The organism is Cryobacterium lactosi (assembly GCF_004403945.1).
GTDB lineage: Bacteria > Actinomycetota > Actinomycetes > Actinomycetales > Microbacteriaceae > Cryobacterium > Cryobacterium lactosi.
This window is the reverse complement of record NZ_SOHM01000009.1, coordinates 1-57,479: the sequence shown is the minus strand read 5'-3', so window position 1 is coordinate 57,479 and position 57,479 is coordinate 1. Positions and strand designations below refer to the sequence as shown.

The 57,479-nt window shown below is 62.4% G+C and carries 50 protein-coding genes and 2 pseudogenes (1 of these 52 running past the window's edge); 21 read left to right on the top strand and 31 right to left on the bottom strand.

Annotated features, from left to right (window positions below; all coding sequences use genetic code 11):
• The 8 genes from E3T61_RS05700 to E3T61_RS05665 all read right to left on the bottom strand — a co-directional run.
• On the bottom strand, positions 1-472 hold the 5' portion of the coding sequence (locus E3T61_RS05700; protein WP_134639935.1) for an ROK family protein. It extends 236 nt beyond the left edge of the window; 472 of the gene's 708 nt are visible here — the first part of the coding sequence; it begins with the start codon at positions 470-472; the stop codon falls past the left edge of the window.
• A gap of 247 nt (positions 473-719) precedes the next feature.
• A complete protein-coding gene (locus E3T61_RS05695) occupies positions 720-1,778 on the bottom strand; it encodes a LacI family DNA-binding transcriptional regulator (protein WP_134639934.1) in 1,059 nt (352 codons plus the stop codon).
• Positions 1,779-1,927: 149 nt separating this feature from the next.
• Positions 1,928-2,860, bottom strand: coding sequence for a carbohydrate kinase family protein (locus E3T61_RS05690; RefSeq protein ID WP_241992409.1), 933 nt, complete (start codon positions 2,858-2,860; stop codon positions 1,928-1,930).
• A gap of 114 nt (positions 2,861-2,974) precedes the next feature.
• On the bottom strand, positions 2,975-4,144 hold the full coding sequence (locus E3T61_RS05685; RefSeq protein WP_134639933.1) for a Gfo/Idh/MocA family protein: 1,170 nt from the start codon (positions 4,142-4,144) through the stop codon (positions 2,975-2,977).
• On the bottom strand, positions 4,141-5,022 hold the full coding sequence (locus E3T61_RS05680; protein WP_134639932.1) for a sugar phosphate isomerase/epimerase family protein: 882 nt from the start codon (positions 5,020-5,022) through the stop codon (positions 4,141-4,143). Before E3T61_RS05680 ends, E3T61_RS05685 begins: the two co-directional genes overlap by 4 nt.
• Before the next feature lie 81 nt (positions 5,023-5,103).
• A complete protein-coding gene (locus E3T61_RS05675) occupies positions 5,104-6,402 on the bottom strand; it encodes an ABC transporter substrate-binding protein (protein WP_241992412.1) in 1,299 nt (432 codons plus the stop codon).
• A gap of 84 nt (positions 6,403-6,486) precedes the next feature.
• Complete coding sequence (locus E3T61_RS05670) at positions 6,487-7,407, bottom strand: carbohydrate ABC transporter permease (RefSeq protein ID WP_134639930.1); 921 nt, start codon at positions 7,405-7,407, stop codon at positions 6,487-6,489.
• The gene (locus tag E3T61_RS05665) at positions 7,400-8,344 is read right to left on the bottom strand and encodes a carbohydrate ABC transporter permease (RefSeq protein ID WP_134639929.1); all 945 of its coding nucleotides are present in this window, start codon (positions 8,342-8,344) and stop codon (positions 7,400-7,402) included. Before E3T61_RS05665 ends, E3T61_RS05670 begins: the two co-directional genes overlap by 8 nt.
• 558 nt (positions 8,345-8,902) lie before the next feature.
• On the opposite strand from E3T61_RS05665, the gene E3T61_RS05660 reads away from it, so the two are divergent.
• Positions 8,903-9,961: a LacI family DNA-binding transcriptional regulator gene (locus tag E3T61_RS05660; RefSeq protein WP_134639928.1), complete on the top strand. Its 1,059-nt coding sequence runs from the start codon at positions 8,903-8,905 to the stop codon at positions 9,959-9,961.
• Positions 9,962-10,082: 121 nt separating this feature from the next.
• Here the strand turns inward: E3T61_RS05660 and E3T61_RS05655 are convergent.
• Positions 10,083-11,011 (bottom strand): annotated as a pseudogene (locus E3T61_RS05655) (aldo/keto reductase).
• A 153-nt stretch (positions 11,012-11,164) separates the two neighbouring features.
• Here E3T61_RS05655 and E3T61_RS05650 point away from each other — a divergent pair.
• Positions 11,165-11,341 carry a Gfo/Idh/MocA family oxidoreductase gene (locus E3T61_RS05650; protein ID WP_134639927.1) on the top strand — a complete coding sequence of 59 codons (177 nt, stop codon included), beginning with the start codon at positions 11,165-11,167 and terminating at the stop codon, positions 11,339-11,341.
• Positions 11,342-11,408: 67 nt separating this feature from the next.
• Here the strand turns inward: E3T61_RS05650 and E3T61_RS05645 are convergent, their stop codons facing one another.
• The gene (locus E3T61_RS05645; RefSeq protein WP_134639926.1) at positions 11,409-11,963 is read right to left on the bottom strand and encodes a CGNR zinc finger domain-containing protein; all 555 of its coding nucleotides are present in this window, start codon (positions 11,961-11,963) and stop codon (positions 11,409-11,411) included.
• A gap of 179 nt (positions 11,964-12,142) precedes the next feature.
• Between E3T61_RS05645 and E3T61_RS05640 the strand changes: the two genes are divergently transcribed.
• The gene (locus tag E3T61_RS05640; RefSeq protein WP_134639925.1) at positions 12,143-13,162 is read left to right on the top strand and encodes a DMT family transporter; all 1,020 of its coding nucleotides are present in this window, start codon (positions 12,143-12,145) and stop codon (positions 13,160-13,162) included.
• 77 nt (positions 13,163-13,239) lie between these two features.
• On the opposite strand, the gene E3T61_RS05635 is transcribed toward E3T61_RS05640, so the two are convergent.
• From E3T61_RS05635 to E3T61_RS05615, 5 genes are all read right to left on the bottom strand, one after another.
• Positions 13,240-14,229, bottom strand: coding sequence for a glycoside hydrolase family protein (locus tag E3T61_RS05635; RefSeq protein WP_134639924.1), 990 nt, complete (start codon positions 14,227-14,229; stop codon positions 13,240-13,242).
• 63 nt (positions 14,230-14,292) lie between these two features.
• A complete protein-coding gene (locus E3T61_RS05630; RefSeq protein WP_134639923.1) occupies positions 14,293-15,999 on the bottom strand; it encodes a glycoside hydrolase family 13 protein in 1,707 nt (568 codons plus the stop codon).
• A gap of 55 nt (positions 16,000-16,054) precedes the next feature.
• Positions 16,055-16,978: a carbohydrate ABC transporter permease gene (locus E3T61_RS05625; RefSeq protein ID WP_166793158.1), complete on the bottom strand. Its 924-nt coding sequence runs from the start codon at positions 16,976-16,978 to the stop codon at positions 16,055-16,057.
• Positions 16,978-17,865 (bottom strand): carbohydrate ABC transporter permease, encoded by an 888-nt coding sequence (locus E3T61_RS05620; RefSeq protein WP_134639922.1) that lies wholly within the window; start codon positions 17,863-17,865, stop codon positions 16,978-16,980. The genes E3T61_RS05625 and E3T61_RS05620 overlap by 1 nt, the downstream gene beginning before the upstream one ends.
• A 21-nt stretch (positions 17,866-17,886) precedes the next feature.
• Positions 17,887-19,095, bottom strand: a complete 1,209-nt coding sequence (locus E3T61_RS05615; RefSeq protein ID WP_134639940.1) for an ABC transporter substrate-binding protein — start codon at positions 19,093-19,095, stop codon at positions 17,887-17,889.
• 185 nt (positions 19,096-19,280) lie between these two features.
• On the opposite strand from E3T61_RS05615, the gene E3T61_RS05610 reads away from it, so the two are divergent.
• Positions 19,281-20,504, top strand: coding sequence for an ROK family transcriptional regulator (locus E3T61_RS05610; protein ID WP_134639921.1), 1,224 nt, complete (start codon positions 19,281-19,283; stop codon positions 20,502-20,504).
• 108 nt (positions 20,505-20,612) lie between these two features.
• Here E3T61_RS05610 and E3T61_RS05605 read toward each other — a convergent pair whose 3' ends face one another.
• Together E3T61_RS05605 and E3T61_RS22750 are read right to left on the bottom strand one after the other, a co-directional pair.
• On the bottom strand, positions 20,613-20,939 hold the full coding sequence (locus E3T61_RS05605; protein WP_241992407.1) for a hypothetical protein: 327 nt from the start codon (positions 20,937-20,939) through the stop codon (positions 20,613-20,615).
• Positions 20,918-21,157: a four-helix bundle copper-binding protein gene (locus E3T61_RS22750; RefSeq protein WP_478213446.1), complete on the bottom strand. Its 240-nt coding sequence runs from the start codon at positions 21,155-21,157 to the stop codon at positions 20,918-20,920. Before E3T61_RS22750 ends, E3T61_RS05605 begins: the two co-directional genes overlap by 22 nt.
• Before the next feature lie 190 nt (positions 21,158-21,347).
• Between E3T61_RS22750 and E3T61_RS05600 the strand changes: the two genes are divergently transcribed.
• Positions 21,348-21,668 carry a DUF7882 family protein gene (locus E3T61_RS05600; protein ID WP_134639920.1) on the top strand — a complete coding sequence of 107 codons (321 nt, stop codon included), beginning with the start codon at positions 21,348-21,350 and terminating at the stop codon, positions 21,666-21,668.
• A 77-nt stretch (positions 21,669-21,745) separates the two neighbouring features.
• Here the strand turns inward: E3T61_RS05600 and E3T61_RS22630 are convergent, their stop codons facing one another.
• Complete coding sequence (locus tag E3T61_RS22630) at positions 21,746-21,895, bottom strand: ANTAR domain-containing protein (RefSeq protein ID WP_420898468.1); 150 nt, start codon at positions 21,893-21,895, stop codon at positions 21,746-21,748.
• A 639-nt stretch (positions 21,896-22,534) separates the two neighbouring features.
• Here E3T61_RS22630 and E3T61_RS22560 point away from each other — a divergent pair.
• Complete coding sequence (locus E3T61_RS22560) at positions 22,535-22,771, top strand: hypothetical protein (RefSeq protein WP_338145512.1); 237 nt, start codon at positions 22,535-22,537, stop codon at positions 22,769-22,771.
• Positions 22,772-23,825: 1,054 nt separating this feature from the next.
• Here the strand turns inward: E3T61_RS22560 and E3T61_RS05585 are convergent.
• The 4 genes from E3T61_RS05585 to E3T61_RS05570 all read right to left on the bottom strand — a co-directional run bounded on the left by E3T61_RS05585 (position 23,826) and on the right by E3T61_RS05570 (position 29,381).
• Entirely contained in the window at positions 23,826-26,015 is a 2,190-nt protein-coding gene (locus tag E3T61_RS05585) for an alpha-galactosidase (RefSeq protein ID WP_134639919.1), read from the bottom strand.
• A gap of 96 nt (positions 26,016-26,111) precedes the next feature.
• Entirely contained in the window at positions 26,112-27,449 is a 1,338-nt protein-coding gene (locus tag E3T61_RS05580; protein WP_134639918.1) for an ABC transporter substrate-binding protein, read from the bottom strand.
• Positions 27,450-27,521: 72 nt separating this feature from the next.
• Positions 27,522-28,424, bottom strand: coding sequence for a carbohydrate ABC transporter permease (locus E3T61_RS05575; RefSeq protein ID WP_134639917.1), 903 nt, complete (start codon positions 28,422-28,424; stop codon positions 27,522-27,524).
• A 12-nt stretch (positions 28,425-28,436) separates the two neighbouring features.
• Complete coding sequence (locus E3T61_RS05570; protein WP_134639916.1) at positions 28,437-29,381, bottom strand: carbohydrate ABC transporter permease; 945 nt, start codon at positions 29,379-29,381, stop codon at positions 28,437-28,439.
• A gap of 155 nt (positions 29,382-29,536) precedes the next feature.
• Between E3T61_RS05570 and E3T61_RS05565 the strand changes: the two genes are divergently transcribed.
• From E3T61_RS05565 to E3T61_RS05555, 3 genes are all read left to right on the top strand, one after another.
• Positions 29,537-30,769, top strand: coding sequence for a Gfo/Idh/MocA family protein (locus E3T61_RS05565; RefSeq protein ID WP_134639915.1), 1,233 nt, complete (start codon positions 29,537-29,539; stop codon positions 30,767-30,769).
• Between the two features lie 12 nt (positions 30,770-30,781).
• Positions 30,782-31,846, top strand: coding sequence for a LacI family DNA-binding transcriptional regulator (locus E3T61_RS05560; protein ID WP_134639914.1), 1,065 nt, complete (start codon positions 30,782-30,784; stop codon positions 31,844-31,846).
• Between the two features lie 122 nt (positions 31,847-31,968).
• The gene (locus E3T61_RS05555) at positions 31,969-33,870 is read left to right on the top strand and encodes a glycoside hydrolase family 32 protein (protein WP_134639913.1); all 1,902 of its coding nucleotides are present in this window, start codon (positions 31,969-31,971) and stop codon (positions 33,868-33,870) included.
• Positions 33,871-34,293: 423 nt separating this feature from the next.
• Here E3T61_RS05555 and E3T61_RS05550 read toward each other — a convergent pair whose 3' ends face one another.
• Positions 34,294-34,953: a sugar O-acetyltransferase gene (locus tag E3T61_RS05550; RefSeq protein WP_241992404.1), complete on the bottom strand. Its 660-nt coding sequence runs from the start codon at positions 34,951-34,953 to the stop codon at positions 34,294-34,296.
• Positions 34,946-36,313, bottom strand: a complete 1,368-nt coding sequence (locus E3T61_RS05545; RefSeq protein WP_134639912.1) for an MFS transporter — start codon at positions 36,311-36,313, stop codon at positions 34,946-34,948. The genes E3T61_RS05550 and E3T61_RS05545 overlap by 8 nt, the downstream gene beginning before the upstream one ends.
• 84 nt (positions 36,314-36,397) lie before the next feature.
• Here E3T61_RS05545 and E3T61_RS05540 point away from each other — a divergent pair, with 84 nt between their 5' ends.
• The 3 genes from E3T61_RS05540 (at position 36,398) to E3T61_RS05530 (ending at position 38,877) form a co-directional block, all read left to right on the top strand.
• Positions 36,398-37,414, top strand: a complete 1,017-nt coding sequence (locus tag E3T61_RS05540; protein ID WP_134639911.1) for a LacI family DNA-binding transcriptional regulator — start codon at positions 36,398-36,400, stop codon at positions 37,412-37,414.
• 369 nt (positions 37,415-37,783) lie between these two features.
• The gene (locus tag E3T61_RS05535; RefSeq protein ID WP_134639910.1) at positions 37,784-38,176 is read left to right on the top strand and encodes a four-helix bundle copper-binding protein; all 393 of its coding nucleotides are present in this window, start codon (positions 37,784-37,786) and stop codon (positions 38,174-38,176) included.
• A 503-nt stretch (positions 38,177-38,679) separates the two neighbouring features.
• Positions 38,680-38,877 carry a hypothetical protein gene (locus E3T61_RS05530; protein ID WP_134639909.1) on the top strand — a complete coding sequence of 66 codons (198 nt, stop codon included), beginning with the start codon at positions 38,680-38,682 and terminating at the stop codon, positions 38,875-38,877.
• A gap of 76 nt (positions 38,878-38,953) precedes the next feature.
• Here E3T61_RS05530 and E3T61_RS05525 read toward each other — a convergent pair whose 3' ends face one another.
• Complete coding sequence (locus E3T61_RS05525; protein ID WP_134639908.1) at positions 38,954-41,866, bottom strand: S24/S26 family peptidase; 2,913 nt, start codon at positions 41,864-41,866, stop codon at positions 38,954-38,956.
• 45 nt (positions 41,867-41,911) lie between these two features.
• Positions 41,912-42,532, bottom strand: coding sequence for a hypothetical protein (locus E3T61_RS05520; RefSeq protein WP_134639907.1), 621 nt, complete (start codon positions 42,530-42,532; stop codon positions 41,912-41,914).
• A gap of 515 nt (positions 42,533-43,047) precedes the next feature.
• Here E3T61_RS05520 and E3T61_RS05515 point away from each other — a divergent pair.
• From E3T61_RS05515 to E3T61_RS05505, 4 genes and pseudogenes are all read left to right on the top strand, one after another.
• Entirely contained in the window at positions 43,048-43,587 is a 540-nt protein-coding gene (locus E3T61_RS05515; RefSeq protein WP_166793156.1) for a GAF and ANTAR domain-containing protein, read from the top strand.
• An 86-nt stretch (positions 43,588-43,673) separates the two neighbouring features.
• Positions 43,674-44,015: pseudogene (locus E3T61_RS22270) on the top strand (GAF domain-containing protein); the annotation flags it as partial.
• A gap of 92 nt (positions 44,016-44,107) precedes the next feature.
• Positions 44,108-44,296 (top strand): ANTAR domain-containing protein, encoded by a 189-nt coding sequence (locus tag E3T61_RS22265; RefSeq protein ID WP_338145513.1) that lies wholly within the window; start codon positions 44,108-44,110, stop codon positions 44,294-44,296.
• An 831-nt stretch (positions 44,297-45,127) separates the two neighbouring features.
• On the top strand, positions 45,128-45,886 hold the full coding sequence (locus E3T61_RS05505) for a CPBP family intramembrane glutamic endopeptidase (RefSeq protein WP_134639905.1): 759 nt from the start codon (positions 45,128-45,130) through the stop codon (positions 45,884-45,886).
• A 1,683-nt stretch (positions 45,887-47,569) separates the two neighbouring features.
• On the opposite strand, the gene E3T61_RS21855 is transcribed toward E3T61_RS05505, so the two are convergent.
• The 4 genes from E3T61_RS21855 to E3T61_RS05490 form a co-directional block, all read right to left on the bottom strand.
• Complete coding sequence (locus tag E3T61_RS21855) at positions 47,570-47,728, bottom strand: hypothetical protein (protein ID WP_166793155.1); 159 nt, start codon at positions 47,726-47,728, stop codon at positions 47,570-47,572.
• Positions 47,729-48,032: 304 nt separating this feature from the next.
• Positions 48,033-48,452 carry a hypothetical protein gene (locus E3T61_RS05500; RefSeq protein ID WP_134639904.1) on the bottom strand — a complete coding sequence of 140 codons (420 nt, stop codon included), beginning with the start codon at positions 48,450-48,452 and terminating at the stop codon, positions 48,033-48,035.
• Between the two features lie 409 nt (positions 48,453-48,861).
• Complete coding sequence (locus tag E3T61_RS05495) at positions 48,862-49,896, bottom strand: CU044_5270 family protein (RefSeq protein ID WP_134639903.1); 1,035 nt, start codon at positions 49,894-49,896, stop codon at positions 48,862-48,864.
• The gene (locus E3T61_RS05490) at positions 49,893-50,594 is read right to left on the bottom strand and encodes an RNA polymerase sigma factor (RefSeq protein WP_134639902.1); all 702 of its coding nucleotides are present in this window, start codon (positions 50,592-50,594) and stop codon (positions 49,893-49,895) included. The genes E3T61_RS05495 and E3T61_RS05490 overlap by 4 nt, the downstream gene beginning before the upstream one ends.
• A gap of 203 nt (positions 50,595-50,797) precedes the next feature.
• Between E3T61_RS05490 and E3T61_RS05485 the strand changes: the two genes are divergently transcribed.
• The 4 genes from E3T61_RS05485 (at position 50,798) to E3T61_RS05470 (ending at position 55,226) form a co-directional block, all read left to right on the top strand.
• Positions 50,798-52,198, top strand: coding sequence for a glycosyltransferase family 39 protein (locus tag E3T61_RS05485; protein ID WP_166793154.1), 1,401 nt, complete (start codon positions 50,798-50,800; stop codon positions 52,196-52,198).
• 1,082 nt (positions 52,199-53,280) lie between these two features.
• Positions 53,281-53,736, top strand: coding sequence for a hypothetical protein (locus E3T61_RS21850; RefSeq protein ID WP_166793153.1), 456 nt, complete (start codon positions 53,281-53,283; stop codon positions 53,734-53,736).
• 248 nt (positions 53,737-53,984) lie between these two features.
• Positions 53,985-54,764 (top strand): hypothetical protein, encoded by a 780-nt coding sequence (locus tag E3T61_RS05475; protein WP_134639899.1) that lies wholly within the window; start codon positions 53,985-53,987, stop codon positions 54,762-54,764.
• A 168-nt stretch (positions 54,765-54,932) separates the two neighbouring features.
• Positions 54,933-55,226 (top strand): hypothetical protein, encoded by a 294-nt coding sequence (locus tag E3T61_RS05470; protein ID WP_134639898.1) that lies wholly within the window; start codon positions 54,933-54,935, stop codon positions 55,224-55,226.
• Between the two features lie 710 nt (positions 55,227-55,936).
• Here E3T61_RS05470 and E3T61_RS05460 read toward each other — a convergent pair.
• Positions 55,937-56,422 carry a hypothetical protein gene (locus E3T61_RS05460; protein ID WP_134639897.1) on the bottom strand — a complete coding sequence of 162 codons (486 nt, stop codon included), beginning with the start codon at positions 56,420-56,422 and terminating at the stop codon, positions 55,937-55,939.
• Positions 56,423-56,703: 281 nt separating this feature from the next.
• Between E3T61_RS05460 and E3T61_RS05455 the strand changes: the two genes are divergently transcribed.
• Positions 56,704-57,360 carry a hypothetical protein gene (locus tag E3T61_RS05455; RefSeq protein WP_134639896.1) on the top strand — a complete coding sequence of 219 codons (657 nt, stop codon included), beginning with the start codon at positions 56,704-56,706 and terminating at the stop codon, positions 57,358-57,360.
• Positions 57,361-57,479: the final 119 nt, after the last annotated feature.

Below are 57,479 nucleotides of genomic sequence, written 5' to 3'. Positions count from 1 at the left end.
TGGATAATGCATGGCCCCCAATCTGCGCATCGAGGCACCCTCTTGCGCCGCAACCACCACAAATCTTCGGTCCGAAACCTGTGGCGTGACTGAAGTCCACTTCGGACACTATTCCGTCCACCACTACGGCCGACCCAACCCCGGTACCCAGTCCGATGTACAGCCAGCGTCCGTTGTGAGAACCTCGCAAATACCATTCTCCGAGAGCTGCCGCCTCGGCATCGTTCATGCTGCAAAGAGGGGCGTGGGACATGTTCAGTTGCTCACTTGCGGAGACGTCTCCCCATCCAATGTGATGCGCGCCCCGCACATGGTCGCCGTTTACGATCCCCGGTGCAGCCAAGAGCCATTGGCAGTTTGTGGAAGCCGGACGAGAACTTGGAAACAGTTCGTCACCAGATACCTCACAGTACTGGGTCGATGAACCCCCGACCTCGATGGTGAAGACAGCGGTTTCAACGTCGTTCTGCAAAGTAAAACCTCTTCCGACGTTTCGCGATGTTAAGTAGCGAAGAGACGCTCGATCGAATACGCCTGGTCACGCCCCCGCCGGGTGGTGCTGAAGCACCCAAAATCATGTGGGATCAGGCTATCTCAGCCTTGGTGATTACCTCTACCTCCCGAATAGACGAATCAGGCGGTCGCACGTGAGTTGGGCCGGAACTCCCACGGGACAGCGCGCAGCGACCGGCCCCGTACTTCGCAGAAACACCGCGTGATCAGAGCGTGCCGATGCCGTCGCTGGAATGGTGACGGTTCGGGGGAGCTGTTGATTCCCTTTCGATGAACTGGGTGTCGATGGCGTGGTCGACCTGGTACCTCTGGTGTTCAATCTCCATGATGAGTTGTTGCACGGCAACTGTTCCGACTTCGTGGAATGGACTTCGGATGGTGGTGAGTGCAGGGGTCGTGAAATTCGAGCCGAAGATGTCGTCGAATCCGAGGATACTGAGGTCGGCCGGCACCGAAATGCGTGCCTCGTGACTTGCTTGCAGGAGGCCGATTGCCATGAGGTCGTTATAGGCGATCACTGCAGTCACGCCAGCTGCCCGTACGCGACAGAGACTCTGACGGCCGCCTTCTAGCGTCGGTGCACCTGGCCCGATTTCTACGATCGACATCCCGCGAGCCGGTGCTTCAACGATTAGCGTGTTCCAGCGCAACTCACTCATCCACGAGTTCGTCGGCCCGGAGAGGAACGCAAGGCGCCGATGTCCGATAGCGGCGAGGTGGTCCAGTGCGTGCCGAATTCCTGTACGCACGTTGGGCACGACTCCCGAGACGGCATCGACCTGCCGATTTACGACGACCAGGGGTTTACGCTGGGCCAATTCGCGAATCCGTGCGTCGCCGAGCCGAGACGCAACAAGGATGATGCCATCGACTGAACTCTGTAATCCAGCGGCGGCATTCGACTCGTTCTCGGCGCTCTCCTGAGATTCGGCCAAGATGAGTGCGTAACCTTCGCATGCGGCGACGCGCTCGGCACCACGGACCAGGTCGAAATACACGGGGTTTGTGATGTCGGACAGGATTAGGGCGAAAGTTCCGGTCCGGCCCGTCTGCAGCGAACGAGCCCTGGGGTTGAAGCGGAATTGTAAAGTGGCGGCGGCAACCTTGACGAGTCGTTCCGTTTTCGCGCTGACGCGTCCAGACATGTTTAGCGCTCTGGAAACCGTCGAGGGACTGACCCCTGCCAACTGCGCCACGTCGTAGATTGTCGCCGATTTGCGATAGCCGCGTGGCACAGGGTGATCAGAAACGCGTCGTTCATTCATCGGCTTGCTCTTCTCGGCCGAACCGGCCAGATAATTGAGGATGAGGATGGCTGCGAGTCCCCGCCCGTGTCGTGACGACTGTGAATGGATTCTGTTTTCGAGGACCGCCCGGCTGGGTATTTGCGTGGGTCGGTGGAGCGCGCCGTGAACTACACCGCGGCGAGCTCCGCGCTGGTGGGAGGGTCTGCCCCGGGGCGGGACACCGTGACGGCGGCCGCCTCGGCGCTCCGCCGCATGATGCTCTCCAGCACACCCAGCCGCACGTCGCGCAGCGCCTGGCGACGGTCGTCGCCGATCAGGTCAGCGTCGATCAGCCCGTCGATGAGCGCACCCATGAAGGTGTCGCCGGCGCCGACGGTGTCGACCACGCTCACCCGGGGCGCTGACGCCCACACCCGTCCCTGAGCGGTGAGCGCAAACGCGCCCTCGCCGCCTTGGGTGACGACCACCACGGCGGGCCCGGCGGCCAGCCAGGATGCTGCCGTCTCGGCGAGTTCTCGGTCGGGGTGCAGCCAGAGCAGGTCTTCGTCGCTTACCTTCACCACGTCGGCGAGGCGCACGAGTTGCTCCACCCTCGACCGCGCGGCCTCGGCGTCATCGATCAGCGCCGGACGGATGTTCGGGTCGAAGGTGATGGTGGCCGTCGCGCGGCGGGCTTCCACCAGGCGTGCCACGTCGGATGCGCCCGGCTCGAGTACCGTCGCGATCGACCCGACGTGCAGCACGTCGGCGGCGCCGGCCAGCTCCACATCCACGGTCCAGGCTAGGTCGAACTCGTAGGTGGCCGCCCCCGTGGCATCGAGCAGTGCCGTTGCGCTGGAGGTGTGCGCCCCTGTCGCGCTCCCCGCTGACACTCGTACCCCCGAGCCCTCCAGCCAGGCCCGCACCGCGTGGCCGCGGTCATCCTCGCCCAGGCTGGTGAGCAGCTGCGGATGCCGGCCGAGCCGGCCCAGCGTCAGGGCTACGTTGGCGGGGCTGCCGCCGGGCGCCTCGTCCCGGGAGCCGTCGGCGCGTTGCACCAGGTCGATCAGTGCTTCGCCGACCACCAGCACCCGGCACTCGGCCTTGTCGGCACCGGTCACAGCTCGACCTGGACGAGCGAGGAGAGCGCCTTATCGGCTAGTTGGAGAGACACAGACCGGGCCTAACTTTGCGTAGCGGAGCTGGAGGACGAAGCGTTGGAGGCCAGACTGAGCTCAAGCTCGTTCAACGAAACTGCCTTCAGCGCGGATGCGAGCGTTGAGTTCGCCGATGTATTCATCCTCATCGAAGTCCAAGGGGACATCGCGGCCCGTCCAGCTGGAGAGGTGGATGGCGTTCGCGAGGCGCACGCCGGTGATGCCGTCTGCGCCGGGTGCCAGCAGGGGTTCGCCGCGAAGGATGTTCGCGGCGAAGTTCTGCAGGACGTTTGCGTGCTGCGAGCCCCAGCGGGAGTCGAATTGGATCGTCTCGGTTGTGTACAGATCGGCCGGGTCCAGCTTGCCGCTGAGTGCGCGTGAGATGTCCTCGGCTGCGACTTCGTCGCTCAGTTGGCGCTCTGGCTTGGTCAAGCGGGTGACGGTCGCGACCGCGCTGTTTTCGACGACGATCTTTCCCTGGTCGCCGAGTATTTCGAAGCGGTCAGTGCCCACGAGGTCGTGGGTCGCGGTGATGAAAACACCGGTGACGTCGTTGCCGTAGTCAGCGAGGACGGTTACTTCGTCTTCGACCGCGATGTTGCGTCGGAAGCCGTAGCCGACTTTGGAGAACACTGAGCGGGGCGTTCCGCAGATCCACTGCCAGAGGTCGAGCTGGTGGGGGGCTTGGTTGACGAGAACGCCTCCTCCTTCGCCGCCCCAGGTGCCGCGCCAGGCAGATTGGTCATAATAGCCCTGGGGGCGCCACCAGGTGGTGATGATCCAGTTCGAGCGACGGATCGCGCCGATTTCGCCGGCGTCGATGATCTCCTTGATCCGGACGTACAGCGGGTTGTTGCGCTGGTTGAACATGATCCCGAAGGTGAGTTGGGGACGCGCGGCAGCGTAGGCGTTCAGTTCGGCGACCTGCTTTGTGTAGACGCCGGCGGGCTTTTCGACCAGGGCGTGCAGACCGCGAGAGAGTGCATCGATGCCAGCCTGCGGGTGCTCGTAGTGCGGAATGCATGTGATGACAGCATCGACCTGGCCGCTGTCCATCATCGAGATGCCGTTTTCGAATAGCGGGATGTTCGGGTGGAGCTCGCGAGCGGCGACCAGCCGGGTTGGGTCGGTGTCGGCGATCGCGCCTATGACCATGTCGGGCACGAGGCCCTCGGTGATGTAGCGGGCGTAGTTGGAGCCTTGGTTGCCGAAACCAAGGATGCCCAGTCGTACGGGTCCGTCATTCATCGCAGTTCGATTCCCAACTCATCGGTGAGCCCGCGGAATGCGCGTGCCGCTAAGCCGAAGGAATAGGGGCCGGAGAAGCCGCCGAGCGAGTGAGTGCTGCTCAGGTGCGGTTCGAGCGAGGCGTAACCGTCGTAGCCGTCGGAGGCGAGCGCGGCGAGAGTTTCACGCAGCTGCCCATCTCCCTCTCCGGCGGGAACGACGACGCTGGTCGAGGAGAGGGCGTCCTTGACCTGGAGGTAGTCGACGTAAGGTCGAAGCTTGGTGTAGCCGTCGTCGAATGGGCGTACGCCGACCTGGACGAAGTTCGCGCTGTCCCAGGCCAGGCGCAGGTTGGCGGAACCGACGGATTCGACGATATCGAGGATCCGCTCGGGAATGTCGCCGTAGATGCCCTTTTCGTTCTCGTGCAGCAGCACGACACCGGCCTGCTCAGCTACATCGGCGAGCCGCCGCATTCGGAGCAAGACCTCGTCGCGCACGGACTCCATGGACGACCCCGGGGCCGGATAGAAGGAGAAAATGCGGATGTTCGTCGTGTCGAGGGCCTTCGCGACGCGGATGATCCGTCGGAGGCGCTGGACTTCGAGGTCGGGGTCGAGCGTGACATCAACTTTGCCGATAGGGGATGCGATCGCGGAGACGCTGAACTGGGCAGTCTTGACAATGGCAGCCAAAGTACTCAGCTGGTCCTCATCGAGGTCGACGACGTTAGTATCCCAAGCGCTTCGTACCTCAATGTGTCGAGCGCCGAGGCCCTCGAGCACAGCGATCTGGGCGTGCGGGTCTGGGGAAATTTCATCGCCGAAACCCGAAAGAGTCCAGGACGTGGATGGAGTCGCGAAGCTGTTGTGCTCCTGGAGAGCGGATGGAGTAGTCAAGCTGTGGTGCTCCTCTTGAGGGGTGGGACGAACATGGGCGCGGCCGGCGCGCGAACGCGCCGGCCGCAGGGTTGTTCTGTGCTACTTAGCTGCGTCGATGGAGTTCTGGATCTCCGCGATCATCGCTTCAGCTGCCTCCGTGGGCGTGCTGCTTTTGAACTGCACCTCCTGGTTGTACCGAGAGATCACTGCGTTGATGTCGCTGGCGCCGTTGGGCGTGATCGGCGCAGCGGCACCGACGGTCTCGGCGGCATTCGTGATGTAGTCGAAGGCGATCTTGTCCGCACCAGTCAGGGTGGGCTTGATGACTTCCTGAATGTCCGGGTTTACGGAGATGCCGCGGTCAGTGCCGAACAAGGTGCCGACCTCGGGATCGGTGGTGAGGAAGTCGATCAGCGCCGCGGCCTCTGCTGGGTGGGCGGAGGTTGCGGCCGCGGACCAGTACATCGTTGGCTTCATGTATTGGAAGCCCTCCTCGGTGTCAGAGTCGGTCGGCCAGTCCGCGAGGATGAATTTCGCATTGGGAGCTGCGGACTGATGAGCCGTGAAGACGCCGGCGGGGATGAACTGCATCGCGGTTTTTCCAGTGACGATGTCGTACTGGTCCAGCGGCACGCCGGCACTCTCGCTGAGCTGTTCTGCCGAAGGGGCTGCGCCGGACTCGATCTGGTCGAGCTCGGTCTGCCAATAGTCGGCGACGGTCTCAACGGGGATGACAATGTCGCCGTCTTCGTCGAAGAGCTGCTCGCCGTGCTGACGGGCGAACACATTCAGAGTGAATGAATCGACGCCGACAGGGGAGATACCGTGAACCGCGCCGTCGGAGGCTTCCGTTAGCGCTTGGGCTGTTTCGGAGTAGTCGTCCCAGGTCCATGTCGTCAAATCTGGCAGTGATACGCCGTACTGCTCAAACAGGGCTGTGTTAATGAGTACGGCACTGGGAGCACCGCTGATCGGGATGGCGTACTGCGTGTCGTTGACCGCGCCGCCGGCCAGGATTTTCTTGTCCATGTAGCTGGGGTCGAGGATGTCCGTGAACTCCGCGAGGTCCAGCAGCGTGCCGCGATTGGCGTACGACGCCAGGAATTGCTCGTCGAACTGCATGACGTCGGGCATGTCTCCGGCCGCGGTGGTCGTGGCCAGACGGTCCCAGTAGCCGCCCCAGTCTGAGTTCTGAGCTTCAACGGTGATATTGGGGTGGGCCTTCTCGAAGAGCTTGATCGCTTCGCTGGTCTTCTGGCCGCGAGCGTCTGCCCCCCACCAGCTGAGAGTCAGAGTCACGTCTTCATCGGTGAGTTCTGTTGACTGAGCGGTCGTGGCGGTGCCACATCCCGTTAGTCCGAGGACCGCTACAGCTCCGAGAGCGAGCGGAGCGAGCATGCGGCGTTGCAGGCGCGAAATCATGAGGTTCCTTTGTGTGTTGTGTTTGTGTGTGACAGGGCGGGGAAGGGAGGGAAGGTGCGGTTACTTGCCGCCGGTCGTGGCGATGCCGCGGAGCAGAAAGCGTTGACCGAACAAGAAGACAAGGAAGATCGGGACCAGGGAGACGATGCTCATCGCAAACAGGGCGCCGAAGTCGGACTGCGATTGCGAGTCGATGAAGGAGCGCAAGGCGACAGGGACGGTGTATAGGTCAGGTTTGGTGACGAAGATCAGTTGGCTGAAGAAGTCGTTCCAGGTCCAGATGAAGGTGAAGATCGCCGTCGTCGCCAGGGCCGGAACCATCAGCGGCAACATGATCTGTGAGTAGATTCGGAAGTGGCTGGCACCATCGATCCGCGCCGCCTCGTCAAGTTCCCTGGGGATCCCGCGAATGAACTGCACCATTAAGAAAATGAAGAACGCGTCGGTCGCCAGGAACTTCGGCACGATAAGCGGCAGGTAGGTGTTGACCCAACCCAGCTGGGCGAAGAGCACGTATTGGGGGACGATCAGCACGTGGATCGGCAGCATGATCGTGACAAGCATCGCCACGAACGCAAGTGTCTTGAGCTTGAAGTTCAAGCGGGCGAAAGCGTATGCAGCTAGTGAGCAGGAAATCAGGTTGCCGATCACGGATCCCAGCACGATCAGGCCGGAGTTTAACAAATAGGTCGAGAACGGCGCAGCCAACGCGTTCCATCCGGTGGTGTAGTGGCTGAAATCAAACGAGTCGCTGAAGAGACCAGGAGTGGTGAAGATCTCGGAATTTGGGCGAATGGAGGACACGACCATCCACAGAAGCGGGTAGATCATCACCAGTGCGAGGAGGATCAGCCCGGCATGCTTGAGCGTACTCACAACAGCGCTGCGCAGCGACGAGCCTTTCGGGCTTGAGCCACTCGGGATGCCCGCGTGTGGTTCTACTCGGCGGCCGGGGGTCGTGATCGCGCGTGTTTCAGTCATCGTAGAAAACCCAATACTTGGAGGCCCAGAAGTTGAGCGAAGTGAAAATGCCAATAATGATCAGCAGCAGCCAGGCCAGCGCTGAGGCGTAGCCCATCCGGAAGCTGGAGAACCCTTCCTGGTAGAGGTAGAGCGAGAAGAAGAGCGTTGAGTCCGCCGGGCCTCCGCTTCCGTTGGAAACGATGAACGCTTGGGTGAAGGTCTGGAAGCTACCGATCAGGCCCAGGACGAGGTTGAAGAAGATAATCGGGCTCAGCAGCGGGAGCGTGATCGAACGGAACTGGCGCCATTTCGTCGCCCCGTCGGTCGAGGAGGCTTCGTAGTACTCCCGTGGAATCTGGCGCAAGCCAGCGAGGAAGATCACCATCGGAGCTCCGAAAGTCCACATGTGCAGCAGGATCAATGTGCTGAGGGCTGTGTCGGGGGAGGAGATCCAGGCGGCTCCTTCAATACCGAACACGGCGAGGAACGCGTTGACCAGTCCTTCACCGCCGAAGACAAGTCGCCAGAGCACGGCTACCGCGACGCTGGAGCCCAGCAGGGACGGCAGGTAAAACACGGAACGGTACAGAGGAAGCGCACGCAGGCCACGGTCCAACAGGACTGCGAGCGCGAGGGCAGTTCCCAGCTGCAGGGGCACGGACACTATCACGTACGTGAAGGTTGCCTGCAGAGAATGCGCGAGCCGTTCGTCCCCCAGCATCCGCTGGATGTTCGCCAAGCCGGTGAATTTGGGTGCCTGCAGCAGGTTGTAGTTGGTGAACGCGAGGTAGAGCGAGATCAGCATCGGGCCGATGGTGATGCCGAGCAGGCCTAACAGCCAGGGTGCAAGGAAGAACGCCGCGACCTTGTTGTCCTTGGTGCGCGCACGCTTGCTGGCAGCGCTTTCCGGGCCGCGCTTGTGGGTGATGGTACGAAGTTCGCCGAGCGCGCTCATCGCATCGCCCTCGCTTCCAGTGTCATCGTCATCAGATCTCCTCGTTGAATTCAGGTCTAAAGGTGGTCGTGGCAGCCGGTCGGCCGGCCATGGCGCGGGACATCGGCGGGACCGGGGTGCTTCGAAGCGAGTTGTGAAGCTGTCCGGAGGACATATCTGCACATCCACATCGGGAAGTCACGTTGGCAATCGAGCCGCAGGTGCCAGTAGCACACTGCCGGACGCCACTCAGCGGCACCCAGCAGTAGGAGTACCCGACCGGAGGACGGACACCGGAGAAGATTGAACCAAGGGCTCCCTGGACGGCAGGCACCCTGACGTAAACGCGGAGTGCTCGGGTGGGGGTCTTCACGAAGGCTCCTTTGTCTTCTTACGACCGCCGGCTCTGGCGGATTGGCAGCTTACAATTCTGCACTTTTGGCAGCTTACAATTTTTGCTGAACGGGTGCAAGATATTTATTGAGAGCATTGTCGGCTGCGTGTCGGCTCTGGAAGCAATGCGATAGTTGACTGCGAGGGTTTATCGAATGGCCGAACGAATGGGGGGAGCTGATTACTATGTCTGACAGCATTGCAGCGCACAGACTGGCGAGTATGTCGGATGTCGCCTCGCACGCCGGTGTTTCGAGGATGACTGTCTCTAACGTGATCAATCGTCCGGAGATTGTGTCGGAGGACACGATCCAACGTGTCCAGGATTCGATGCGCGCGCTGAGCTATCGCAATAACCTGGTCGCGCGAAGTCTGCGTCTGGCGCAACCTCGGCAACTCGGGTATCTGGTCACCGAGCGAGATCCGACGTCGTTTCAATACATGGATGAATTCACGCACCAACTTGCGTATGCGTGCCAGCGCCGGGAGCGCAACCTGTCCCTCATCGTTGAGGTCGACGCGGAGGAGGATATGGATGCGTGTGAAAAGCTCTATTACGGTCAATCCGTCGCCGGCTTCGTCCTCGCCAACATCGGGCTACACGATCACCGGCCGCGCGAACTCGCGAAGCGAGGAGTTCCTTTTGTTGCCTATGGGCGCACCGCTGAGGGCGCCGACGTACCGTGGAGTTGGGTCAAGACGGACGGCGTTCGTGGAGTGGCGATGGCTGTGGAGCACGTCGCATCCCTGGGTCATCTGGAACTCGCCTATATCGACTACACGCCGGACCAGCCGTCCGCCATCGAGCGGCGCCAAGGCTATGAGACCGAATGCGAGCGGCTCGGGTTGGTGACGTCGCTGCAACCCGACCGACTAGTTGTGAGTGATGGCACCATTGCTGGCGGGCGGGACGCGGCACACGCAATACTCAACTCGGTCAGGCCGCCGACGGCTCTGGTCTGTGTGAACGACAGTGTGGCCTTCGGCGCGCTATCAGCGTTGCGGGAGCGAGGGCTCGTGCCGGGCAGGGACGTCGCGATTACCGGCTTTGACAACGCGCCTCTGGCATCCTCCGACTCGATCGGCATCACATCGGTCCGACAACCAATCCAGTTGATCGCCAGGGCCCTCGTGGACATCCTGATCGAGCCCCCTTCTGATCCGCGGCATCTCCTCCTGGAACCGGCACTTGTGGTTCGCGAGACGACTGCGGGACCTGTGAAAGCGCAGCTCTCTGCGCGGTAAATTAAGCCTGTGTGTCCGCGGTTGCGTCCCCGCACTCGCCACCCTTCGACCTCCCCGGCACACCCAGCATTGTCGACGAATCGGCGATGCCGGCGGGCAATCGGTCCCCGACAGCGAATGGTTAGGGCAGTAGGTGCCCGGCGGCGCGAAAGAGTTCATACCATTCGGGCCGGGTGAGCGGGATGTCTGAGCCGAGCGCGGCGCCGGCGACCCGGTCGGGGCTGGTGGTGCCGAGCACTACTTGCATCTGGGCCGGTGTCGGGTGATCCAGGCTGTGGCGATGGCGATTGCGGGCACGTCGTACTGGGTGGCTAGCCGGTCGATGACGGCGTTGAGTTCGGGGTGCTTCGGCGAGCCGAGGAATACGCCGCTGAAGAAGCCGGCCTGAAAAGGGGACCACGTCTGAATCGTGATGTCGTGCAGGCGGCAGTAGTCCAAGATGCCGCCTCCGTCGAGCGTGATCGACTGTTGCTCGGCGACCATATTGGTTGCCACTCCCTGCGCGATGATTGGCGAGTGCGTGATCGAGAGCTGCAGTTGGTTGGCCACGATCGGCTGGCGCACATATTTCTTGAGCAGGTCGATCTGGCGTGGGGTGTGGTTGGAGACGCCGAAGGCGCGTACCTTGCCGCTGGCTTCCAGCTCTTCAAAGGCGCGCGCGACCTCCTGGGGTTCAACGAGGGCGTCGGGCCGGTGCAGCAGGAGGATATCAATGCGGTCGGTGCGGAGCGCTTCGAGGGACTCCTCGACCGACTCGATGATGTGCTCGTAGGAAAAGTCGAAGTACCCCTCACGGATCCCGGTTTTAGTCTGGATGGTGATCTGGTCGCGCTGGGACGGGGTCAGCTGCAGCGCTTCTGCGAATCGGCGCTCACACCCGTTCCGTTCGGTGCCGTAGATGTCGGCATGGTCGATGAAGTCGATGCCGGCGTCGCGGGCAGTGCGCACCAGTGCCCTGACCTCGTCGTCGGTCTTGTCGGCGATCCGCATAAGTCCGAGCAAGACGTTCGGGGCGACGATGTCGGTTCCGGGCATGGTGAAGGTCTTCACGAAGGGGTCCTTTCAGCAGGACAGTCGGGGTTCTTTAGCGGGCTGGCCGTACGCGGCTGCACGACATCGCGCCCACGCTCTTGTAAGCTTACAAAGCCATTATCCATATGTACAACATGCTCGCATTATGCAGTATAGAACCCGTGTCGCTCAATGCCTGCTGCAGCAATCGATGGGGTGATCCTCGGCCAACCAGGGATTCAGATGAGTCTGACACTTGCGGCCTTGGCAGCGGGGAAACACGCACACGTCGACAAGCCCCTTGGCCGGAACGCAGCCGACGCGCGCGCCGTCGCCCAGATGGCGCGAGCGGCCAACCGGATCGTGTAGCGGGGCTGGTCCATGCCGTTAGCGGGGGACACGGATCGTATTTGCGATCCGTGCAACGGAAGGCCCGCTACACATGGTCATGCTGACGCTTTCGGTAGGCTGCCATGTTCGTTCGACTTCCGCACCGCGCGCTGCAGAACCGCTTCGAGAGGTTGCGTGAGAGGTCAAGGATCAGGCCTTCGCACTCGTCTGCCTCGCAAATCCGAAGCCGACGGGTTTCACCAGTACGGATCACATCCATTAGAGCCAAGCTGCCTTCCACGCGCATCCGTTCTCCCAGAGGGGCCTCAGGCGACGTGGCATGCAGGTGCCAGTCCAGACCGTCGTGACGGGCGAGATAGGGCCTTGCGCGCGCATCCTCAAGCATCTTGTTGATGGCCAGCGCTGCGGAGTCTGGAACCATCGTCCACATTTCTCGGAGTCGTTCGCGGGTGAGAACGACGTCGCGCAATTCACTCTCGTCTCCATCGATTCGGCCCGAGAAGGGGTAGTGAGCAATGAGGTCCGACAGCCCCGCGAGGGAGCTCAGTTCGTCAGCACCGTTCCGAGAAGAGCGGGCTGTTGTGTTTCCGAGTGCAACCGCAAACGTCAACGCCTCGAGTGTGTCAGGGGCAAAATCCACTTTGACTCCTTATCTTCGGACGGCTAACGTTATGAGCATAACGCGTTTGACTCCTTACATGGTTCGCGCCTATCGCGTTTCAACTCACAGCGCGTTCACTCTGAATGCGTTTCGAATTTCGCGCAGCTGCCACCAACTGACGAGCTGACGAACCAAAGCTCGGAAGGAAGGTCGCGCAAATGACTAAAGGCATTTCATTCGGCGCAGGAGCCGGACTGCTCTGGGGGCTCGCATTTGTCCTTCCGGCCCTTGCCCCCGGCTGGTCGGCAGTGGCGATCACAACTGGCCGGTACCTCGTTTACGGAGTGGTTTCCGTCGGTATTGTCCTTCTACTCAATCGCCGCCCGGCGGGGGGCGTGGACGCAATTTTGCGGCATTGGCGGCCTGCGCTCGCTTTCGCCGTGACTGGCAATGTGGGCTACTACCTACTGCTGGTCGTCGCGATTCAAGCAGTGGGCGCGCCTGTCGTCACCGTGGTCATCGGGAGCCTTCCGGTTGTGATCGCAACCGTCTCCAACGTGCGTGACCACACGTACAGGTGGCGGAGGCTCGCTATCCCGTTGCTGCTCGTCGGCACCGGCCTCGCTGTGGTGAGTGTGCCCGAACTCCTGGCATCGGAGGATATCGCGCCTCTCTCAGTCGCCATTGGGCTGATCGCTGCCATCGGTGCAGTGGCTCTTTGGACCGCCTACGGGGTCAGCAACGCGGACTTCTTGGAACGGAATCCTGAAGTGGGAGGTTCCCTGTGGGCTGCCATCGTTGGTGTTTTCACTGGCATTCTGGCTGTCCTTCTCATTCCGGTGGCCCTTGTCACTGGAGTCTGGAGCGCGCCTACTCCTCCCACCGGCGCCAATGTCAGTATGCTCTTGGCCGTCAGCGTGATTCTGGGCCTCGTGGTTTCCTGGGGCGGAACGTGGTTATGGAATGAAGGCTCCAGCCGTCTACCGACCGTTCTTGCCGGGTTGCTCATCGCGGTCGAGACGATTTCCGGATATGTGTACGCCTACATCCTCGAGGCTCGTCTGCCGACCGTGTTGGAAGCCACTGGGTTCGGTCTGGTGATCGTTGGCGTCGTGGTAATTGCGCGCATGCGGCGCGCGAAAAAGACTTCGACCGCTGCCGCCGCGATCGACGGCATGACCGCAACGGCTACCCTGCCGGTGCCACCCCACCCGCAAGCCGCGAGGTCGATGAGGTAAGGCACGTCGTCCGTGACTAGATCGGCTCGGTAGTTTCGTGGCGCTAAATGGCGATCACGGAATGCCGCCTGGGAACGTCAAATCACACAGGTATCGGGTGCCGCGGCCGAGTCCTCGGCTTGTCGGTGCACGAGGCCCAGCACCGGGTCGGCCGTGACCGGGATGGGGTCGCTGAGCGTGCCGACGAACTCGCCGTCGACGATGTTGATGAAGCCGAGCAGCACCCAGCCCCCGTCGGCATCCTGCAGCAGCCGGGCGGCGTAGAGGTCGGTGCGGTCGAACAGGACGGAGCCGGTGAAGTCCACCTGTTCCAGACGCCGGTCCACGGCCACGCTGTAGACGCCTCCCACCTCACCGGCCGCCCGACGCTGGGGGGAGAGCTCGGTGACGCCGCAGCAGAACAGCAGGATCGGCACTCCGTCGACGATCTCGAACTGGAACACCTCGTGCTGGCCGAAGCCCTGGCCGGGCTGGCTGAGGGGCGGCTGCACCGTCCAGTCGCGCATGTTCTCGCTGGTGGCGTGGCCGAGCACGCCGCGCACCCGCGGGTCGCCGGAAGAAGAACGGGCGGTAATCAGCATCTGCCAGGTGCTCTCGCCTGGGAAGCGGAACACCCACGGGTCGCGCCAGGCCTGGTCGTGCCAGACCGAGAGGTCCAGCGTCTCGTAGAAGGCCGGGTCGGCCTCCACGAGCGGCTCGGTCGAGACCTTGGTCCAGGTGAGCAGGTCGGGGGAGGTGGCCGCGCCGACCCGCTGCACCATGGTGTTCTCGGCGCGGGAGGTGCCGGTGTAGAACATCCACCAGAGCCCGTTGTCGGCCTGCACCACCGAGCCGGTCCAGGTGGTGCCGTCGTCGAAGGCCGGTGCCTCCGAGATGATGATTGCGTCCTGCACCACGGTCCAGTTGGTGAGGTCGGTGCTCACGGCGTGGCCGACGATGGGGTGCCGGTGCCGGCGCTCGGGATCGCCAAGGGCCTTGCTGGCGTGCAGGTAGTAGGCGTGCGTGACGCCGTCGACCTGAACGTACCAGGAGTCCCAGATCCACTTATCGGGCAGTTGGAGCGACATAACCGGGCCTAACCTTTCACACCGCTGGACGCGATGCTGTTGACGAACGAGCGATGCTGCGGACTAGTTGGCGGCGAGATCGCCGAACCACACCGTGGCCTCGCCCGGGAGGGTGCCGGCGTCGAGGGCGCGGCTGGCGAGCAAGACGTCGTCACGGTCGACTTGATAGGGCTCGGTGCCGAAGTTGGTCACGATCTCCCAGCCGTTGGGCCGCCGGTAGCGCAGAACCTCGGAGCGCCCCGTGGGAATCCACTCCAGCTGTTCGTCGGTCTGCAACATGCGCCGCAACGAGAGGGCACTCCGGTAGAGCTCCAGGGAAGAGGCGGGATCGAGTGCCTGGCCGGCCACGGTGTAGTCGGAGAACCACCCGGGTTGGGGCAGGTGTGACCCGCCGGTGCCGAAGCCGAACGCTGAGCCCGCGTCGCTGCCGGTTTCCCACGGCAGGGGGACGCGGCAGCCGTCGCGCCCGAGGTCGGTGCCGGCGCTGCGGAAGAAGGTCGGGTCCTGCCGGTCGGCGGCGGGGATCTCGGCGACTTCATGCAGGCCCAGCTCCTCGCCCTGGTACAGGTAGCTCGAGCCCGGCAGACCCAACATGAACAGGGTCGCGGCGCTGGCGCGCCGCTCGCCGGCCGGGCGGTCGAGCACCGGTGAGACCCCGCCAGAGATCACCCAGTCGACACCGTGCTTGCGCACTGGCCGCCCGGTCTCGTCACGACCAGGCTGGGGAAGCCCGTAGCGAGTGGCATGCCGCACCACATCGTGGTTCGAGAGCACCCAGGTGCTCGACGAGCCCGACAACTCGGCCAGGGTGAGGTTGTCCCGTACTACCGTCTCGAACTGGCCGGCATCGAAGTCCGCTTCGAGCAGGTCGAAATTGAAGGCCTGGCCCAGTCCTTGGGGGCTCGCATAGAGAGGCACCCGCGCCTTGTCCACCCAAGCCTCCGCCACAGCCGTGCGCGGCGGGTCGTAGGAATTGAACACCTGGCGCCACTCGGCGTAGATCTCGTGCACGTCGTCGCGGTCCACCATCGGATGCATGCCATCCCGGGGGAGAGCGTCCAACTGCGCTTGCGACGGTAGTGGCTCGGTGAGGTCCTTGGTGAGCATATGGGCCACGTCGATCCTGAATCCGTCGACGCCGCGATCGGACCAGAAGCGCAGCGTCGTCAGGAAGTCGTCGCGCACCTCGGGGTTGGCCCAGTTGAGGTCCGGCTGCTCGATGGCGAAGCTGTGCAGGTACCATTGCCCGTCAGGGACCTGCTCCCAGGATGAGCCGCCGAAGGCGGCAACCCAGTCGGTCGGCGGAAGTGCGCCATCCGGCCCGCTGCCCTCGCGGAAGATGTAGCGTGCCCGTGCGGCTGACCCTCGCTCGGAGGCGAGGGCCTCCTGGAACCAGGTGTGCTGGTCGGAGGTGTGGTTGGGCACGATGTCGACGACGACTCGGATGCCGCGGGTGTGCAGGGCGTGGAGCATCGCGTTGAAGTCGGTGAGCGTGCCGAGCCGCGGGTCGACGTCGCGGTAGTCCGCGACGTCGTATCCGCCGTCGGCCAGCGCTGAGGGGTAGAACGGACTCAGCCACACCGCATCGATGCCGAGCTCGTGCAGATAGTCGGCCTTTGAGGTGATGCCGGGAAGGTCGCCCAGACCGTCACCGTTGGAGTCGGCGAAGCTGCGGGGATAGATCTGGTAGACCGCGGCTTGGCGCCACCAGGGTGCTGGATCGCTCAGCGGGTTCTGGGTGGGGGATGTAGCGACGTCGACGATGCTCACTGGATTGATTCTCCTTGGGGGTCGAGGTGGGGGATGGGGTTCGGCAGGGAGGGCGTCAGCCCTTCACCGCACCCTGGGTGACGCCTTCCATGACCCATCGCTGGGTAAAGAGGTAGACGATGATGGCGGGTGCCATCGCCATCAGGTATGAGGCGAAAGAGACGTTGTAGTTGTTGCTGAACTGGGTCTGGAAGATGCTCTGCACCACCGGCAGCGTCTGCAGCGCGGGGTTGGAGGTGATCAGCGACGGCATCATGAAGTCGTTCCAGGAGGCCAGGAAGGCGAAGATGCCGACGGTGGCGCTCATCGGTGCCAGCAGGGGGAAGATCAGCTGCCAGAAGGTCTGCCAGGTCGTCGCCCCGTCGAGGCGTGCACTTTCTTCAAGCTCGGCCGGGATCGAGCGGAGGAACGCCGTGAACAGCAGGATGCTGAAGCTCAGCTGGAACATGATGTGCAGGATAGTGACGCCGACAGGGTTGTCGAGTCCGAGGAGTCCGGTGAGCTGGATCTGCGGTAGCGCGACCACGGGGAACGGGATGAACATTGCCGCGAGCAGGTAGAAGAACGACCAGCGAAACCGCTTGAAGTCCCAGTTGCGAGAGATCGCGTATGAGGCCAGGGCGCCCAGGAGGACCGTTCCGATGACGGTGCCCGCCGTGACAACCACGGAGACGCCGAAGGCCGCGGGAAAGTTCGTGAGGTTCCAAGCAGTGACGAAGCCGTCAATGCTGAACGGGGCGGGCAGGGAGAACGCGTTGCCGTCGACGGCTTGCGCCTGGGTCTTGAACGCCATTGAGATCGTCACGTAGAGCGGGATGACCACCGTGATCGCGCTCAGCAGCAGCACGATCATTAGCGACAGGCTGGGCTTGTTTCCGCGGCTCCGGACGGCCCTGGCGGGCCCGCGGCGGGCCTTGCCGTCTTCGAGTGTGGCGGTGGCTTCGATGCCCTCGGCGATGAGGGCAGGTTGCATTGACATTAGATTGCGTTCCTTCCACGAGTGATCCGGAGCTGGAGCAGTGAGATGACCACGACGATGACGAAAAACATCGTTGCGTTGGCCATCTGATAGGCGTAGTCGCCTCCGGTGAAGCCCGTGACGATTGTCATCGGGATGCTTCGGGTGGCGGTGCCCGGACCGCCGTTGGTGAGGCCGACGATGACGTCGTAGGCGTTGAGGAAGTTCTTGAAGCCGAGCAGCACGTTGATGATCACATAGCCGACCACGAGCGGAAGGGTGATCCGAAACAGCTGCTGCCATTTGCTCGCGCCGTCGAGGTCAGCTGCCTCGTAGACATCTCCGGGGACCGCCAGCAGCCCCGCGATGTAGATGAGGAGTGTTCCCGGGATTGCCTGCCATGCCGTGACGATCACGATGCCGACCCAGGCCAGGTCAGGGTTGGCGAGAATGCTCTCGCTCAGCACGCCGATTCCAGTCGCTTGCCCGAAGGCGGGGAGAGAGTTGGAGAAGAGAAAGTTGAAGACGTAGGCGATGATGATGCCCGACACCACCATGGGGATCACGAACACCGTCCGGAGCGCCGTCTTCAGTCTGATCTTCGCCGTCAGACCGACCGCGAGCAGGAACGCGATCGCGTTCACGAGCACCACTGTGACGGCGGCGAACCCGAAGGTGAAGAGGTAACTCGAGAGTATGGCGGGGTCGGTGAACATTGCGATGTAGTTGATCAGTCCCACAAACTCCCACTCGCCGAAACCGATCGAGTTCGTGAAGCTGAAGAAGATGCCGATGAGGGCCGGCAGGGTGATGGCGATAGTGAAGATCAGGACGCTCGGTACCAGGAAGGCATAATAGATGCCTTCGATTTTTCGCCTCGGACGCCGGGGCGCTGTCGTCGTTGTCATGGCCTATTCCTTTCTAATCGGCTAGCGCCGGAGCGCGAGTCGCGCCCAGTCCGCGTCGAGGGTCTTGAGGGTGCCTTCCACGCTGCTGCCAAGCGCGATGCCCTGGAGGTAGTTCTCGGTGGGAATGGTGAGGGGGATCGCTCGTGATGCTCCCTGGTAGAAGTCGGCGGCCTCGTAGTACTCCTTCATTCCGATAATGCGTGGGTCAGTGACCGGGGCGGCGTCGGTCGTGGTGCCATAGCCGAGCTGGGCCGTGTTGTAGGCATCCATTACGTCTTGCCGGAAGAGGTAGCTGAGAAACTCACGGGCCGCGTCCTGATGCTTCGACGCCTCCGGGATCCAGGCGGCGAGGTCGATGTTCACCCGCACCTGGAGGTCTTCGGGGTCGTCGGTCATCGGCAGCGGGAATGTGCCGAGCTCAAGATCGGGTGAGGTCTTCGCGATCTCGCCGAGGGCCCATGGGCCCTGCAAATACATCGCCGCTTCTCCCTTAGCGAATGCGAGGTTGCCGTCGCCGTATCCTTTGCTCGCCGCATCCGCGTTGGTGTAATTGTCGATGAGCAGCTTCATGCGGTCGACCGGGTCGGCGAGTGTTTTCTGGAACGAGACCGGCGACTCGGGACCCACCTCGGTGCCGAGTTCGTTCATCTCGTCGTAGAAGTCGGCCACATCGACCTCGCCGCCGACGGTGTAGTCGAACCAGCCTTGCGCCACGGTCCACGGGTCCTTGAAGGTGCTGTAGAACGGAGTGATTCCTGAGGCTGTGAGCTGGTCGCACACCGCGATCAGCTCGTCGTAGGTCTCGGGGACTTCCAGTCCCTGTTCCTCGAACATTGCCGTGTTGTAAATGACGGATGCCGCCATCACCGAGTACGGCAGAACGCTGGTTCGGCCGGGGTAGGTGGCGTATTGGCCGACGAGGTCTTGGACCTCGGGGAGGATGCGGTCAGCCTCCGGCATGTCGGACAAGTCGCTTAGGGCGCCACGTTCCATAAAGCGGGCCATCTCCATGTTGTAGTTCAGCAGCCCAAGGTCAGGCGGGTTGCCCCGGAGGAAACCAGCCTGGAGATTCGACGACGAATCAAGGACGACTTCGACATCGTCCTGCGTGGAGTTGTATTCCTTGATCAGTTCGCGGAAATACGGGATCGCCTCGGGCTTGGTGAGGTGAAAGCTCACCGTTTCGGGTGCATCGCCTGCCGCGCAACCGGTGAGCGTCGCGCCAGCCATCAGGAGACCAAGGGATGCAGCCAGCACCTGGGCCGTGCGGCGAGTGGTTCGGTCCACGTCATCGTCCTTTCAAAAACCGTCATTGGTATCATTTGATTAGTTGGACTATTAGATTTAGCTATCAAATCAATAGGACTGCGACAATAATGCAACAAAGGCACACGAGAGTCAAGAGGTTTGCATTCATGTTGAACGCCGTCGCCCCCGAGTCGCGCGCTAGTCTGCACGCGATGCTCGACTTCGCCTGGGACACAGGTGCTTTTGTCAGCACCGAAGCCATGGACGCGACCGGTCTCACCCGGTCGACGGCCATTACGGCGCTCGACGAACTCATCGCCTTCGGCTTACTGCGCGAATTGCCCAACTCCAGAGCCGTCGGCCAATACAGCAAAGGGCGGCCAGCGCGCCGCTTCGAACTGCGACCCGACGCGGCGGTGGTCATCGGTATGGATGCAGGCCGATCTCACCTCACCACAACAGTGGCCGACCTCCGCGGAAACCAGCTCGCGCAGGAAACGATTGAACTGGGCGCCCGACAGGAAGGTTCCCAGGAGCGCCGAGCCGCAGTGATTGATGCCATCGACTCCGTTCTGCGCGCCGCAGGCCGTTCCCGCACCGGGGTGCTCGCCGCATGTATCGGGGTTCCCGCTCCGGTGGACTCTTTCGGCAGGTCGCCGGAACAGCGTGACGGCTTCTGGCGCCAAATGAACCCAGACCTGAACGAGTTGCTCGCAGAATGGGTGCCGATTGTACGAATCGAGAACGACGCCTCTTTGGCCGCAGTGGCCGAGGGCGCGGCAGGAGCGGCCGTTGGGCTGCGCAACTTTGTGGTGCTGCTGGCCGGTGATCGTTTGGGCGCCGGCGTCGTTGTCGACGGGCGTCTCCTGAGAGGCGCCCACGGCGGCGTTGGCGAGATGAAGGCGTTCGACTTCGTCTTCGGAGTCGAATCGGCCGCCGGAATTGGTCTGAAACTCACCGATTGGGTGGTGCAGGCCGCCGCAGCCGGCGACATCCCCGCTGGGCACCCCTTGAGCGGCTTGGGCCAAGAGTTTCTCACTGGTCGCGCGGTCCTCGACCTGGCCCGAAACGGTGACCCGTGGTCGAGAGGTCTTGTCGAACGCGCGGGCGCATTGCTGGCCCGTGTCACCGCGGTGTTCGGCAGCCTCTACGATCCCGAACGGGTGATCGTGTCGGGAGCGGTAGCGGACGGACTTGCAGAGGTGATTGATGTGGCCCGCACTCGCTTGCCGACAGAGTTGGACCTCCCTGCGCCCGACCTGCGCCAATCCCTGCTGGGAGCCGCTGCGGTTGCTACCGGAGCTGTGTCGGCGGCGCTGGATGCGGCCCGAACGGACGTGCTCCGCCTCGGCGCCGACGAGCTCGGTTGGCGACGCGCGGCTGATATGTAGGCTCTTGCATCTTGTTTCATCCTCACCCAAAACTTAATGATCGGGTCGGCCTCGTCCGCGCCGAGAAGGGCCAGCTTGTCAGGTGGGTCGCAGGCAGCGTCAGCGGCGTCAGTGAGCGTTGGGGTCCTCGCCGTTGGCGACGGCTTCGATCCAGTCCGTCGCGGCATCTGAGAGTGAGAAGCCCGTCGGGCCGATGTGATAGATCCACCAGGGATCCGTTATGACCGATCCGCCCGCCGCCCTGATTTCAGTGACCATGTTCGAGGGTATGGATACAGAATCGCCGTTGTTGGCTGTCAGCCACTCCTGCGTCTCAGGCGACAACTTGGTCCACCACTGCTCAATGTCCATGCCCTCGAGTCTGTCACTCGGCACGGGGCCGCCGTACCCGAGTTTAACCATGAGGACCGCGACTACGGCGAGGAACGACGGCACGCGTCCAGGATGGTGAAAGCGGACGCGTGGTGGTCCTTTGTGGTCCAGGACAGGACTCGGGTCGCGGCCAGGCCAATCTCCACACAATCCAGGGCGGCGAGAAAACAGGCGGTGCTTTCCCCGTTGCCATCCAGATCCAGGCACGCGTCTGCGCAGTCTTCGCTCACCTGAATGAGGGCATTGCATGCGTCTTCGCAGGTGCGAATCCGTTGTCGCATCAGGGCGGTGTCTGTCGTGTTGTCCCGCATAAGGACAAGCTAACCCGAGACCACCGCAACTCCCAGCGTTCGTCCCTGAGAGGTCGGCGCGGGAATGACACGTGGAGGATAAGGTGGCCCTGTATCGAGGTTCATGCGATACGGAGTGGAGGGGCACCGGCCATATCTACAGAATGAATGAGGCGCCCCAATGGGACGGTTGATCTACAACTCAAACGTGACAATTTTCGTCGCTGATCGAACTCTCGCCCACCTGCAAGCGGTCATTGGCAGCAAGATGCGCGACAAGGAATATTTCATTTTTTCCTGGCGGGACGAGGTGAATGCGGGGAGCGGTGGCCGAAATATGATCTGGTTGCACCCTGGCGTTTCTCTCGTGTATGTTTTTTCCGGCAGCTACAGGCCGGAAATCAATCCAGAGTGGATCACCGCAATGCTGAGGTCCGCGAGCACCACGGACGGTTTATCTATCTTGCCCGAACCGCCATTCGTCGGTGTCGACCAGACATAGGCTGTATCGGCGCCGCGCAAGGAACACGAAGAGTTTCCAACGGTGAGCGGCTCTTTACCTAGTGGCAACCGAAGGCGTTAGATGAAAGTGATCCTGCCCGCAATAACGTCCGCGGCCACGGCATCCACGGAAAGACCTCTGGATTCTGCACGCCGCACTAGGCGTCGTAGCGCCTCGTCAGGGTGCGCCTGGGTCTGAGCAATGATCACCCCGGTTGCCTGATGCACCTGTGGGTTGTACCACCTGGCGGATCGGCTGATCTGTTGCCGGCTTTCGATGGTCACGGGGTGCCTGGCTTTCCGCCTCCATTTCGGGTGGAGAGGCTCGCATTCATTCTGGACTGCGTCCCCCGAACGGGTCAAGACGCTAATTCCCGCTGGTATCTGTCAGTCCAGACGAGTAGTGCAGGCGGGTGTGAAATATTGTGCAAGAGGAGTATGAAAAGTCACAGATTCCGCGCTCTCGCAGCGCCTGATGGGTCTTGTGACTACGTCGCGTGACTTTTTCGTGAGATGGCAGTATGCATCGCTAGTTATGGGTCAGCGGAGGAGTGCGGTGATGAAGCTCATTGGGTACGCGCGGGTATCGAATCGGCAGCAGCTTACTTGTATGTCGATCGGTGGAGTGCCGGAGCTCGAGCAGCCCGGCCTCAGCTTGATCTCGCGCTCAAAGGCTCTAGCCTGGCGACACATTCGTGATCACAACCCTGGACCGGCTGGATGGGTCGACGCAGAACGTGCTCGCGTTCGCCGAAATCCTCAGGGCAGGGGTGAGGCCCTTCGGGTTGTCAATCTGGGCGGGGGAGACGTCGACATAGTGACTCCTCTGGACTCGATGCTGTTCACAGTCATGGCGGCCCTCGGCCAATGGAACACGAAATCAAGCGAGAGCGGGTTCTCGACTCGATCGACAAACACCACAAGACTCTAAAAAGCCTTGGCGGTCGGCCGCACATCACTGCGAACATTCAGATCCCCAGCACCTACCGAGTCATCGAAGCTGGAGATCCGACGGCGCAAGGCGCGCCCGACTTCAAAAAAGTCCCGAGCTACGTTCTACCGTCGGGCAGGCTCGCTGGGATTGATGCCGGATCGGTCCCGTGATAACGACTCGACCAGTAACGCCGCCCGCTAGCTGTCTTCTTGCGCAAACAGGGGCCGCGTCCTCTGGTTGACGGACAAGGACTGCGCGACTACCCGTCCGAGGCAGAGGGGGCGGACACACTAGAACACCGTGCCCGTGGGCCCGTGTGGGTCGACGCACATCGAGTGATCGGGCGACCGGTCGGTGTGTCCCTTGCCCTGGGCGGCCTCTATTCTGTGACCAGAAACGGACCAGATACGCCGCTGCGTGACCAGAATGAGCCCGTATTCGTCCGTGCCAGCGCGTACACTGGACCCATGAAAACCGCGGAAATCCGCGGGATTCCGCCCCAGTTGCGGGGGAATGGCACGGACAAGACAGCTATCATTTGTTCTTGGTTCGAGTCCAGGTACCCCAGCAGTAGAAACCCCCGGTGAAGCGGGGGTTTTGTTGTTTACATAATAGTGATTTCGGCAGAGTATCTGGTCACAGCGTTGTTGTCGACAACAAAATCGTGCTGCGCGACGCGGCAGCCAAAACCCTGATGAGAAGCGTTTTACTCTGAGCCAGGTTGTCGATGTCCGTATTGATTGCCCGCTACGTACGGACTAGTACGGATCCGCGCTGGACGCCATGGAGGATCCGGTGGCAGCCGTCGGCAGGGCATTTGGGACGATTCTGATTTACGACGACGAGATCCGCGTCTTGCGGAATTGTTCCGGGACTGGAGTCAGGCTTTTTCAGGCGGTGCAGTCCTCGTGCCGACTGTAAAGGACACGATAGTCCGACGTCGGACGCCTGTACCTATGACCCCAAGGTTCGGGTCGGTTTTTCGTGGGTGGACAGGTATTGCCGCAGGGGCTAAGAGCCTACATTCGCTCGGTGGGGCGTGGGCGGCAAGGCGCGGCTGGCCTTCCTATGCTGTCGGTGTTGACCCGATAGACGACGCCGGCGTGTGGATCGCTGCGGCGTTGTTCGTCGGTCCAGCCTTGTTCGTCTATGAGTAGCGCGAGGCAACCCCGCCGTTTCGCCGCTGCAGAGAGCGTGGAAACGGCGGGGCAGACCATCCAGCTGCTACAGCGCGGTGAATTCCAGCAGCAGGGCGTGTTCCGGGTTCAGTGCGGGCATGGGCAGTCCCACCTCGGCCAGGAAGTGGCCGCTCGCAACGGCGCCGTCGGCCAACCAGGCCGGGGCACGAACCTGCGTGAACGTGTGCGAATAGTCGGCGTCAGTCGGAGTCGGGAAGACAGCCTCTATCCGGTACTCCCGGTCCGGATCCAGGCCGGGTAGGGAGATGCGTCCCGGTTGTTCCGCGAAGGCGGTGCGGGTGCTGACCAGGGCGAACAGCGCAGCCGTGCCGGGACCGGCCTCGTCTGGGGCCACTACGCCGTGGAGCATGAGGGAGTCGTCGGCGACGTCGGCGCGGACCATGCGTCCGGAGTGGATGAGGTTCCGATGTTTTTTGTAGAGGGCGATGAAGCGTTTAAGTTCCTCTCTTTCTGCGCCCTGAACGCTGCGGACGTCCCATTCCATGCCGAAGTGGCCGAACAGGGCGGTGATGGCGCGGAATGATAGGTCGTGCGTGCGCGCGGTGGTGTGCGAGGTGGTGGGGCCGACGTGTCCACCCACCAGCTCCGGCGGAACCACCACGCCGGTCCAGCGTTGGATGGTCTGGCGTTCCAGTGCGTCGTTGCAGTCGGATCCCCAGATCCGGTCGGTGCGTTCCAAGATGCCCAGGTCCACGCGGGCACCGCCTGAGGAGCAGCTCTCAATCTCGACACCGGGATGCGCCTGGCGGAGTTCGTCAAACAGGCGGTAGGTGGCGAGGGTCTGTTCGTGTACGGAGGAGCGGCCGCCGTGGCCGTGTTCCAGCAGATCGCGATTCTGGTCCCACTTGAGGTAGCTGATGTTGTTCTCCCGCAGCAGCGCATCCATGCGGTCATAGATGTACTGCCATGCATCCGGATTGACGAGGTCGAGGATGTGTTGTTGGCGCCACTCCAGCGGCAGGCGGCCTCCGTCCTTGTAGCTGTGAATCGAGGGCCCGGCGATCCATTCCGGATGGGCTCGGACAAGATCGGAGTTGAGGTTGACCATTTCCGGTTCCACCCAGAGGCCGAATTCCATGCCACGGGAGGTGACGGCCTCGATCAGTGGTGTGAGGCCGTCGGGCCATAGATCCTCGTCCACGTACCAGTCGCCCAGGCCCGCGCGGTCGTCCCGGCGTCCGCGGAACCAGCCGTCGTCGAGGACGAAACGTTCTACGCCGAGTTCGGCGGCTGACTCGGCCAGGTCCAGGAGGGTGGGCAGGTTGTGGTCGAAGTAGACCGCTTCCCAGACGTTCAGCACGACCGGTCGTGCTTTGCCTGCGGGCAGGCCGGTGGTGGCGGCGGGCAGCACGTGGTGCGGGCGGGAGCGGAACCAGCTGTAGAAGGCCTCGCTGATGCCGTCGATGCCGTGGCCGGAGTACGCCGCGAAGAGCGCCGGGGTGGTGTAGCTGCCGCCGGGTGCGAGGATCACTTCGGCGGGACCGAGGAGTTCGGAGCCACCGATCATGGTGCGGCCGTCGCCGATGCTGTCCGCAAACTGCTCGTGATTGCCGCTCCAAGCCAGGTGTGTGGCCCAAACCTGTCCGTGGCGGTTGCCGAATCCGGCGGTGCCGGCGGCGAAAAGCAGCGAGGAGTCGTGTCCGGTGCGGCCGTGGCGGCCGGTGCGGACCCAGGTGCCCTGCTGGATTGTGCGGCGCTGCGGGTGGCGTTCCCGGCACCAGCGCCCAGTGAGGTCCAGGAGTTCGGTGGCGTTGTTCGCCACCGGGAGGACTGTAGCCAGTTCGTCGAGCTGGTAGGGCGACGTGCCGGAGTTGGTGACCGTATGGCGCAGCTCCAACAGGCCGCCGTTGTGCAGGGTGAGGGAGGAGGAGACGGTGAGGCCGGCGCCGGGATCGGACTGGACGATGACAGCGGATTTGCCTTCGATACTTACAGTTTCGACGCGGAGGCGGGCCGAGAAGTCCAGGCCGGATACGCCGTCGGTCATCCGGTGGCCCCGTAGGGCCGGTCGGCCTCGCCAGCCGGATGAGGCCTGCGGCAGGAGGCCGGCTGGCACGGTGGCGTCGATGGATGACGGTGGGATAGCGGCTGTGACGATAGCGAGGTCCGGCAGTGTGCTGCCAAGATCTGCGCCCCAGTGGATGATCTCGGCCTCTCCATTGTCGAAGCTAATCACGAGGCTGGTGCCGGCGGAGCGGAGGTGGAGCGGGTTCATGAATTAATGTCCTTCTGCGGGTTTGTAAAGAGAGGGGGGCTGCGCGCCGCGCGGATGTGACAATGCCCGCGACGCGCAGCCGGTTAACGGATGGCCCTACTCGAAGAGGGCGTTGACCTTCTTGTTGACCTCGGTCAGGCTGCTGGCGTCCTTCTTGCCTGACAGCACAGCGTCCATTGCCGGGACCATGAGGCCATCGACCTTCGCTGCGTTCTCGGTGATGGGGAAGAGGATGGTCGTGCCGTTCTCGACGTGGGTGGTGAAGGCGCTGACGTCGATGCCCTTGGCTTCGAAGGCTGCGGCGGCCTTCTCGGAAGAGGACTTGATGGCGGGGAACACGACCCCTGTGGAGGCGACGACGTCCTGGCAGTCGGCCGATGCGAGGTATTCGACCCACTTCACGGATGCCTCAGGGCTCTTCGTGCCGGCGTAGATGGAGTCGGCCAGGCCGTTGAACATGCTGGCGCGCTTGCCGTCAGGTCCCGTCGGGGTGGGGGCGATTCCGGTTTCGATACCCTTATAGCTGGAGTACTGGCCGATCATCCAGGATCCCTGGGTATTGATGGCGGCTTTCCCGGCACCGAAGGCATCGGCAACGCTGGCGCCCACGGTGGTCTCGAGCTTAGGCATGTAACCCTTGTCCGCAAGGCCCGCCCACCACGCGATGGTTTCCTGGAATTTGGGATCGTCGTAGTTGAACTTCGTGCCCCACGGATTCTTGTCCGTGTGGGTCCAGCCAGTGGTGCCGGTGAGGAAGCTCCACTGGGTCTGGCCCTGGCCGCTACCGGAGCTTTCCAGGCCGAGGCCGTAGACGGCCACCTGGTTCTTGTCGAAGCCGGCCTCGTCGCCGCGCGTGCCACTCTTGTCCACGGTGAGGTGGGCGATGGCCTTTTCGTAGCTTCCACCGTCCTGCGGGTTCCAATCCAGGTTCCCGAGCTGTTCCTCGGTGTAGCCGGCGTCCTCGACGAGGCCCTTGTTGTAGAACATGGCTACGGTGTCCCAGTCCTTGGGCAGCCCATACCGTTTGCCGTCCTGGCCCACCCAGAGGTCAGCGAGACCCTCGTTGTAGATGTCCAGGTCGATCCCGTCCTTTTCGACGGCGTCGTCGAGGGACAGGAGCTGATCATTGGCGGCGTATTCCGGATACTTTGACAGGTGGTTCACGAAGACGTCTGGGGCGTTCCCGGCGACGAAGCCGTTGCTCAGGGTGGTCCAGTAATCGCCCCAGCCACGCTGGGTGATCTTGACCTTGATGTCCGGGTTGGCCTTGGTGAAGTCAGCAGCGCACTGCTGATAGGCGGGGAGCTGGTTGGAATCCCACAGCCAGTAGTTGATTTGCCCATTGGTTTCAGCGGGGGTCGCGGCGCAGGCGGAGAGGGAGAGGGACATGGCGATGGCTGCGGCGGCAGCGACGGCGCCGAGGGTTTTTTTCATGATGGACCTTTCGAAAAGGGCAGGAGGTTGCCCGGATTGGGTGTGAGGAGAGTGAGTGGCGGGAGTAGCGGTCTATTTGATGCCGGAGAATCCGATGGAGTTCACCACCTTCTTTCCGAAGGCGAGGAACAAGATGAGGATGGGCACGGCCGCAACGAGGGTGGCGGCCATGAGCCCGGTCCAGTCCGGGGCGCCCTGGGGGGACTGGGACTTGAAGATGCTCAGGCCCAGGGTGAGTACACGGATGCTCTCGTCATTTCCGACCAGCAGTGGCCAGAAGTACTCGTTCCACTGGCCGATGAACGTCAGGAGCGCGAGCGTGGTCATGGGTGCCACGGCGTTGGGCAGAACGATTTGAAAGAAGATACGTAGGCTCTTGGCACCGTCGAGCATGGCCGCCTCCTCCACTTCGCGGGACATGCTCATGAAGAACTGTCGGAGGAAGAAGATGGCGAATGCGGACATGAACAGGAAGGGCAGTGTCAGGCCGGCGAACGTGTTCAGTAGGCCCAGGTTCTTGATCATGAGGAAGTTGGGCAGGGCGGTGAAGATCCCTGGAATCATCAAGGTGGCCAGGAACACTGCAAAGACCTTGTTACGTCCGGGCCAGCGGAGACGGGCGAAGGCGTAGGCGGCGAGTGCGCTGAAGAACACCTGGCACGCGGTAGTCACGGTGGCAAAGAGGATGGAGTTGCGCAGGTACAGCCAGAAGTCGATGGCTCCTCCGGAACCCCCATCGGCGATGGCCTCTTCCGTGGTTTGCAGCCCGAAAACACGCTTGAAGGCGCCCAAGGAAAAGTCCGCCGGCAGGAGGTTGGCAGTGTTGGAGGCCAACGAATGGTTGCTGGAGAGGGCCGTGCGGAGCATCCACAGGAACGGGAAGATCGTGACGACCAGCGCCAGGACAATGAGGGCCCACGCGCCGATGCGGTGCCAGTCGACGGGTTTGCGGGTGGTCAGTGATTGAGTGCTCATGGCTGGGGCTCCTTAGTCCAGATCCGATTCGTTGCCCTTGAGAAACTTCATTTGAATGAAGGCCACGAGTGCGAGTATCACGAAGAGAATGACGGAGAGGGCAGAGGCATAGCCGAAGTCCGATTCGCCGAATGCTTTTTGGTAGATGTACATCTGGATGACGCGGGTGGCGTTGACGGGACCGCCGCCGGTGGTGACTGCGACGGTGTCGAAGACCTGGAAAGACCCGATGACGGTGACCACCAGGACCAGTGCCAGGACCGGGCGCAGGAGCGGCATTGTGATGCTCCAGAACGTTCGCGTGCGAGACGCTCCGTCCAAGGAGGCCACTTCGTAGACGTGGTGGGGGATGGCCTGGAGGCCGGCGAAGACGAGCAGCGCGGTGTACCCCATGTGGCGCCAAACGTTGACGCCGGCGATGGTGGGGATGGCCCACTGCTCGCTGCCGAAGAAGGCAATGCGGGGCAGGCCGAGCCAGCTGATGACCTCGTTGACGATGCCGATCTGGTAGTCGAGCATCCAGAACCACAGGAGGGCGACGATCACGTTGGCCACCAGGAAGGGAAGCAGCAACGCGGCGCGGATGATCGTGGACTTGGCCACGTTGTGCATCAGCAGCGCTAAGCCGATGGCAATGACGATCTGGAAGACGATGTTGATGACGACGTACTGGAGGGTCACCGCCATGGCGTTCCAAAACAGTTCATCCGCGAAAATGGCCGTGTAGTTGTCGATTCCAATCCACTTCGGTTCACCGAGGATGTTGTACTCGGTGAAGCTCAGGTAGATGCCCCGGATGGTCGGGACCAGAGAGAAGACGACCAGGCCGATCATCGCCGGGAAGATGAACAGGAGCGCGATCCTAAGGTCTCGCAGTTTGGACAGGCCACGGACCCGGCTTGACTGCTGCGGTGCCTTATACGTTGCGGCGGGTGGGTGCTTGGTAAGGGTGGTCATCTGTGTTCCCTCTCCTATGAGGTAGATAGCAAGTGACCGTCACTCTACGCGCGTAGTTTCGAAAAGCGCAACAGATTGCCCAAAAAATCAGTCGCTGTTGGGCCATCCGCTTGACGAGATTGACGCGCGTAGATTTCTCACGCATACTCTTTCACATGACTTCTTCAATTGGAATCGTTGGCGCGGGACAGTTCGCAGGCGTATTCGCCAAGCTCTTCGCTGCCCACCCCGGCATCTCAGACATCTATTTCACCGACCTGATCCGTGAGCGTGCGGACGCCCAAAGCACCAGCGCCGGTGCGGCAGGGACGTTCGACAGCTTCGAAGCAATGCTTGACAGTGACGTCGACGCCGTGGCGATCTTCACCCAGCGCTGGACCCATGGGCCGCTGGTGCTGCAGGCGCTACGGGCTGGCAAGCACGTCTACTCCGCCGTGCCGATGGCAATCTCCGAAGAGGAGATCGCGCACATTATTGACGCGGTCCGGGAGACCGGGCTGACGTACATGATGGGTGAGACCAGCTACTACAACCCGGCAACCGTCTTTGCCCGCAAAAAGAATGCTGAGGGCGCCTTCGGCCGGATCTTCTACGCCGAGGGCGACTACGTCCACGACATGGACCTCGGCTTCTACGACGCCTACCAGTACAGCGGCGGAGAACAGTGGAAGCGCACCGCCAGCTACCCGCCCATGCTCTACCCGACCCACTCCGTGGGCGGGGTGATCGGAGCAACCGGCTCCCATGCCATCAGCGTCAGCTGCATCGGGGTCCGGGATGAGCGCGGCGACGGCGTCTTCGACCGCGAGATAAGCATGTTCGCCAACGACTTCTCCAACGCCAGTGCTCTGTTCGAACTCGCCGGCGGCGGGTCTATGCGCATCAACGAGTTCCGCAGGGTGGGCTATCCCTCCCACCTGCGGGAGAGCCGCTTCCGTTACTTCGGCACGGAGGCCAGCTTCGAACAGCTCGCGCTGGTCAGCGTATGGCAGGACAGGCACACCGTGACGGACATCAGTGACCAGCTCGAGACCCAGGCCACCATGGACTCGGATGACCCTATGTTGGCCGACGTGGCGCCTGCACTGCGCGATGCCTTCATTTCCGGCATGGCAGCCGTGCACGACGCCGGTCGACTGCCGGTGGAGTTCCGGGGTCTGCCCAACGGCCACGAGGGCAGTCACCACTTTCTCGTGGACGACTTCGTCACCGCCATCAACACCGGTACCCTGCCGCCGGTCAACGCCTGGGAAGCGGCCCGCTACACGCTTCCCGGTATCGTCGCCCATCAGTCGGCCCTGCGCGGCGGCGAACGCCTGCCGGTTCCCGATTTCGGTGATGCCCCGGCAGAGCTGCTCCGCCCGGTCCTTCGCGAATCCGCCAAATGAAACGCCGCTAGCATGGTTGCCATGTCGACCCCGACCTCACACGCCAAAACCATCACACGCGACGACGTTGCCCGGATGGCAGGCGTCAGCAGTGCCGTCGTCAGTTACGTTGTCAACGGCGGTCCCCGGGCGGTTTCCCCGGGGAACGAGGCCAAGGTTCGGCAGGCAATCAGGGCGCTGGGCTACCGGCCCAACGCGGCAGCCAGGGCACTCGCGTTGGGTTCCAGTGAGATGCTCGCCATGATCATCCCCGATGCCATGAATCCATTTTTCGCCTCGCTCTCCCGCGCGGTCGAAAACGCCGCGGCCGAGCGGGGTTACACCCTCCTGCTGGCGGACTCCCAGGCTTCGCTGCGCACCGAGCGCCGCCTTGTCAAGAACTTCGCCTCCCGGAGGGTGGACGGACTGTTCCTCTGGAGCGAACTGTCCGATCCCGATCTCATGGACTTTGAACAGGCCGACATTCCCGTCGTGCTCCTGAACCACAGCACCGACCTCGCCACCTCTGGCAGCCCCGCGATCCTGAAACACGGCGCGGGGGACCCCGGCGCCAACTCCGTGGGCGTGGCCTTCCGGGACGGAGCGCGTTTGGCGGTCGAGCACCTCATCGGCCACGGCCACGAACGCATCGGGCTGGTCATGGGCACGAACCCCGGCGGCGACGTCGACTCCCGCGAGGTCGGATGGCGCCAGGGCATCCAGGACGCCGGCCTGACGGCTGGCCCGATCATCCGGGTCCCGTTCACCCGCGAGGGTGGGTACCGTGCCGGGCAGGAACTGTTGGCCGCCAGCGACCGACCAACCGCGGTCTTCGTCAGCTCCGACCAGCAGGCTGTTGCTCTGCTCTGCGCCCTCCAAGAGGGCGGCCTGCGCATACCGGAAGACCTCGCGGTGTTCGCCTTCGACGGATCACCCGAATCCGAATACACCTGGCCCCGGCTCAGCACCGTCGCCCAGCCCATAAACGATCTGGCGCATGCCGCCCTGGAAGCGCTCCTGGCGGCGCCCGGAAAAGAACCTCTGACCCATATCTTCCCCGCCGAACTCGTACTTCGCACTTCCTGCGGCTGCCACTGACACACACAGCCTTCCAGGCTGAACTGCAGGCGACAACCTGCCCGTGACGGGCCGGGATCAGTCGCCGCGGCTGCCACCTACCGCGGCGTGCTCCATCGATCAACCACTAAGGCACCCACACCATGAATGCCATTGCCGCGCGCGAGTCCGACACCTTCAGGCCCGCTATCCATTACACGGCCACAAACACCTGGCTGAACGACCCGAACGGACTCGTCTACCACGAGGGCATTTTTCATCTCTATTACCAGAGCAACCCCTTCGGGAATGTGTGGGGCAACATGTCCTGGGGCCACGCCACCTCGGTGGACCTGATCAACTGGGACGAGCAGCCCGTGGCTATTCTCTGCGACGCCGAAGAGGACATCTTCTCCGGCAGCATCGTCATCGACCAGGACAACTCCAGCGGCCTTGGCAATGGACAGACGGCCCCACTGGTGGCAATTTACACGAGCGCCTACAAAGACAGTTCAGTCCGCCGGGGCACACAAGCCCAGTCCCTGGCCTGGAGCTCCGATGGGGGCTACACCTGGACGAAGTACCAGGGCAACCCCGTCCTCGACAGGAACTCTGCAGACTTCCGCGATCCGAAGGTGTTCCGCTACGACGGACCCACGGGCAGTTATTGGGTCATGCTGGCTGTTGAAGCCAACGAGTACACAGTGGTCATCTATAGCTCCGACAACCTTCGGGACTGGCACCACCTCAGCAGTTTCGGCCCCGCCAACGCCACCGGCGGCGTCTGGGAGTGCCCTGACCTTTTCCCCTTGCCCCTGGACGGCGACGCTGAGCAGACCAAGTGGGTTCTCACGGTGAATATCAACCCCGGTGGGCCCAATGGCGGGTCAGGGGGCCAATACTTCGTCGGCAACTTCGACGGCGTCGCCTTCACCTCCGAAACAACCGTCACCGACGGCAGCAGCCAAACGGCCGAGCTAGACACCTACCAATGGCTGGATTGGGGACGCGACTACTACGCGGCCGTGTCTTTTCACAACGCACCAGAGGGTCGCCGTCTCATGGTCGGTTGGATGAACAACTGGCAATACGGGGCCGCCATCCCGACCTGGCCGTGGCGCAGTCCCATGTCACTGGTACGGGAAATATCCCTCGTGACAGACCAGGGCCAGCCCCGACTGTCCCAAGAGGCCGCCGCCGAGTATCGAACCGACAACTCACTCTCGGTGAACACCTGGTCTGCTCTTTTATTGGATGAAGGAACCCGCACCCTGGACGAGGGGGCACCGGTAGAGATAATCGAGGTGACCCTCATCCCGGAATCCGCAGAGGAATTCGGACTCATCATTCGAGGGAACGGCACCGAGGGAACACGCATCGGCATCCGCCCCGCCGCGAACCGGCTCATCATGGACCGGACACGCTCCGGCAACACGGAATTCCATGACGCCTTTGCTTCCATCGACACAGCCCCACTCAAACCGGCCCCAGACGGGTCGTACACTCTCACCCTCTTCATCGACTACTGCTCAGTGGAAGTATTCGCCCAAGGCGGCCAGGTCACCATGACCGGCCTCATATTTCCCGGCCCGGACAGCACCCGTCTGTCGTTCTACGCCAGCGGGGGGACCGCGGCCGCCCCCTGCCTGAAAGTGACGCGACTCGTGGAGCCAGCCGTGCGAATCGCAGAGCCACTGGTCCTGAGCCGGCAGTTCTACGTGGAAATGTCCTCGATCCACACGCCGTACCCGAGCTTAACTGTGGGGTTGCCGCGTGGAATCGCCATGCGCAATCCGAGATATTACGTGGCGTGGCGACGTACCTACGCGACAGGGAATCTTGCTTCCTGGCCGGTCGGGCAGGGGCTGCCCCGCTGGCCGCTGCTGTTGCGAGGCTTGTCTATGGATATTGAGCAGTGGTGGCCGAGGCTGAGTGCGGCAACACGTGAGTGGCTGGTGGCGAACAATGGCGACGTAGTTCCTTCAGCCGTTGTGAGCGAGATCACCGACGCTGGGGGGTGGCCCCGTCGAAGGCGCTTGGTGGGTCGGGAAATCCCAGGCCAATGAGATTTCTCTCTCCGATGCGGCGATCGGCTGGATTGAGGAGGTGGCAAACGGTGAGCATTAGTAGTTCCGCCCGCACCGGTCTCAAACGATACTGACGTAGCAGCAACTGCGCCTCTTTTCGGACCGGTCATTAGGGATGTCAGTGTCCTGCATCCAGGAGACCCGCAAGGGCAAACCGACGGGCAAGGAGCGATCGATAGGCCATACAGTTCCGCACCAATGCCGCCGCAACGCGCCGTGGCCTACATCTTGATTGCGCGGGAACGAAGTGATGGAATTTGACCAGCTGATGTCCTAGATAGCTCTAGTTTTTTGGCACGCTGCCATGAGGGCACCACAGCGGCAGGTGTTGTTGGCCTTCGGTAGGGCCATTCGACCACCTGCGCCATGGGTTGAGATTCGCTGCCGTTGTGGGCTCGAGAGCTATTGGAGGTCGCGTGGGGCGCGGTAGGCGAACTGCTTGTCGGCGTCTTGGATTTTGCGGATGATTCGGGCAGGTGAGCCAGCTACGACGACGCCGGCCGGGACGTTGGCCGTGACGATGCTGCCTGCGCCCACGATTGAGCCGGCGCCGATAGTGATGCCTGGAAGGATGATCGCGCCGGAGCCGATCCAGACATCGTTCTCGATATGCACGGGTGCGGAAAACTGGGATCCGTCGCGGCGGAGTTCGGGATGCACAGGATGTCCCGTGGTGGTTATGGTCACGTTAGGTGCGAACATCACGCGGTCACCGATGTAAATGTCGACGTCGTCGACCAGAGTGAGGTTGAAGTTCGCGTACACCGTGTGGCCGAGGTGCACGTGGTTGCCGTATGCGACGCGGAGGGGTGGTTCGACCCACACGTTCTCACCCATACTGCCGAACAGTTCGTGCAAGATGCGTTGACGTCCGTCCTCGTCGCGGGCGCGGGTTGCGTTGAAGTCGTCGGCGAGGTCCTTGCCGCGAAGTCGCTCTTCGGTCAGGTGTTCCAGACCGGGGCCGGCGTCGGTGTAGAGCTCGTGCTGGTCCATCCGGTTGCGGACGTCGCGTTCGCGGGGGTCCATTGTCTGGTCCTCGGTTGCCTTGGTGTTTTCACTCATTGGTTGTTTCTCTCTTTTTCCGGGTTGGTTTGGTGGGGTTTGTCTCGTCGGGATTTGAACGGAGAAAGCGCTCAGAATGGCGTTGGCATTCGGGGCATTCCGAAAACGTGTGGATGGCCGTTGGGTCGAGCGTCTGAGTCTTTCTTCCGGGGAAGGCGACCGCGAAGGCGATTACCGCTAGACCCGCGATGGGTACGAGCAATAGACCTGATCGAAGCGACCACGTATCGGCAACGGCTCCGACTATGAGCGGTGAGATGAGAAAGCCCACGCGCGATAGCCAGCTGACGAGCGTGAGGCCTGTGCCGGGGCGCAGTCCGGGGATTTCGTCGGCGGCGTGCATGGCGCCGGGGATCAATGTGGCGACTCCGAATCCGGCGAGCCCGAACCCGATGATCGTGAGGAGCACGCTGGGGTGGGCGAGGGCGGATCCCATACCGACGAGCACCATGAGCCCGCCCGTTCGGGCCACTGCGCGTTGACCGAATCTGTCGACCATACGATCGCCGACGAGGCGGGCGATGACCTGCATGCTTTGCAGAGCGATAAAGCCGAGACCGGCTGCGAACGCGGTCGCGCCGAGGCTGCCCGAGAGGTAGATGGCCGACCATGATGACCCGGCCTCCTCGACGATCGCGCCGCCGGCGGCAATTGCGACAAGAGCAAGCAGAATCCCGTACCGCGCGAAAAGTGTTGTACGACGTGGTGGAGCGCGGTACGGGCTCTTCTCGACCGCTGCAACCGGCGCACGTTCTGCCAGGGCGTCCGGCTCTGGCCCCGGCAGGAGCAGGCGGGTCGAGCCCAACGCCGCGAGCCCCAAAATGACTGCGGCCACAGTGATGTGCAATCCGAGCGGAACACGAAGAGTGGCAGCAGCAGCACCTATGACGCCACCCGCCACGGCGCCGATGGACCACACCGCATGGAACGAGTTGATGATGGATCGGCCGTAGAAACGCTGAACACGCAATCCGTGCGAGTTCGCCGAGACGTCGGTGAGCGAGTCCATGGCCCCGGCGATGAAGAAAGCCAGCGCGAGCACCACCCATTGGGTTGCGAAACCGGCCAGGATGAGTGCCGCTGCGGCAACCAGTGACGATCCGATAGCCACTCTCGACGAACGGAACCGGCGGACCAGGATGCCTGCACTAAGCCCCGAGATGAGTGCGCCCAGCGGGTGCGCGGCGACGGCTGCCCCGATGAGCACGTTGCTCAGTCCGAGATCGTCTTTGACCTCGGGATAGCGCGGCAGCAGGTTGGAAAACATGGCGCCATTGACGAAGAACAGCACCGCGACGCCGATTCGCGCCCGTAGAGCTTCGCGCGCCGGACGGGATCGAGTCGTCTCGGGAATCCACATGGTGACAAGCCTCTTCCTGATCGATCGACCAACCGTGAACGTTCACGGGAACGTTCACGGCGAGGTTAGCAGTACGGTTGGAGCATGGCAAATATGAGCTCACCCGTCACCATCCTGGACGTGGCTCGTCTTGCCGGCGTCTCTCGTCAGACAGTGACCCGAGCACTCAACGGCCTTCCCGACATCAGCGCCGCAACGCGCGAACGCGTGATCGCGGCTGCCCGCGAGTTGAACTACCGTCCCAATCGCGCCGCTCAAAGCCTGGTCCGGGGGAGGGAGATCACGATCGGATTGGTCGTGGAAGACCTTCGTAACCCGTTCTATCCCGAGCTTGCGTCGGCACTTAGCCGCATAGCCTCCGAACGCGACTGGAGCGTCATCCTGTCAGACATCGGCGACGACGTAGAAAGGGCACGGTCGCGACTCGAGTCCCTGGTGGACCGCGTGGACGCGCTCGTACTGACGGGCTGCCGCACGGATACCGTTGACATGCTCCCCGACGACGCGATCCGCGGAAAAGCCCACGGCGTCCCGCTGGTCATGCTCGACGGATCCGCGAACGATCGGGTCGACGCATACGTGGAGATCGACTACGACGCAGGCGTCGGCGCGGCTCTCGACCACCTGACAGCCACCGGACATCGGCAGATCGCCATGATCGATTCCAGCCACATCGCCTCGCCCCGACAGAAGTCGTACCGTCAGTACTTGCGCGAACACGGACTACCGTGGACTGAGAAATCTGAGTTCCGTAACGACGAATCCCACGACGGGGGCACGCGAGCGGCTCGTGAGCTCATAGAGAGTTTTCCCAGTGCCGATGCCGTGCTGGTGTACAACGACGTCATGGCGATTGGGGCGCTTAAAGAGTTTGCACGATCCGGCATCTCCGTGCCCGGCGACATCGCCGTTATCGGAACTGACGGGTTGGCCGTCGGCGCCCTCGTCACCCCCGAGCTCACGAGTCTCGCAATCGACAAAACCGCACTTGCACAGCACGCGATCGATCTGGTCGATAACATCCTCTCCGGCCGCGCACCCGCAGGTAAACGCGAACGTCGAAGCACGGCTCTCACACTTATCGTTCGCGACTCCGCCTGAGACAGCGGGTTGACCCACCAGGTGGGACTACTCGAGAAAGCCAGCCTGATCCTGTCTCCGTACGGTTGACGACGAGTGAGGTGTCACACTCGCCATCACCTATGCGGGGCGCTCGGTGTTGGCCGACGTCTTCCCGGGGTACATCGAGGTGCTCATGGCCCCGTTCTGCGCCCCACTCGGCCACCAGGACGTGGGAGCCCTCGCCGAGTCGCTGAACGTGGCGCGCGATCACCTACACGCGGCGCCACTCCGGTCGGCGGCCCCACGACGCCGCAAGTCCAACTGGCCCTCGGGAGCTGAAGTTACGCCTCATTCTTTGGTGTGAAGTTTGATGCCGATGGTGATCACGTCGGGGTCTATCGTGTGCGTATGTTGGAGAACAACGTCACGAATGATCTCATTCGCGAGAGAATCCGCGCTTGTGAACGAGCGTGTGACGAGTTGGTCGTTGTGAGTGAGAATTGCGCCGACGCGTGCCTGGCACTCAACGGTGATGGAGACATCACGACGTGTTTTCTTGCGGATCTGAATTGCGTTGAGATCGCTTTGGTGACGTCCAGGGTGTTGTCGTGGACGACGAGTGAGAATCGAGCGGCAGCGATCGCTGTTCTGGATGCGTGTATGGAGTTGTGCATGTTGTCAGCTGCCGTGTGCGAGCGGATGGCCCAGCTTTATGATCCCTGGGTCACTTGCACCGCTGCATGTCACCGTCTGAGCAACACCTGCATGGACCTCCTCGTGGTGTTGGAAATCGAGCGCTGAGCCGGTTACTCACGTGTTGAGGTTTGGGTCCAGGCGGCTTCCGCGGGAGTGGTTGTCTGCAGGGATCTGCGGGGAGGTACTTGGAGTACCTCCCCTTTTCGATCACATTCCGGCGCAGTGCTTACACAGTGGCCAGCTGTTGGCACCAGGTGCGCGCAGCTGGCCGCTCTACCCCCCCCCCGCGACCGCGACGGCCGAGGCGCTCACCGCATGGCCCGCTATCGGGCTGTCAACGGAATGCTGGCCCCTGGCTCGCTCTGGTGGTCGAGCGCTGCCTAACCTGCAGACGAACCACCTCCGGCGAGCCCTTCGGGCCTGGGACCGCTACGTGGACGCCTATTTCCATATTTCGTCCGTCTGGCGGGTCATCGTAGTTCGCTTGCGTGCCCCAGACAGGCAAAAAAAACAGTTAATGCAGAGAGAGAACCCAATGACCAACACCACCCGTAAACGTCGGCACCATCGAGCACATCGACCCGAATTTTATCGTTGTAGAAGCCAACGTGCGCACCGAAGCGCAGCTGGGCCGCGAGTTTGTGGCCAGGATCAATGCAAACGGCGTCTTGACGCCGATCCTCGCCCGCCGCCACACCCAGGGCACCGACACTGGCTCCAAGGCCCGAACCGCCAGCGGCACCACCTTGCCCGCGGACAAGCGACCCGCCCGAGGATCCACCGTTCCAAACGGGCGGGTCGCCTGAGACGACTCGGAAATACGGCTCGGATCAGCGTTCGATCAGGCCCCGTGCGGCCGGGGCCAACGCCTCTGTGCGACGATTACCGCGCGATCGTGAATGCGGGGCTGACCCCCGCTGCGAGGGTCCCCGACGTTGCGGTGAGCGTGAAGGTCCCACTCGAATTCGTTTTGCAGCCGGCGAACGTCGCCACACCGGACACCGCCGCGCGAGGGTTGCTGGTACACGTGAGCGTGGCCCCTGCCGGGGTCGTCAGCCTGACGGTGACCGCGGCCGAACTCGCAACAACGTTGCCGCTTGAATCCTGGATGCTCACGCTCGGCTGGGTACCCCACACCTGGTTCACCGAGCCGCCGGACGGCGAGGCTGAGAAAACCACTTTGCTGGCCGCACCGGGCGTGATCGTGAATGCGGGACTCACTGCTGTCAGGGTACCGGCGGTCGCGGTGAGCGTGTACGTGCCGGCCTTGTCGACGCTGCAGCCCGCGAAGATGAATGCCAAACCGAAGGTCGCCGACACCGGGTTCGTCGTGCAGCGCAGCGTCGCTCCGGCGGCAGTGGTCAGGGCGAGGCCGGCCTGCCCGGTCGCGGTGACCGTGTTGCCACCGGCGTCCTGCAGCATCACCGCAGGAGAGTTGGAGAACGTGGTTCCCGAGGTCGTCGATCCGGGTGAAGACACGAAGACCAGCCGGGCGGCGGGCCCAGTGGCCACCGTGAAGCTTGTGCTTGTGGCGGCAGTGAGGCCGCCGGACACCGCCCGCAGCGTGTAGGTGCCCGCGCGGTCGACTGCGCAACCGGCGAATGCGGCCACCCCGGAAACCGGTGAGACTGGGTTCGTCGTGCAGGTCAGTACCGCCCCATTGGCATTGACGAGGCTCAGGGTCACCCCGGTGGTGCTGGTCGCGGTGTTGCCGCCGGCATCCTGCACCACGACGGTGGGCTGGCCGGAGAAGGCCACACCGCCGGTCGACCCACTGGGGTTGGCGCTGAAGGCGAGTTTTGTTGCGGGGCCGGGGGTGATGGTGACGCTGCCGCTGACCGCCGGGGTCAGCACGCCGGATGTGGCGGTCAGGGTGTAGCTGCCTGCCGTGTTGATCTTGCACCCCGAGAACGTGGCGATTCCGGACACTGCCGCCCTGGGGTTTGTGACACACGACAACGTGGCCCCCGCAGCGGTCGTGAGCTTCAGGGTCACGGCGGCGGTGCTTGCGACGGTGTTTCCGCCGGCGTCCTGGATCGCGACCTTCGGTTGGGTATCGAACGCGGTGTTGTACCCGGTCGTGGATGGCACGGACGTGAAGGCCAGTTTCGCGGCGGGGCCGACCGTGACGGTGAAGCTCGCGCTCACGGCCGCCGCGAGGGTTCCCGAGCTGGCGGTCAGGGTGTAGGTGCCCGCCCGCCCGATGGAGCAGCCGGCAAAAGCGACGGTGCCGGTGCCCGTGGCCGGATTCGCGTTGCAGGCGAGGCTGGCGCCCGCCGGTGTGGTGATCGCCAGGGTGACCGGCGCGGCTGTGGCGACGGGGTTGCCGCCGGCATCCTGGACGGCGACCACCGGTTGGGTGCCGAACGCGATCCCGCCCGTTGCGCCGGCTGGGCTGGTGGTGAAGACCAGACGGGCGGCGGGACCGGCGCTGATCACGACCGATCCGCTCACGGCCGCGGTGAGCCCGGCTGCGGTCGCGGCCAGGGTGTAGTTCCCTGGTTTGGTGATCTTGCAGCCGGCGAAGGTCGCGGTCCCGGCCACGGCGGTCCGGGGGTTGGTCGTGCAGGTGAGGCTGGCACCTGCGGCGTTGGTCAGGCCCAGGGTGACGGCGGCGGTGCTGCTCACGGTGTTCCCGCCGGCGTCCTGGATCGCCAGCACGGGCTGGACGGCGAAGGCGGTGTCCACGCCTGTGGAACCCGGTTGGGCCGTGTAGGCCAGCTTCGCGGCCGGGCCCGTCGTGATGGTGAAGGTGGTGCTGCGGGCGGTGGGCAATGCGCCGGAACGTGCGGTGAGTGTGTACGTGCCGGCCCGGTCGATGCGGCAGCCGGCGAACGTCGCGCGGCCGGAGACGGCCGCAACCGGATTGGCCGCGCAGGCGAGGGTCGCCCCAGCCGGATTGGTCAGGGTCAGGGCCACACTGGCGGTGCTCGAGGTGGTTTCCCCTTCGGCGTTCTGGATGGACACGACGGGTTGGCGGGCCCAGGTGACGCCGCCCGTTGAGCCCGAGGGTGCGGTCGTGAAGGCCAGTTGGGTCGCCGGGCCTGCAGTCTCCCAGGAACTGCCGGCCATGGTGGTGGTGGCACTAAAAGCAGCGGTCGCCTCGGTGGGCGGTGCGGCCACGGCGGTGGCGGCGATCAGCGTGGCGACGACGCTCAGGGCGACTAGTTCCGCCGGAGGCACCCGCGGCCCGCGCCCCCCGCGAGACGGTCTGAGGTGACCTCGGCGTGGCCGGCGCGGGTGAGCGGCGCCGTCCAGGGCGACGATGACGACGGCCGCTGCGGTTGCCACCAGCCAGATGGCGAGGGGCGTGATGGCCGTCGTGGTCAGCCAGAAGGCGGGGAGCCCGATCCAGGGGATCAGGAGTTGCGCCTGGCTGATGATGTCGGTCCGGTCCAGGGGAGAGCTGTCCACGCTCGCGTTCGCGTCGCCCGCCGTGATCAGCGAACCGTCCTCGTTCGCGCCGATCACCCTGTGCAGCACGGTGCCGACCGTGGCAGACCCGGCCGGGGCGGGGAAGCTCACGACCCGCCCGAGGGGCGGCGGGGTGTCGGCCTCCATGGTCTCGGAGAGCACGATGTCGCCGGTGCTGATCAGCGGTTCCATGGACCCGCTCTGCACGATCGACCCGGTCAGGCCGGTGAGCATTGGCAGGGTGGCGCAGGCGCCCAGGGCAAGCATCAAGACCAGGTAGGCCCTCGACAGGGTGGCAATCGTCAGGAATCCCCAACCGCCGCGTGCGGCGCGGGGCTGGGGGCCGACTGTGCTGTCGGTGGATCCGCTGTCGAGGGACACTGATACCTGATCTGTCGGGGAACTACCTGGCGGTGATTACCCGAGCTAGTTGCTGTTCTGCAGCTCCCAGACCAGGTCGATGCTGGTTGATGCTCCCTGCAGCGCGTCGATCTCCAGCTGGGTCAGGCCGCTCGCGTCGAAGGTCCAGGTGCCCTTGTAGGTCTTGGACTCGCCGCTCGCGTTTCCGGTGGTCGTCCATGGGCTGCCGCCGGTGGCGTAGTCGTTGTTTACCGTGGATAGTGTGGCCAATGACGCGGCCGGCAGAACCGGGACCGAGTTGGCGACGAAGCCTGTGCAGTCGGCGAAACTTCCGCCGGTGCCCTGTTCGATCTTCAGGTCGATGTACTTCTCCAGGCCCTGCGCCGACGGCGATAGGTTCTGCACGTAAGCCTTGACGACCCCGGGGACAGACGACGAAGCCGTGACAACGATGCACTTCGCCCCCGTCTGGCCCGGGGTGACATTGCTGACCTGGAAACCGGCGGTGCCGTTGTCGTCGTCGGTGAGGGCCACGCTGCCGGTGCTCCAGCTGTTGCCGGGGTTCCGTGTCGACGATGAGAACGCGGCGTTCGAGGCTTGGAACACCATCGCACCGGCGAGCAGGATGGCGGCCGGGCCGACGCCCACGGTCACGATGCGCCGGGCGAGGGGAGTGGGTTTACGCATGGCGAAGGTCCTTTGGATTGGTGCAAACGGGAGCCCAGAATGAAGGTCGCAAGCGCGACCCAATCGAAACGCTGAGTTGTCCTAGCCGAGAAAAACCCCCGGTAGACCTTAAGATTCGGTTGCCCCCCGCATCAAGCATGCGGTACGGCGCCACCTAACACAAGGCATATTTGAAGTATTTTCAAATGAGGTTGGGGCCGGGCGGACGAACAGCCGATCCCGGGCCCCCGGACCATACCGGTGCCCCTCCGGGTGTCTGACCGAGCGTCCAACCCAGTCCAGATCAGCGACCCAAAGCCAGCGATCGTTGGCCAGGAGAGTGCAACTTTTCTCCTCTGTCACACCGCACCAGGGCCAGCCGTTGGGTGCTTCCACCGATACTGACTCGACGGGCGTAGAGGGGTGATGCGGTCGGCGCGAGTGCTCGAAACGACAAAACCGCAGAATGCGGCCGTCGTTCCAACACCCATCAGGTAGCGACACGCGCGTTTGTGCTTAGCCTTATGAGGAATGAGGTGAGGTGCACCGATGTCGACGAAATCCAGTTCGATCTCGGCGAGGGACCGTGTTGGGATGCCGTCGCGACACGGCGTCCCATCCTCGAACCGGACCTCGGCAGCACCAGCACCGCCTGGCCGGCCTTCTCAGCAGCGATCCAGGCAGAAAACATCGGTGCGCTCTTCGCCTTCCCCCTCGTCTTCGGGCCTCTCGAGATCGGCGCGATCGATCTGTATTCCATCAACCCGGTCGTGCTCACTCTCGACCAGCAGCAGCAAACACTCACCCTGTCCGCGACGATCAGCCGAATAGTCCTCGGCCATGCCATGCAGACCGCTGAGACGACGACCGACGCGTCGTCATTCTCGAGGCGTATGGTCCACCAGGCGACAGGGATGGTTATGGCCCAACTGGGCATCTCCGCCGCGGACGCGTATCTGATTATCCAAGCTAGAGCCTTTGGGGAGGAACAGTCGATGCAGGATGTCGGCAAAGACGTCGTCGAACGCCGTATTCGTTTCACTCAGGTCTCTGACCGCCTGGAGGACACTCCGTGAACGACGTCACTCGCACCGAGCAGCTTTTTGAAGTATTTGCCACCCTCGCCGACAGTCTCGTCGCCGGCTACGACGTCCTCGACCTGATGCAGACATTGGTGGAGAACTGCCACGACCTCCTCGACGTTGACTCCGCCGGCATCCTTCTGCTCAGCAGTGAGAACGCGCTGGAAGTCGTCGCCTCTACCAGCGAGGCGAATGCCCTCGTGGAGATTATGCAGCTCGACGCCAACGCGGGGCCCTGCATGGAGTGCTTCCGCACCCGCACAGTCGTCTCCCTACCCGACATCGACGTCGGCTCCGACCGCTGGCCTGACTTCTGCAACACGGCCCGAGCCCAGGGCATCCTCTCCGTCTATGCCATTCCGCTGCGGCTGCGCGATGCCACCATCGGAACTCTGAACCTGATGCGCAATGAACGTGGCGAACTGAACCAGCACGACATCCGCGCCGCCCAGGCCCTCGCCGACGTCGCCACCATCGGCGTTCTGCAGCAACGCACCATCCGCGATACTCGGCCATCCGCGACCAACTCCAGACCGCTCTCTCCAGCCGCATCGTCATCGAGCAAGCTAAAGGTATCGTCGCCGAGACCTCACAACCGTCGATGGACGACGCATTCCAACGGATCCGCCAGTACGCACGAACCCACCAGGCAACACTGAGCAGCGTCGCGCAACGACTCGTCGAAGGCGACCTTCGCGTCTAAGACGATCCGGGCCGCACGAAGCGATCCATCGCAGTCAGCTCGCCAGACAACATCCAGCTCGCGCTGCGTTGGCTCTCGTCGTCCGCGAACGAGATGCCCGGTCGACGACGTCCCGGCGCAACCTCCTCCAATGAAGGACCCACCGCTGCCATCCCCGTCACTTGATGAATGCTGACATGACGCTACGCTGCCTGAGCCTTATCGACCCCGAATTCCACATTGCCCGTCAACTTCAATTTATCCACCATCACCTCCCCTGAAAATTGACTAGGAAATCGAGTGCTGTGGATATTTCGCACCCGTCAACGGTCACAAGTCACCCCATCCGGCATATAAGCAGGCCGTACACGAGCTGGCCCAAACCAGTCAGGGACGCCAGAGAAGGCGCCGGGACCGCAGCTGCGCTGCCCGGCCGGCGTCTTGTCACCGGCATTTGCTGGTCCCGCGAGCCGGCTCGGAGCCCAGACAGCGACCTGCCGGCGCACAAGAGACTTTTGCCTCTTACGGCCCGCCGTCCCCCTATTTCACGGTCCACAGTGTGCAAGTGCCCGCTATCAATCCCCAGTGGCTTGGGGCCTCAGCCGATCCGCAGCCAGTTTCCAGCGCCTTGTAGTCTTCGTCGAGAGGGCATCAACAGCCGATCAACCCGTCTCGTTGCCGTGGGCCAGCAGGCCAGTCGGCGCCCGCCCCGCGGTCCGGCCCGCCCGCTGGCTCACACGCGCGCGGCAGTTTTGGGGGAGCGCCCTCCTGACAGGCACAGGGCCTTGCCCCGTGCCTCGGGAGTAGTCTGGCGTCGACTCGCCGCTGCGCGTCACTCAGCAGAGGATCCCCATGCGGAAACTGCAGGACACCAAGCCCATCTGGCACGCGCTGATCTGGATCGCGATATACATTCTCGCGGTCAACATCGGCGACCTACTTGGTGAAGTACTCCAGTTCCCTGAACTCACGAGCATCGTGCTCGTCGCCCTGTCGATCATACTGATCGTCTACCTGCGCAGGAGCGGCCGACTTGCTTTCTACGGCATCCGGTCGGTGCAGCCGGGCACGCTGCCCCTCACGCTCTGGTATGTTCCGCTCTTCGCGATTACCTTCGTGCAATACGCGAAGGGCTTCGCGCCGGGGCTTGACCTGACAACGATCGTTTTCGCCATTCTGCTTGTGACCGCGGTCGGATTCATCGAGGAGCTGCTGTTTCGCGGCTTCCTGCTCGAGGCCTTGCGCACACGGGGCAATCTCACCCGCGCGATCCTCATCTCGGGGATCACCTTCGGCATGGGCCATATCGTCAATCTCCTTCGCGGGTATTCGCTCCCCGACCAGGCGGTGCAGCTCGTAGCGGCCGTCCTCATCGGAATCGCCCTCGCGTATTGCGTCGTGCTGACGGGGAGCATCCTGCCTGGTGTTGTCTTCCACGCGCTGTTCAACCTCAGCGGCACGCTCACCATCCATTCCGCGGTGTGGGATTCAGTGGCCGTCGGCGCCATCGCGATCATAATGATCGGATTCATCGTCCTACTGCACAAGCGACTCGAGAAGGTGCGCTCTGCACCGCTAGAAAGCGCCGTTGGATCCCATCGAGGCGCCTAACGACAATCGTCGATGATTCAGGGGGAGGGGTTACCGTGTCGATAGCCGGCACGGGACCTCGACCGCGGCACCCACTTCGGCGACGCGTTGTGGGGCGACGCTGTCACTCCGATTGGCTGACCGACGGTTGCGCGGTTTCCCCCGGGGCAGGGTTACGCATCAACGCTTCGATGTGCGCCCGGTTCGCGAGCAGAGTCATAACAGCGGGACACGCGGGCCACATCTGCAAGCTAGCGATGCCGGGCGGAGCCGCGCGGAACATGATTAGGCCTGTTCCAGGCTGGAGGTTGTGGATGGTGTCTGTAGGCATGATCGGGACGCGACGTATAGCAGCACTGTGGCGACTGGTTGGATGGTCAATTTAATCAACGGGCTCTTTTGCTCCTGAACGTATGAGTCCACGCTCAACGCAAGGTTGTGGCAGGTCCAGGTCGTTCGGGGGCTGTGTGGGTTGCGGTCTATGGTTTGGGGCGCTCCCAGCTGCGCGGCAAACTCGTTTGTGAGAGCGTCGTATCCTCTCGAAAGTGGTGGGCCGTCGGTCGTGGTATCCAGGAGGTAAACGCTGAGTCCGATCCCGCGCGGGGGACAGGCCGTCCAGGCACCCCACACATCCAGCGCAGGGCAGCGCCACCGTGCGACTCGAACGGTGCGTTCCCTGTTGCGGTGCTCGAGCAACACGTTGCAGGAGTGCTTCTCGAGCAGAGCGACAGCGTCGTGTTCAAGGACTGGCCACGTGTCCGAGAGGAGTGAGGCGACCAAGTCGAAGACTTGGCGTGGAGTTGCCGTGGCCGTCATGGCTCGACGCCGGTTGGGACGATGTGGCTGTGTAGCTTCATGAGCACCCCCACGCGCAAGCGAACCCCCTGCGCACTCGCGCTTGGTCGTAGTTGACACCCTCAGAAGGAGCCCTGTCAACTCCTCGGACTGTCCGACGCTTGGGCGGTTGGGCCAGCAGGCCTGCAGAAAACAGCATTGACATCGACGTTCGACGGATGAGTCGCCGACGCAACCGACTACAACCCATCGTGGGGATGGGGTGCTGGGTCAATGATCTCCACCCTCCACGGTCTACGCCTGCGGGTTCCCGCCCTGGTGAAGGGGGATCGCCTGTAGGCGAAAACCCACAAGGAGCGCCTCAAAGCCCTTCCGTTACCCGAGGGTGATGACAGCGTCAAATATGCGCTCGGCCTCTTCAATAACGATGGCTGGATCAGACACAATGACATCTTGCCTGGGTGCAACCGCCATGGTCTATCTCCCAGAGCGGGAACACCACGATGGCGGTTCTCATCTGCATCGACATCGTCGGAATCGAAGGCCTCGCGCGTGCTTTTATGACACACATCAGCAAACTGATCAATCCCGACCGCGATTACGGCTGAGCTCTCTCGTTCGGTCGGAGAAAAACGAGCCTGGTCGCAAAACTCGGTGCGTTGACAAGCAGCCGGGGCCCGTCTGAATAGAAGTGACGATTACTTCGCCTAGTACCGCGCCTGGGTTGATTTGGACGGGAAGGCGCACGAACCTGCGTCCTCGTCGGAGGTTGGGCCGGGCTGACGTCTTGTAAAGCTGTAGTTTCTTGCGACGCTCACCTCGGGCGCACGACGTCTGGCCATTCGGCCCGATATCGAACCGTCAGTCAATCGCCACGACTCATCGCCATCACTCTCTATGGCCGACGATCTATTCAAGAGCGCTCACGAGGGCAAGGCGTCGTGCAGGGTTCAGGAGCACGTAGGGGAGTTCGCGGGTCGTTGTGCCCTCAGGCGGTTCGGGAAGCGGCAGTGGCAACTCGAGGAAATCGGCGTCGTAACCGTCGGGGAGACATGTCGCAGCGTCCATGTCGACAGCTAAGCAGCCGCTACCCACATCCACCCGTCTGAAAGATGTCGCACAACTAACCGTGAGCACTGAAATTCCGGTCAAAGGTTTTGCGACGTAGTTATGAGACCCGGCCTGCCGCGAGATTCAGGCATTTTCAGAGGAAATCCAGGTCAGGGCGATGCGACGTCTTGTATCCGTAGGGTTTCGAGACAGTTGAGCATGCCGGCCTCAGCGGACGGCGATCCAACGCGCCCGGCTCATGTCCAATGCGCTGAACGTGTCCAACGGCTATGGCAAGTCGTCCGCTCCGCACCTCAGCGCTCTAAGCATCATCAGATTCCAGCACCATGGTGCGATACGCCTGCACGCGGCGCCGGTATTCCTCTCGGCTGATTAGGGGCTCGCCTGCGGCCCGAACAATGAGGTTGGTGGACGGGTCAACCAGCTCTAGCTGGGGGTACCCAAAACGACTGGTCGTGTAACCCGCCGCGGTCTCCGCTTTCAAAGCCCGTTTCACGAAGTGCGTGCACGCGACTCCACCAACAAGACATGCTGCCAGGATCGCGGCTAGCGTTGCCACGACGGGGTTGTCAAACGTGGATTGGGTCACCAAAATCGCGACCATCACCGCGATTGTCGACGCTACGGTCAGCGCCGCGGAAAGGACGGTGAGGTACGCCGTCCGGATCAGGGAGGGGCCCGGAACCCTTTCGCGGAGGCGCATCGGGACGGGATCGATCATTGCATCCACCTTTGATATTCGCTGCCTGCTCTCGGAGCGCCCCCGAGTGTATCTGGCCACGGACCGCAGTGTCTCGTAACGCGGGCGCCTCATATCCCATGCGATACGAGACGCAGGAGATCGCTTGTTCAAGCGACGAGAGGCGACTTTTCGCGCATCTGGCCCTGTCTCGCATCTGTAGGGCTTCGAGACAGAGTTCGAACAGCTCCACCGGATAGATCGTGCTCGACGGTGCCAAGTAGGGGCGACAGACCTACATATCCGCCGGCTCGAGGACTAATGTCCTCGAGCCGGCGGATATGTAGGTCTCTATCGATCGAGCATCTCTCGCACCGCGTAGGTAACGTCTATCCAATACGTCGCGGACGGCGCCGATGCCGGCTCTTGGTCCGTGCTCATCCGCGTCTTTCTAGCCCTGCGGGGACCGCACGGTGAACGGACCGGTGGGAGCTTGATCAACAACCGTGGTTTCCAAAGTCACGTTTCCACTCGTGCCGGCCGGTACGAATTGGCGATCAATGAGTTGAACGCTTCTGGTCCCGATAATCAGCCCTGTGGCTGGGTCGATGATGAGCTGGTGGGACTCCGAGTCAGAGTTGGTCTTGCGGCCGATGGCTACGCCGGTACGGCCGTCGACGGTCACTTCACCCTCCGCGACATACACTCCGGGTATCCGGGCAAGGGCCTCATACATTGCTGCGCGCAGTTCGGCCGGCACGACACCCGTCGATAGGTGGTCACAGATGTCAACGAAGGCTTGTTCGTCTCGCGGGTTTCCTCCGGTGAGGTTGTTGTAGACGAAATCCAGTAGTTCGGTGGGATCAGTGGGCATGGATGCCATCTCCGGGTACGACCGGTCAGATCCGGCGAAGATACCGGCTGGACCCTCATAGAACTTCGCGTCACCGCGTCCCGGCGTACTCCAGAAATCGTCGATCTCCGCTTGTGCCTCCGCGGCATCACCGAAGATCTCGCCAGCGGGGAGCCATTGGATCTCTTCAATCCAGGTGCCGGACCGGTCGTAAGGGATATACATTGCGCTACGACGGTTGTCGATATAACCGGAATTGTTGCCTCTACCCAGGGCACCCTCGGTGCGTTGGGTCATGAGGTATTGGCCTGGGCCGACCACGGGGTCGGCTGTGACTATGGTCGCGGCTGCGGCTGAACGGAGCACTTCCGCAGCCGTCGCGGGTGCGACGTTCGGGCTGAAGAGGTTGGCTCCCAGCAGGGCAACGGTGATCGCTGCTGCTGCCACGGCCATGGCGCCTGCCCATCGTCGCCGCGTCGTCTTCTTGGCAGCGTTGCGTGTGACCGGAGTAACCAGGTTGATTGATGGAGCGAGCTCGTCGGCGTCGATTCGTTCGAACAGATCCTGCTTCATTCGGGTGAAAGCCTCGTCGTTCGGCAGGAGGTCGCTGTGCAGGTCAGTTGACTTGTTCATGAGGTTCCTTCCTCCAGGTGCAGTTCGTGGCGCAGTTGTGTGCGTGATCGGGCGAGCCGGTTTCGCACCGTGGCGTGAGTGATGCCGAGTTTGATCGCGGCCTGTTCGTACGTAAGGCGGTCGACCAGGCACAGGTGCACAATGCTCTGCTCGAGCGGGCCTAGATCGGCGATGATTTCTTCGAGCCGTTCGGTGAGCTGGCGTTCGGCGGCGATCGTTTCGGCGCTTGCCGAGGAATGGGTATCCACGTCGTCGTTGAGCGAGATCGTCGCCTCACGGAAACGTGCTCGTTGGTGATTCATCGCTTGGTATCGGGCGGTCGCGATCAACCACGGCAAGGCTGATCCGTCGGTGAATCGCACCGTCGCCCGCTTCTTCCACAGCGTGAAGAACGTGTCTGAGGAGACTTCCTCAGCGTCGGCCGGGTTTCGCGTGGCCGTAATGGCGACGGCGTAGACGACTCGGCTATGCCGGTCGTGGAGGGTGCCGAAGGCTCGCCGGTCACCGTCAACGCTCTGCTGTAGAAGCTTCTCGTCTGTCACAGGCCCCGACGAGATGTCCGTCACGACCGCTGTTTGCATCTTTTTCTCACGCTGTCCCCCCGAAAATTTGTGGTCTTTCCAAAGAATGTCAGGAACGTTCGATTCGTCTCCAAAATTGCAGCGCGCTCGAATCTCCCCCGCAAGCGGGGCACGCATGACTCGAGGACTGGATACCCCCAGAACTGGGCGGAACGGCGACCCACCCCTTCTGGGTAGTTCGGCGGGAATAGGCTCAGAAATCGATCTGGGGGCCCACCATGCACGCAACCCCAGTCTCTATCCCCAGATTGAATCGCACCGGCCGCTCACGCATCAGTTATCCAAGTCGAAGAAACCCGGCTGCGGTCATCGTGGGCATTGTGGCCCTCATCATCTCCCTCGCTGCTTCTTGGATTCCCTCGTATTGGAGTGATGAAGTCGCGACGCTTCGGGCCTCCCGACTGAGTTGGCACGAGCTTTTCGCATTTGTCGAGCACAAAGACGCGGTGCACGCCGCTTACTACTCCCTCGTGAAACTCTGGGTTGGAGCGTTCGGTGAGTCCGAGTTGGCCACGCGGTCGCTATCTGCGATCGCCGTAGCGGCGGCCGCTGCTGGGCTGGTAGTCCTGGTCGCGTCGGCCACGAGCGTAAGAATGGCTGTCGTGGCAGGCCTGATCTTTGCGGTCCTGCCGCGGACAACATCCATGGGCAGTGAAGCTCGCTCATTCGCACTGAGCGCCGCGGTTGCAGTGTGGATCACCGTCATCCTCCTGGTCGCTGCGCGCACCAAGAGCTGGCGATGGTGGGCAGCGTACTCGGCGCTCGGCGCCGCCGGAACCTACCTCTTTTTGTATTCCGTGCTCATCTTCGCCGCCCACCTCGTCTACTTGCTGCTGCATCAACGCGTGCGGAGCATTCTCGTACCCTGGCTCATCGCCGCTTCCGCTGCCGCCGCGACCGCGCTTCCCATCCTGCTCATGAGCGTCACCCAAAAGGACCAGATCGCGTGGCTAGCTGACCAACCCGTCGTCAACGCGTGGACCATCCTGGTAGAGCCAGCGTTCGACAGTTCCTGGCTCGTTGCGGCAACAGCGTGGTGCGCACTGCTGCTACTGGCCTATCGGGCTCAAAAGAAAGCGCCAGGTCCACAGCGTGGCCTCTTTCGGCTTGCCGGGGTGTGGTTCATCGTGCCGCCGGTGCTTCTGCTCACCGCCGATGCCCTCATCGGCCCGCTGTACACCGCCCGGTATCTCTCCTTCACCGTCCCGGCAATCGCTATTCTTCTGGCGATTGCTTGCACCATGCCGGCGCGATCAATCGTGGCCTGGATCCTGGTCGCCGCTCTCGCTCTGGCCAGCGTCCCCACCTACATCGCCCAGCGCGGCCCATTCGCAAAAAACGGAGGTAGCGACCTCTCCCAGATCGCCGACTACATCCGCTCCAACGCCGCCACCGGAGACGGAATTTATCTGCAAGACACCGGCAGCATCACGCTCAGGCCGCGCCAAGCGCTCTACGCCTACCCGGACGCCTTCACCGCCACCGCAGACATCGCGTTCGAGGCACCCTTTACAGCAACGGGCACGTTCTCCGACCGAACACGATCACTCGCCGAAATAGGGCCACAGCTGGTTGGCGTACATCGCATCTGGGTTGTCACCGCAGGATCGCTGGATTCCGACGCAGCCCGAGAAGCAGGAGCTGCGCTTCAACCCATGGGATTCGTCGAAGCCACCACTCACACAACGAATCGTTCCCTCATTACGCTCTACGAAGGCTAACGCCGCCCCAATCGACACCCAGAGCAGCCAATCCTCGACACCGAGCGTTGTGTCTCGCTACCTCACTGCCTCATAACCCATGCGTTGTGCGACACGCAGGGCCCCGTGGACTCCGGTCTCACGAAGGTCGTGCGACAAGTGATCGCCACCAAGAACGGCAACGTCCGTCGCCGGCCAGCGATGCCAGGGTTTCGACTCGTTTCGATTTCGCGTCAGTTAGGCTCCGATGATGGCCCATATCCGTCGCAACTCCGTGATCAGGGGAATTGTGTCCAGCATGCGAGCGCGCATAGTTCAGTTCTATGACCTCTTGGGCAATAGCGTGCAAGCCGCCTTGGACTTGGTCTTCTGGTGGCGCCACTAGCAGGAAGACGAAGTCCCCGGCGGACGCGCACCTGATGGAGGGCCCACCATGGGAGCCAACGTTCAGTCACTTCGGCATCAGTTCGGGAGGTACTCGCAAACTGCGTGCCGCAAAACCCCTCGGTTTCGGCACAGTGAGCTCTACCCCGTCTTCCCGGTCGAGGATCACGGGGACCAGGTTCGTGCGTTCGGCTGATAGTCCAGGACGCCTAGACCCAGCCCGACGCCCATTCGAGCCTTACGCCCGAAGGCCAATGTTTGGACCGGTTCACCACCAGCTCGTGACTCCGATCGAGAGTGTCTCGAAACCTAACGTGTCTTGAATCCCATGCGATACGAGACTGGGTATCGTTTCTCGAGCCACCAAAGGCGGCTCGTGAGACGCGGATAGGGGCGTCGGGGGCGACCGCTTGGGCGGCGAGCAGTGCGAAGGCTATGGTGTCCTGGTGGGCTCCCTAAGTTCGAGTTTGCTGAGCCGCACTGGTCCTCCATCTTCAGGTCTTGTAAGAAAAGGAGTCACCATCAGTAAGCCATCGTCCCCAGGTAAAGGACTAAGAAACTCGTTCTTCGTCTTCGTCGTACTATTTTCAATCTTCATAGCTGGTCGAATCTTTACCGTTGTCGATCGTGCCGACAAGCTAAGTGAGTCGCAGAACGCCATTGCGTTTGTATATTCCGTTGCAGTTATCGCGGGACTAGCTCTCCTAATCTCTTTGTGGATGATCCTCTACGGCGCGCGCCTCAATAGAAGACTGCGCGAGCTCTCGGAAGTAGAACCCAACAGTCTCGTGCTAAGCGTCGACAAGAGGCATGGAACAGGCCTTTGGGAAGCGCTGCTGCAGTTCGGTGCGCCTAGATCGGAAAAGGCATCTATTCTCGCGGTTGTCGCTAACGATCGCGGCTTAGATGTCTATTCGGGACATCGACCAGTGAAGCTGCTCGTGCACATTCCGTGGCAGAACGTGGCGTCAGTAAAGAAAGGAGAGTTCGCATTGGGCGTCCGGTCGATTCCGAGAATCGACATACAGGTAAGCACACCAGATGGCGACCTCAAGCTTCCGATCGTGCCAAACCAATCGGGATGGGGAATCTTCAACTTTTCGAGCCGCGACCGGATCGTGGAATTGGTTCGACTGCTGGCTGAGTTGCGGAGCCGACAGACTCAACAGCTGTGACGGGTTCTGAGCAGTAGAAACTACTGAGAGAACGAGCGCTCGGTGCATGCTCAGTGATCTCCTTTATGCCAGCACGTGGCTCCGGCCGGAGATGTCTCGTAACCGGCGTGTCTCATATCCCATGGGTATCAAGACAACTGGATGCTCGAGCGCGTGCTTAATGCCCCGTCACCGGATGGATTTCGCGTCTTATGGTGGAACCTGCCCGGCTGAGTCGGTAGCGTGTTGCTTGGCCTAGCAGGCCCATCATGTGGTTATTCGACGGGGGAACGATGGATAGCAGCGTTCGAGGTGAGGTCGCCGCCGAATTCTCACAGATCTATTTGTGCGTGGGAGAGGACGGCAAGGTCTTCATCCCCTGGGGGTCGCCGTTGGGCCTAGTGAGAGAGAACGATATCGGTCAGGTGTTGTTGACCACTCTTCGGCAGGTCGGGACAGTTTCCGTCGAGGCGCAAGCCTTTGCGAGCATGCCAGCTTTCGATCCCACTTGGAGCAACGTCGTGGAGTTCTCCATCACAGCAGGGGCCTCGGCCTCGATCGACCCATGGGATCCGGGCGCAACCGGATTCTCCATCCCAATGACACCCGGCATTGCGTACCGTGTGCGCTTCGTCGTTATCGACGGCGAAACTGGGTCACAACAGTTCCGTGACGACCCACAGGCGCTACCGTCCGAGCTTTACCTGATCCAGTTCTGGCCACAGCCGGCCTCGTCAGCAGTCGTGCTCAAGAACGAGTCCCCCTGGGCCCAATTATGGGTATACGGCGCCTTGGCCGGGACAATCATTCCGACTCTCAGCGATGTGCCAGCGCCCGACCGGGCAGCGGCTCTTATCGACCTGGTTTTCGAAGCACATCCCGACACCGCGAGGCGCCTTCGCGATGGCGATGAACGATACCTGCCCGGCATCATTGCCTATCTCAAACAGCTGAAAGTCCAGACGTACCACGACCCCGATTTCTCGTACCTTCGAGACGACCAGCATGCACTCGAGCTACTTGTTGCTCAACGCCTCGCCTCAAAATAGGCCTTGTGAGTCGATGGCCGAAGTCAGACGGGGTGTCCCGTAACCGGCATGTCTCAGAACCCATGCAATATGAGGCGGGTGGGTTTTGAGACAGCCTGCGGTCGCGCGTTGCAGCTGGCTCCTACGAGCGCCCAATTCAAGCCCACATCCCTGGGTGCGATCGACGCCATGAGCGGAATAGACGAATCATCAAAGGGCCCGGACTGGCTCATCGATCTGAGCGGTCCCATTCGTCAGCCCATGAGAGATCCACGGCTGGACAACGCTCGGGCGGCGCTCATCGAGATGCAGCCGCAATTGATCGCTCTGGACGCAGCCGCGAAGCAGGTGGAGACAGCCCTCCGAGACTGCGCAGACAACGGAATGACTACCGACGAAATTGCGGTCCAGATTTCTCTGCCGATGGACGTCGTCAAACGCGTACTGAACGGCGGGTCCTTGCTGGGGTCGGACTACAGCTAGTACGTCTCGTATCCCATGGGTATCGAGTCACTTCGGATGCGAGACACTGCGCTGGATGATGAAGTCGAGTGACCGCCGGAGGTCACACCACTCACGGGGACGTAACCGGCGTCTCGCGCTCGCATATTTTGAGGTCCTTCGCGCTGACGTTCATGGATCAGAGATCTCTCGAACTCCGCGAACGCTCCCATGAGTGTTGGACCCCCATGGATAATGGCGATGAAGATCCTGTTGTGTCTGAGCGCTAGGAAGAGCCATTGCCCCTAAGGAGAAGAATCCCCGTTCGACGTGCCGCTCTCGTTGCGCTCGTTGGATTCGGGTTGCTTGCGGTGGTCTGTATCCAGCTTTATCGGGCCAGCTACAACACTCTTGAGTACAACTGCATTGTCGGGAACTCGTCGAGGCCGCCGAGCGCTTCAATCGCGGAGAACGCGCTGATCTCCGCAGATTGGTCAGTCGTTCCCCTAGGTCGTAAGTGTTTGTGGGAAACGGCGTCGGGGGCGACGGTTTTGCAGCCGCCTGGTTGGGGCCTGACGGCCTTGGCGGGTGTTGGTCTCGGCTTTGTGGCGACAGCTCCGCTCATCCTTCTGAAGAAGAAGAACGATCAGTAACGCCTCCCCAGTCGTCGGTTGAGTCGGGGAGACGCCGCCGGAGCAAATCGGTTGCGCCCCGTCGGCGGTTGTGTCTCGTATCTCATTGGTTGTGAGACTCTACAGGCGGCGATGAAGAGTGAACCGGCGGTCAGCCGGCAGTTCCTTCCCGCGCATGGTGACCACGGCGTCACCCAAGTCGGCGATGGCTACGAAACCTGGCGGCTGCTGGTGCCGAACTCGAAGAGCGAAGCCGACTCCATCGACAACGATCTGAGTGAACTCCCACTCCGACCAATCCACGACACTGGCCTCCTCGGCAATCTCTTCCATTCGGGTGGCCAGCGAGTCTCGCGGGTAGGTCTGGTCGAGCATGACAAGAAGGGCTTCCCTAACCGCCAGCTCCGCCATAGTTCGTGCGTCATCGACGACCCCTGTGACCTGCCCAGCGTCGTTCATCCTCTGACCGGTGCGCTCCATAGTGCGAATGATGAAAGCAGACGGCCCAACGTCCGCTCCGACACGTATTGAGATGTCCGTGCCGGGCGTCGAACCCGCGTCCCAGGCGATCGGGACAGATGGATCGGTGGGGCTCAAGAGAATCATTTCTGGCCGCCTTCGTCGGTGATGTGCTTCGCAACACGTCGAGTGTCAGTGGCTCAGGATTCACCTGAACGTGCGTCGGTCGCAAGCCCCTCGACACCGTAACTCTCGAAGTGAGGTGTCTCGAAACCCAAGTGCCTCGTTTCCCATGGGATATGAGCCACATCATCTACGAGATCACGGCGCGCACCCGCAGCGCGCTGAGTGGGTGAAGCCAGGACCGCAATAGGGTGGGCGGATGAACTGTAACGGTGTTGTTGGCGGGGCGACATGAGCAGGACGCCGTGAGTCCGAGGGGCAGCGCGATACTGAGTCTGAGTGTCGGCTTTGTTGCATCCGTTTTTGCGGGGAGTGGCTCTCTGCTGAACCTGGTGCGTGAGGACCTGCATTTCCAGTGCGGTTTTCACCAGATGGGCAGCGACGATCCTGGCTCGTTCTATTGCGCAGACGGCATCAGTTACATCGGAGTTGGGGTGGCCACGTACGGCGTGTATGGCCTTATTCTGCTGATCGCTCTCGGTGTCGCCATGGCGGACTTGAAGTGGTCGGGGATGCAGTCGCGGCTCTTGGCAGGTATCTCGATTTTGCCCATCGCCATGTTCAGCTGGTCCACCTGGTACGCAACAAGCGCCCGTCCCGTCGATCAGGCGCCGGGTGCAAACTACTGGGTCCAACCCCTTCTCCCCGTGACTGCCGTCTTTGTGACCGCTGTGCTCGTCATCCTGGCAGCCGGGCTGGTTTCTCGACCGAGGTTGCGCACGGCCGGATTCCGAGTGGCAATGGCGTTGCTCGTCGCGGCTGTGCTCGTTCAGCCTGGCAGTCTCTCGGCCGCCGCTGTCGCCCTTGGGATATTAGCTGCAGCAGCGTGTCTTGAGCGGCGAGTGCCAGACGAGGTCGAACCCCCCACTGTCACGTCCGCCAGGAAACCCCTAGTGACATAGACCGCAGCATCCCCTACGTGTCAGGGTTGGGTGAGGCCAGTAGCTCAGAGCAAGTCCGCCGTTTGATGTAGGGCGAGAACCAGGAAGTCCCCGATCATGTCCAGCCCATCGTTGATCGT

What these genes read in the sequence shown, in the direction of transcription:
- E3T61_RS05695 (WP_134639934.1), bottom strand. Translation starts at nt 1,778, where the DNA reads ATGAATGAACGACGCGTTTCTGATCACCCTGTGCCACGCGGCTATCGC.
- E3T61_RS05685 (WP_134639933.1), bottom strand. Translation starts at nt 4,144, where the DNA reads ATGAATGACGGACCCGTACGACTGGGCATCCTTGGTTTCGGCAACCAA.
- E3T61_RS05675 (WP_241992412.1), bottom strand. Translation starts at nt 6,402, where the DNA reads ATGCTCGCTCCGCTCGCTCTCGGAGCTGTAGCGGTCCTCGGACTAACG.
- E3T61_RS05670 (WP_134639930.1), bottom strand. Translation starts at nt 7,407, where the DNA reads ATGACTGAAACACGCGCGATCACGACCCCCGGCCGCCGAGTAGAACCA.
- E3T61_RS05665 (WP_134639929.1), bottom strand. Translation starts at nt 8,344, where the DNA reads ATGAGCGCGCTCGGCGAACTTCGTACCATCACCCACAAGCGCGGCCCG.
- E3T61_RS05660 (WP_134639928.1), top strand. Translation starts at nt 8,903, where the DNA reads ATGTCTGACAGCATTGCAGCGCACAGACTGGCGAGTATGTCGGATGTC.
- E3T61_RS05650 (WP_134639927.1), top strand. Translation starts at nt 11,165, where the DNA reads ATGCCTGCTGCAGCAATCGATGGGGTGATCCTCGGCCAACCAGGGATT.
- E3T61_RS05640 (WP_134639925.1), top strand. Translation starts at nt 12,143, where the DNA reads ATGACTAAAGGCATTTCATTCGGCGCAGGAGCCGGACTGCTCTGGGGG.
- E3T61_RS05635 (WP_134639924.1), bottom strand. Translation starts at nt 14,229, where the DNA reads ATGTCGCTCCAACTGCCCGATAAGTGGATCTGGGACTCCTGGTACGTT.
- E3T61_RS05625 (WP_166793158.1), bottom strand. Translation starts at nt 16,978, where the DNA reads ATGTCAATGCAACCTGCCCTCATCGCCGAGGGCATCGAAGCCACCGCC.
- E3T61_RS05620 (WP_134639922.1), bottom strand. Translation starts at nt 17,865, where the DNA reads ATGACAACGACGACAGCGCCCCGGCGTCCGAGGCGAAAAATCGAAGGC.
- E3T61_RS05615 (WP_134639940.1), bottom strand. Translation starts at nt 19,095, where the DNA reads ATGGCTGGCGCGACGCTCACCGGTTGCGCGGCAGGCGATGCACCCGAA.
- E3T61_RS05610 (WP_134639921.1), top strand. Translation starts at nt 19,281, where the DNA reads ATGTTGAACGCCGTCGCCCCCGAGTCGCGCGCTAGTCTGCACGCGATG.
- E3T61_RS22750 (WP_478213446.1), bottom strand. Translation starts at nt 21,157, where the DNA reads ATGCGACAACGGATTCGCACCTGCGAAGACGCATGCAATGCCCTCATT.
- E3T61_RS05600 (WP_134639920.1), top strand. Translation starts at nt 21,348, where the DNA reads ATGGGACGGTTGATCTACAACTCAAACGTGACAATTTTCGTCGCTGAT.
- E3T61_RS22560 (WP_338145512.1), top strand. Translation starts at nt 22,535, where the DNA reads ATGGAACACGAAATCAAGCGAGAGCGGGTTCTCGACTCGATCGACAAA.
- E3T61_RS05585 (WP_134639919.1), bottom strand. Translation starts at nt 26,015, where the DNA reads ATGAACCCGCTCCACCTCCGCTCCGCCGGCACCAGCCTCGTGATTAGC.
- E3T61_RS05580 (WP_134639918.1), bottom strand. Translation starts at nt 27,449, where the DNA reads ATGAAAAAAACCCTCGGCGCCGTCGCTGCCGCCGCAGCCATCGCCATG.
- E3T61_RS05575 (WP_134639917.1), bottom strand. Translation starts at nt 28,424, where the DNA reads ATGAGCACTCAATCACTGACCACCCGCAAACCCGTCGACTGGCACCGC.
- E3T61_RS05570 (WP_134639916.1), bottom strand. Translation starts at nt 29,381, where the DNA reads ATGACCACCCTTACCAAGCACCCACCCGCCGCAACGTATAAGGCACCG.
- E3T61_RS05565 (WP_134639915.1), top strand. Translation starts at nt 29,537, where the DNA reads ATGACTTCTTCAATTGGAATCGTTGGCGCGGGACAGTTCGCAGGCGTA.
- E3T61_RS05560 (WP_134639914.1), top strand. Translation starts at nt 30,782, where the DNA reads ATGGTTGCCATGTCGACCCCGACCTCACACGCCAAAACCATCACACGC.
- E3T61_RS05555 (WP_134639913.1), top strand. Translation starts at nt 31,969, where the DNA reads ATGAATGCCATTGCCGCGCGCGAGTCCGACACCTTCAGGCCCGCTATC.
- E3T61_RS05550 (WP_241992404.1), bottom strand. Translation starts at nt 34,953, where the DNA reads ATGAGTGAAAACACCAAGGCAACCGAGGACCAGACAATGGACCCCCGC.
- E3T61_RS05545 (WP_134639912.1), bottom strand. Translation starts at nt 36,313, where the DNA reads ATGTGGATTCCCGAGACGACTCGATCCCGTCCGGCGCGCGAAGCTCTA.
- E3T61_RS05540 (WP_134639911.1), top strand. Translation starts at nt 36,398, where the DNA reads ATGGCAAATATGAGCTCACCCGTCACCATCCTGGACGTGGCTCGTCTT.
- E3T61_RS05535 (WP_134639910.1), top strand. Translation starts at nt 37,784, where the DNA reads ATGTTGGAGAACAACGTCACGAATGATCTCATTCGCGAGAGAATCCGC.
- E3T61_RS05520 (WP_134639907.1), bottom strand. Translation starts at nt 42,532, where the DNA reads ATGCGTAAACCCACTCCCCTCGCCCGGCGCATCGTGACCGTGGGCGTC.
- E3T61_RS05505 (WP_134639905.1), top strand. Translation starts at nt 45,128, where the DNA reads ATGCGGAAACTGCAGGACACCAAGCCCATCTGGCACGCGCTGATCTGG.
- E3T61_RS21855 (WP_166793155.1), bottom strand. Translation starts at nt 47,728, where the DNA reads ATGGACGCTGCGACATGTCTCCCCGACGGTTACGACGCCGATTTCCTC.
- E3T61_RS05500 (WP_134639904.1), bottom strand. Translation starts at nt 48,452, where the DNA reads ATGATCGATCCCGTCCCGATGCGCCTCCGCGAAAGGGTTCCGGGCCCC.
- E3T61_RS05495 (WP_134639903.1), bottom strand. Translation starts at nt 49,896, where the DNA reads ATGAACAAGTCAACTGACCTGCACAGCGACCTCCTGCCGAACGACGAG.
- E3T61_RS05490 (WP_134639902.1), bottom strand. Translation starts at nt 50,594, where the DNA reads ATGCGTGCCCCGCTTGCGGGGGAGATTCGAGCGCGCTGCAATTTTGGA.
- E3T61_RS21850 (WP_166793153.1), top strand. Translation starts at nt 53,281, where the DNA reads ATGATCCTCTACGGCGCGCGCCTCAATAGAAGACTGCGCGAGCTCTCG.
- E3T61_RS05475 (WP_134639899.1), top strand. Translation starts at nt 53,985, where the DNA reads ATGTGGTTATTCGACGGGGGAACGATGGATAGCAGCGTTCGAGGTGAG.
- E3T61_RS05470 (WP_134639898.1), top strand. Translation starts at nt 54,933, where the DNA reads ATGAGCGGAATAGACGAATCATCAAAGGGCCCGGACTGGCTCATCGAT.
- E3T61_RS05460 (WP_134639897.1), bottom strand. Translation starts at nt 56,422, where the DNA reads ATGATTCTCTTGAGCCCCACCGATCCATCTGTCCCGATCGCCTGGGAC.